Consider the following 57,671-nt stretch of genomic DNA (forward strand, 5'->3'; position numbering starts at 1 on the left):
TTAATTCAACTATTGTAGAATCAGAGGTTAGATTTAATCGTGTTTTAGACTTTCCGTAGCTTTTATAGTCAAAAGTTCTAGCATTTACATTAAGGTAAGCTCTGGAATTATCCAAGGTTTTGAGGCTAACATCGCCTAACTCCATTGAGGTCAATGATCTTATTTCACCGTTGTCTTTCACTTCTATATTAGTTAGGGCATCGCCATAGTTAACTTTAATATTGAGCTTCTTTTTCGATGTGATGCGCATGGTCTGTGCAAATGAAAGTACGCCATCTACAACATTGAATTGGATAACCTCATGAAGATTATCATCAGCTTCAATTTCTACGGAAGGTTTACTGTTGTATACAATTTCTATGGCAAAATCACTATCTACAATTATGGTTTGAAAATCGTCGATATAAGTTTGCTTTATAGTTACATTTCTGTCTCCTTTGATTTTATCAGTTGCTTGTGAAAAAACCAAAGAGGAGGTAGCTACTGCAAATATTAAAACGAGTAATTGTTTTTTCATGTATTCTATTTATTATCTACTAATGGGACACAATCTTCTTTATTGGTCACTTTAATAGCTGTTTAACAAATATATACAAAAACCATCCCAAACTCCATGATTGAGTCTGAAATGGTTTATAACTGATTGGTTATAAATACTTTAATTAATGTTGAATTAAGGCTATTTATTATTTTGATTGATTTACTGTTTTCTTACACTACCTGACGAGCTATCGGATTTCTCAACTTTTTCTGGATTACCAGAATATCTAATATCGCCTCCACTAGAAGCTCTCGCTGTTAGTTCTTTGGATGTATTTACCGTAATATCAGCTCCACTAGTAGCTTTTACCTTGGAGGTATTTGCTCTTAGGTTTGAAGCTCTAATATCGCTTCCACTAGTAGCTTCGGCAATAAGAAGATTAGTTGAACCACTAAGCTTTACGTCACTACCACTAGTTGAATGACAGTTTAGTGATTCTGTTTTGACATTGAGTGTGATTTCTGCACCACTGGTGCAATTAATTTCAAGTTCATCGACTTCAATTGTATTTGTAGAAAACACATCACTGCCGCTTGTTGCTTTTATGGATTCAACATCAATCAGGTCTAGCATAATTTTTCGAGCTGAGGTACGCCTTATATTTTCAGTGCTGTAAATTTTTAGTGTGTTATTCTCCACTTCAGTCATTATAAGCTCATGTAGATTTTCGTCTGCCTCAATGGTTATTCCTACATTATTACCTTGAGTGATAACTAACTCTAACCCTTGACTAACTTTTACGTTTTTAAAATTGTCTGGGATAGTTCTGTCTGTAGTTACAACTTTACCGTTTCCATCAACACCCATACCCATATTAAAATCTGCGATACAGGAAAGCATTAATAAACTAACTATGCTTGTAATAATAATTCTGACTAGTGTACTCATGATTTTTTGTTTTTGATTGAATTTTGTCGATTTAGTTATGATTGTTTTTGATTGATAGATCAAATGTATTGTGCGAATTTGAAAATCTTAATTAAAAATGACTGAGTTGTCATTTTTTAAGACTCAATCGTCATTCACTTCGATATTAACACCATCCTCATCATTAATCTTAATACTAACATCTGGTTTATCTTCATTTTTGCTCGATTTGTCTTCTGACTCATCTTCATTCACATCAATTGCACAATCCAAGCACTCGGTGCCATTTTCAATTATTTTTAAATATTGTTCTTCCATCCCGTTATCTAAAATATCATTGTAGTAACTAGAATTTCTATGGAAACTGTATGTGTTATCATCTGCATAAATTACTGTTCCCTCCGGTAGATAAAGTATCACCATTACTTCTTGGTCACTAAACTTGTTTTCAATATCTGTGGTCAGAATTGCACTCAAATCTAATCTGCCATCTTCAAGAGTAAAATTGTAATTAATGTTCTCTGCTCTTTCTCTAGCAATTTCATAGCTACTCCCACTTGCTTGTTTTTCTATTACAAGAGATGCTAATGAATCTTTTGTAGAACGCACTACCAATCTTATGTCAGAGGATTTTATATAACGTCCATCTTCGTCTTCAATAAGATCATAGTTGTTAGACCGTCTATAGACATAACCATTATAACTATCATTGTTAACCATGGTAATTCTTAGGGTATCGTTAGAAGTTACATCTAATTGTTCTTTAACAGTAAACTTTGCGTCAAAGGCATGCTCGGTTGCTTGTTTTACACCTGTAATTATTAGTCCTATAATAGAAATTAACCAAATACCTAATAATGTAAATTTTGCCACATTACCTATAGATTTTAAGTTATTCACTAAGATTTTTAAACCTAAGTAGAATACGAAAAAGAACGGAATACCAATTGCAAAGAACAATAACATGGACATTAGCCATAATGGAATATTTGCAGCGTTTGCAGCGTCAATGAAATCCATGCCAGGATAATGAACCGCATCCGTCACTCCAACGGTGAAAAAGGCTACTATTAGACTTATTAGTGTACTAATACCAACAATAATTAGTATAACACCAATAAATTTTGCGATTACCTTTAAGAAAAATAGGATTATAGATCCAAGAGTATCAAAAAAATTCTGGGAACTCGATTTTAATCTATTGCCTTGTTTTTGAAAATCAACATTTTTAACGGTTTCCGAAATGTTATCTGAAACCGAATCGAAACCATCTTTTAGTTTTTCACCCTGTTTTTTTAAATCTACATTTCTTACTTTATCGGAGACGGTATCAATACCGTCTTTAATTTTTTTTTCAATATTGGTGATGTTTACGGGATCACCTGTCATTGTTAGCTTTTCGGCAGTGGTAACGGCCTCTGGAACTAAAGCCCAAAAAATCAAATATATAAGAATAAAGGTACCTCCAGAACCTATGGTTAGTAAAATCCAAAGTAAACGCATCCAAATAGTATCAATACCAAAATAATGACTTAAACCCGCAGCGACACCGCCAATGTAAGAGTTGTCCGTGTCCCTAAATAGTTTTTTTACAGCCCTATTATCGTAAGAAGGTCTTGGTTGAGGTTCGTCTTCAAAGATTTCGTCGTCTACCAAATAATCTTCTGGTTGACCCATAATGGCAATAACTTCGTCTACAAGTTTAATTCCAACAACTTGTTTTTCGTTTTGTATGCGCTCTGCAAATAATTCCGCAATACGTGCTTCTATGTCTGAAATTATTTCCGAACGACCTTGAGAGTCTGTAAATGAACGTTTTATAGCCTCAAGATAGCGTGATAATTTAAGATATGCATCTTCATCTATATGGAAGAATATACCTGCTAAATTTATATTGACTGTTTTATTCATTTTTTCTTTGTTTTTGTACTTGTTACTAGATTAACTGCATTTTGTAATTCACTCCAAGTAGTGTTTAATTCATTTAGAAACAATTTACCTGTTTCTGTAAGACCGTAATATTTTCTTGGCGGTCCAGATGTGGATTCTTCCCAACGGTAGTTGAGCAATCCAGCATTTTTCAATCGTGTGAGTAGAGGATAAATTGTTCCTTCTACTACCAGCATTTTTGCATCTTTAAGTGTGCTCAGAATCTCTGCAACATAGGCATCGTCATCTTTAAGAATAGATAAGATGCAATATTCTAGAACACCTTTACGCATTTGTGCTTTTGTGTTTTCTATTTTCATGTGTGTCTTCTATTTAAATTTAAGGTCACATGCTGATCGCGCATGAGTTCTTAGGTTAATAACTAAATTCTTCTTGTGCGCTCGTGTCATATTAATAGTGTCTTAAATTCGATTAAACTGTCCATTTTTTGATTGATTATGATGATCTGTAATTTATTTTAAAAAATTAATGGTTAAGGGGTACTTATATAGCTTACCATCTCTGGCTGTTAGACTTGCCTTCACGATCAATGCCAACTCAATTATAAAAGCAATAACGGCCAAGACACCTAGTCCGCCTCCTATATATAGTAGAGGAGAAGGCTCTCCAATATTGATGTGGAAATTATTGAAGCCGCGAAAATCAAATACGCTCATGCCATCAAATAATTTGAAAATAAAAAATGGGACACTTATTGTACCTATTATTATTGCATAAAGCAATATGCTAATTTGAAAATTAATAGCCTGTTTACCATGCTGATCTACAAAATCTGATTTCTCCTTATTGGCTGCCCATAATAGTATAGGTCCAATAAAGTTTCCAAACGGAATTACAAATCTCGAAAAGGTTGAAAGATGTATAAACGTTGCTAAATTTTTATGGTGGTTTGCTATCATTTTAAAAAGTATATAATAGTTTCTTATACAAATATATGTCTTTTAAAAGGTATTATGTTACGCATAGTACTAAAAATTAACAAAATATTAACATTGGTGCGATTAGGATATTTGGGTTATTTTAGAGCCAATGTTAATGCACACTAATGAAAATTACGCCAACAAAACTCAACACATTCTTACTTTTTAAATTACCATCTGCTTACTTAACAGGAGTCAGAACCAAATCAATTACGGATTCAACGTGTGTTGTCTCGGTGAAGCATCGTTGGATTAACCAGAATCCTTTCAAGTCAATGTTTTGGGCCGTTCAAGGTATGGCGGCAGAGCTTAGTACTGGAGCTTTAGTAATGAAAAAAATCAAAGAAAGTGGCAAAAATATTTCAATGCTGGTTGCAAATAATAATGCTACGTTTACAAAAAAGGCCACAGGCAGGATTATATTTACCTGTGAAGATGGACTTAAAATTAATGAGGCTATAGCTAAAGCAATAGAGACTGGTGAAGGACAAACAGTTTGGTTAAATGCTAATGGTGTAAATGATGCAGGAATTGAAGTATCCTCATTTAATTTTGAATGGACAATCAAGGTTAAAACATAAAGTGTGTAACAAAATAAAAGTTATTCCAACTTATAGACTGAATCAATCATTTAATAAAAAATCAAATGGAACAATTACCCGACTTTACAGATAGAAATGCCCACGAGATCGATTATCGCATTTATGGCGAAGAAATGCAATACGTTGAGATTGAGTTAGATCCTCAAGAAGCTGTAATTGCAGAATCCGGTAGCTTCATGATGATGGACGATGGTATAAAAATGGATACCATATTTGGAGATGGCTCTAAAAAAGATAAAGGCTTTTTGGGCAAGATACTTGGTGCAGGGAAGCGCATACTAACTGGGGAAAGTCTATTCATGACGGCTTTTTATAATGATCTTACAGGAAAACGTAACGTTTCTTTTGCTTCACCTTATCCTGGTAAAATTATCCCAATTGATTTAACAGGATATGGCGGTAAGTTTATTTGCCAAAAGGATGCCTTTTTGTGCGCTGCAAAAGGTGTTAGTGTTGGTATTGAGTTTTCAAAAAAGCTTGGACGCGGTTTGTTTGGCGGTGAGGGATTTATAATGCAAAAACTCGAAGGAGACGGTATGGCCTTTGTACACGCTGGCGGAACTATGGCAGAAAAGACATTGCAACCAGGCGAAACATTGCGTGTTGACACAGGTTGTATAGTTGGTTTCACACAAGATGTGGACTACGATATTGAATTTGTTGGAGGTATCAAAAACTCAATATTTGGAGGAGAAGGGTTATTCTTTGCCAAATTAAGAGGTCCTGGAAAAGTTTACATTCAATCTTTGCCATTTAGTCGCTTAGCAAATAGGATTATTGCATCTGCACCACGAGCTGGTGGAAAGGATAGAGGAGAGGGCAGTATCTTAGGAGGACTGGGCGATTTGTTAGATGGAGATAATCGATTTTAGATTAATGTAATATAACGACAGTCAAAAGATTGTCCTGTAAGAAATGTCTTTTTATTAATAAGATTATAATCGGATAAAGATAACATTTAACATAAAAAGCTGTTAAACAATAAAAATCAAATAGTTTTTTTTCTAAATTTAAAATATAATTTGATCCAGTAGCCTATAGAAAAAATCTACGTTATTGTTTAATTTTAAACCCCAAAATGCATATGGCTAGAGCAATGTATGAGTATACCAAAACTGTACTAAATAAAGTAAGTTTTGATGTTACATTATTCTGTAAGGAGGTTCAAAAAGCGGTTAGACGATTACTCCCGCACGAACTAGAAGATTTAAAGGTTTTTATAGAATCCTTAATCAATCAAAATCCAGAATTAAACCAATGTTTAATTTATTTAAAAGCATAAAAGAAAGCGACTCACCCGTCGCTTTTTTTATTTTGACAGTGGGCTTATAATTTCGACATTTTGAAAGGCAATTGCTCCTCTAACTACTCCTGAAATTACATTATATAAGGCATCAATAATTTGCATTTTCAGTTCACTCTTATGATAAATTATACTTACCTCTCTTGCCGGAGAAGGTTCTTTGAAATGTCTCAAATTTGGATTTAATTTCTCTTTAACATCCAAAGTATGTAAGTAGGGTAAAAGTGTCATGCCCAATCCTTCATTAGACAATTTAATCAATGTTTCTATACTGCCACTTTCTAGCTGAAAATTATCATCTATATGATCTTTAAAGGATTTGCATAGATTTATCACGCCTTCTCTAAAACAATGCCCATCCTCTAAAAGAAGCATATCATCAATATCCAAATCAGAGACTTCGATGTTTTTTTTATCTCGTAGTCTATGATTGGTTGGTACGTAAGCTACAAAAGGTTCGTAATAAAGCACACGTTCTTTTATGTTGTCACTTTCTAAGGGCGTTGCAGCAATTGCTGCGTCCAGGTGACCGTCACTTATTCGAGACAGGATTTCCTCTGTGTTAAGCTCCTCTATCTTAAGTTTTACCTTTGGATATTTTTTAATAAAGTTTTGCAAGAACATAGGTAATAATGTAGGCATAATAGTAGGTATAATACCCAATCTAAATTCGCCTCCAATAAATCCTTTTTGTTGATCTACTATATCTTGTATCCTATCCGCTTCATTAACGATATTTCTTGCCTGAAATACAATCTTTCTGCCAACTTCTGTTAATTCAATTGGTTTTTTGCTTCTATCAAAAATCACAACATCAAGTTCGTCTTCGAGTTTCTGAATTTGGGTACTAAGTGTTGGCTGTGTTACGTAGCACTTTTCAGCTGCCTTGGTAAAGTTTTGGTGCTCTGCAATGGCAAGGGCATATTTAAGTTGTGTGATAGTCATTAATATTAATTTAGACTATAAAAATATATAAACTATTAATAAAATCTATAGTAATTAAGCTATAATTAACTCGTAACTTTGTGATAATAAAATACATAACTTATGAAATTAAATAGTATTGGTCTTGAGACCGTTAAAACTCAAGAATTAGCAGCAGAATTAAACAAACTTTTGGCTAATTTTCAGGTATATTATCAAAACTTAAGAGGAATTCACTGGAATATTAAAGGTAAGACATTCTTTGATTTACATACAAAATTTGAAGAATTGTATACTGATGCAAATATTAAAGTCGATGAAATAGCAGAACGTATTCTAACACTTGGAGAAGTGCCTCTGCACACATTTGATGATTACTCAAAAGCAGCAAAGGTTCCTGTTGGAAAAAATATTTCTAAAGACGAAAATGCAGTGCGATTAATCGTAGATTCCTTAACCGAGTTATTGAAAATTGAGCGTTCTATCTTGCACGCATCAGACGCGGCAAATGATGAAGGAACTAATGCAATGATGAGTGATTTCATTACCGAACAAGAGAAAACAGTTTGGATGATGAAAGCGTGGTTAGGAGAAACAGTATAATAGAAATTATAAAAAGCCAGCAATTAGCTGGCTTTTTATTGTTAATTGATTGATGTAACGTTGATGCTTTAAAATCTTATGTACAATTCCAAATCTTCATTTTCTACTTTAAATTTAGCATCATCATATTGTGGTGGTCCAAAAGACATAACGTTATTTGATGTTCCAAATCCTTCTAGAGGCATACCGTTTTCTCTATAATCCATTCGACCATTTTCGTTTACATCGTGTAATCCTATAATGGCATATTCGCCAGGTTGCACGTTTTTAAATGTTACAACAACTTTACCTGCTTCAATAGTACTTTCGGTATTCATAACACCTTCACCGCGCATAAATGTTTCTTTGGTGTGTAAAGCAAAGGCAGCGATACCCTTATCACTTGTTAAATTATCTACTGTAATAGTAATTGTTATGCCTTCAACTTGTGAGTAGCTAAATAGTGTTGTTAATCCTAAAACGAATGTTAAAAATAACTTTTTCATGATATAATATTTAATGGTTAATGATTGATGATTCAAAATTCCATCAATTAAGGTATTATTTGTAATTATAATTACCGAATTGTTGAAAAGTGAAGACGAATCGTAGAAAACTATTACAACAAGCCTCTGGCTTTAATTTCTAGATACTTGTTAATGGTATTAATTGTAAGATTCTCAGGAGGTGTTAGAATGGTCTGTATACCATGTTTTTGCAATTCTTTGACCATAAGACGTTTTTCAAAAGCAAACTTTTCTGCAATTGTCTTGTGATAAATAGACTGTAAATCTTCTGCATTTAATTTTAGGATATTATCTAGCTCTGTATTTTCAAATAAAATTACCACTAGCAGGTGCTTTTTCGAAATAGCCTGCAGGTAAGGCATTTGCCGTTTTAATGCACTTATATGTTCAAAATTGGTATAGAGAAGAATTAAACTGCGGTGTGTTACCTTTCGTTTTAATTGGGCATACAATAAGCTAAAATCACTATCGCTAAATTTGGTGTCAATGTTATATAATGCTTCAAGTATTTTATTGAGATAGCTAATTTTATGTATGGCTGGTAAAAAGGCTTCAATCTTCTTTGAAAAACTAATCATGCCTACCTTATCATGTTTTTTAAGGGCTACATTGCTAAAGGCCAAGGTTGAATTAATAGCGTAATCAAGTAATTTTAATCCATTAAACGGCATCTTCATAACCCTTCCTGTATCGATGATTGAATAAATTGGCTGGGATTTTTCATCCTGATATTGGTTTACCATTAGTTCCCCATGCTTTGCTGTGGCTTTCCAATTGACAGTTCTAAAATCGTCACCTAAAACATACTCTTTGATTTGCTCAAATTCTGAAGTATGACCGATACGTCTAATTTTTTTGAGACCAATTTGTGTAAGGGAGTTGCTAATTGCCAAAAAGTCATATTTCTGCATTTGCATAATAGATGGGTAAACCATAACTAATTGCTCATTTTGAAATCTATATCTACGCTTAATTACTTTGAGCAAAGAGGATGTAAAAATATTAAGATGGCCAAAATAGTATTCACCACGATCTACAGGCCTTACTTGATACTCAAAATTATAGATTTCATTTGGTTTTAAATTTACTTGAAGTAAAAAGTCGCGTTTTTGAAATTGTAAAGGTAGCTCATCAATAACTTCTATAAATACTTTAAAACCATACAAATTATTAATAGTAATAGGAACGGGATTATTATCGCTATTCGAAAACTTATCGGGCAAAAGTCGTCTAGCGTCAATACCCTGTTTGTGACCATATAGGATAATCAAATCTATGAGTAATACTACTGCTATAATCGTCACAAGTATCCATGATAATGAATAAAGTGAAGGAAACCAATAAGACATTAAAAAACAGACAGCAATGATAGCTATATAAATATAGAATTGTTTATGAATGTATAATGACCTCAGGAATTTCATGTTTATTATCTAGGAACTTCTACAGACTGAACAATCATTTCAATGACATTTTCTGCAATCATACCCTCCATTTCCCGTTCTGGAGTAAGTATAACTCTGTGATTTAATACAGGATTAAGTGCTTTTTTCACATCTTCAGGAATAACAAAATCTCTTCCATTTATCGCAGCAAAGGCCTTTGAGGTATTCAATATTGCAATTGAAGCTCGTGGTGAACCGCCTAAATAGAGATGCGGATGATTGCGCGTTTTTGAAACAATCTCTGCTATGTATTTTATAATTTTTTCTTCAACAACTATAGATTGGGTTTTAGCCTTATAATCAGCTAGCGATTTTGTGTCTAAAACAGGATTAATCAACATTTGAGGTGCCTGACCTTTCCGTTCATGATGGGTTGAAATTATTTTGATTTCATCTTCTAATGATGGATAATCTACTTTGATTTTAAAAATGAATCGATCTAATTGCGCCTCAGGTAGTGCGTAGGTCCCTTCTTGTTCAATAGGGTTTTGAGTTGCCAAAACCATAAAGGGATTTTCAAATTTATAGGTTATCCCATCAATACTTGCCTGTCGTTCTTCCATGGTTTCAAATAAGGCGGCCTGTGTTTTTGCTGGAGCCCTATTAATTTCATCAATCAATACAATATTTGAAAAAATTGGACCTTTTTTAAATTCGAAATCCGATGTTCTCATATTTAAAACCGAGGTGCCTAATACATCACTTGGCATCAAGTCTGGTGTAAATTGTATGCGGCTAAAATCTGTTTTTAAAACTTTGGCAAATAGTTTTGCTGTTACGGTTTTAGCTATTCCTGGAACCCCTTCTATAAGAACATGGCCGTCTGCGAGAAGCGCAACTATAAGTAGCTCTACAAAACTGTCTTGTCCAATAATTACTTTGCGCAGTTCGGCCTTAATTTGGTCTACGGCTTCGCGTAAATCGTCAAGGGGAATTCTATTGTCAAAATTTAAGTCGCTTTTTACTTCTTCGTTTTCCATTGGTTATGGGATTTAAAATTTTCTATTAAGGTATTTAAACGCTCTAATTCAATAGTATTAATCTGTGATTTTTTATTCAAGTTATTCATATAATTAAAAAGTGCCCGTGTGTCCTCAATACTGTTATTGCTCCTTGAAGCAAGGTTTTTTATGAATGCTTCATTTAATTCTGACGTATTTAGATAATGGCTATTTCTAATATATTCCAGAAAATGTTGAATCTTATGATGAGCAATATCTTTGTGTTTACCGTTTTCGTAATACATATTAGAAATGGTCCTTGTAAACGCTACGGTTTGATTTGTGAGTTGTTTTGCCACAGGTATTGCACGTTGTTTGCGCTTGCCTTCAAATAGTATATAAATTAAAACACCAACGAGTACGGTGTAATATGCCCATTTAAGGGATTTTGTATTTAAAAATAAATACATGGGCGAGGTGTAGAACTTTTTACCATCTTTATAATATCTATCCAGGAAAATAGGCTCAGTCATATTTAAGTAAGACAATAAACCAGCTGTGTAGTTTTGGTTTGGAGAATTTAATATGAAATAATTTGTAAATGCTTGAGGAAAAGTACTTAGAATGATTTGCCCCTCGCCAAAGGGTTGCTTGATTATATTTATTAGCGAATCTTGAACGGTTTTATTTTCACCATGAAATTTGTCTATAAACCCTAACACTTGAGTTTGAGATGTATCAATTTTATTGAAATGAAAGAAGGTGTTTGGTCTATCAAATTTGTAAGCTACCGAATTATTTAGATATGGGTTTACCAATTGCACTTGGTATTCGTTATTAAAATTATCAACCGTGTTAACTGATTTAGTTCTAAGATGCAGTGTGTCCAGCAGGGCTTTCTCAAAGTCTGTAGCTGCAACCAATAACGTATTGCCTTTATCAACCCAATTTAAAATGCGTTCTAATTCGTCTTCACCAAAGTTTATACCTCCATTATAAAACAGATATGATCCATTTACTGAATCGTTCTTGAGAAATTCAAATGGTGGCCGCTCCACAAGGTTGAGGCTATCGGCCAAACGTTGTAACTGGTCTTTAAAAACAATTGACCCAAAAGGAATTTTATGATGTATGGCATAAGACGGAAACCAATTTAGTTCCTTGGGCTTGGTCATCTCCAAAACCACTATTGATAAAATGGTTATAAGTACTAGTGCAATATATATTTTACCCTTTATACTCAATGTTTTATTAATGTTTTATTCAGGTTTTCAAAGGGCTGTTTTAAGGCTTCAAATTTTAAAGCGTTTACACCAAATTCGCCATACCAAACGTAGTCGTATATGCGTGTAATGTTTTTGAAACTGTCCTTTATTTCATTCTTCTTAATTTCTTTTATGTAATCTTCATTTGTTTTTTGAGGCGCCCAATTTATTGTTCCGTTATCTGTAAGGTATTTAAGTGTTAGTAAATAATAATAGCGTATGGCTAGTCTGTAATTTTTTTGCTGAATTGCTTCACTAATCAATGCTGGGATATCTTCGTTTTTGATTATCTGTTCTTCTTCAGTAATTGTAATATTACCTTGTTCTTTTGTATGCAGCAGCAATCTATTTGAATTTACTTTTAAGAAGAACCGTATTAATAAATACATTAAAAAGCCAAGCAGGATATAAGGCAATATTCGAAAAATAAAATAGAGGAAACCAGATGCTGTACCAACACCAAATATAGATTCCCAGAACTTTCTTAGCAGATTTCTAAACCAGCGGTAAGCGCGATCCAAAAAGGTTTCTTCAGCTTCAAATTCTACATAATTGAAGTCTTTATCAGCTTTATAAGTTTCAAGATTTTCCTCTGTGATTTGCTGTCTTTCAATCTGGCTGTCGTCAAATATCACAGTCTGTTGGTCATTTTGTGCATGGATTACAGGCACAAAAAGCATTAAGAAGCTCAGAAAAATCTTAAGCACCTGCATCTATTCTTCTATTTTGCCGATTTCATTAATGCGTTCGTAGGTACCGGTAAAACTGGTTTTTTCATGTAAGTGGAAATAAATAGCAGCGCCACCAATCACTAAGATAACATTTAACAATACTTGAACAAAAGCTTGCAGAACACTCAGAACAATTAATATTGGGTCCCTTGAAAATTCATTTATGTTAGCTGGGTCGATCTCACCAGAAAAAATTCCAGTACTAATCATTGCGTAAATAGAACTTGGTAATGCAAATACTACTATAATTATGTAATAAATAATAAAAAGGACTATGTAAGAACCCCAAGCTGTCCAGAAATCTGCATTAACCAAATAAAAACTCTTACTGTAAGCATCTGTAACTGAATTTTCAGTTTCAAAAACATAAAGACTAAAAACTACTGCCATAGGAACCATTGCATAGAACACCGGTAACACGCATAGCATGGTTGCAAAAAAGAGTGTAATTACCTTTAAAACACCTAGTCCAAAAAAAGCACCAATTGCCTTATAGGTGTTGCCTTTTATTTCTTCATAGTCTACTACACCCTTATTATCAATATAGGATTTAATATAGTATAGAACGGTCCCGCCTATAAGAATGTATGTTGCAATTGCAGAAATGGCATATACGAAAAAGGCCAAAATGGAAATGGCCAAACTGCCAGAATTAACTTCTGGATTTCCAACGGAGGTTATATTAAAAATATCGCCTGCAACATAGTTATATACAGCAAGTGACAAAAGATATACCAATATAGCCGGTCCTGCTATAGTTATTACCATCTTCATTAATGGCTTAAATTCATTTCGTATAAATCCAAATGTATCAGTAAGGATACCACTGAAATCGCTTTGTTTTCTAAATTCGATAAATTTTCTGTTCATATTGGTCGGATTTGAGTTTTTTAACATAGACAAAATAAACTGCTATGCGTTTTCGCTCTTTAATTTGTTATGGAGTTTTATGGGATAGTAAACATAATAAAACAAAATCAGTACCAAAGAACTACTAATAATTACAATAGCTAACCAGTCTGGCATTTCTGTATGTCTTGTTACAAATCCCTCTAGGAAGCCTGCAATGATAAAAAAGGGTATCGTACTCATTAAAATTTTAAGCCCGTTTAGTACACCACGTTTAAATGAGGCCAATCTAGGTAGTGTTCCTGTAAAGAGCATGCCGTTGCCCATAACGAGACCAGCACAACCTGCTATGATAATAACCGAGATTTCGATGGTGCCATGTATCCAAATAGTTCTTGCAGATTCCCAAAGCAAACCTTGGTCATAAAAGAAATACTGAAAACTACCGAGCATAATACCATTTTGCATCATGATGTACAGTGTGCCAACACCAAATAAAATACCATAGCCAAAAGCAAAAAGTGCAACCTTGATATTGTTTAAGGTAATACCCAAAAACATGTTGAATTCGCCTTGTTTTTTATACACGGCCATAGGATCTCCTTTTTCTATATTGTCTAAGGTCATATTTACATAACCATCGCCTAAGAATGAACGAACAAAATCGCCTTCATTGGCAGCAGAAAATACACCAACGAGGACAAAAAATGTAAATGTCAAAAATGCGATAAGTAGTTCTCTGTGATGTTGGTAAAACATCAACGGAAATTCTGTTTTAAAAAAAGAGAATAGTCTATTTTTGGGTTCCTTTTTTGTCTTGTAAATTAATTGATGAGCCTGTGATGCTAATTGGTTAAGATAACGCTCTGTATTACTGTTTTTATAGAACGTTTTAGCGTAACTTAAATGATCCGTAACTTCAATATAAAGGTCTGAAAGTAAATCGGGATCTATGGTAGTTTTATTTTTTAGAATGCTTTCAAATTCTATCCATTTATCCTTATTTTGCTTCACAAAAGCCGCCTCGCGCATATACAAACCTTTAGCTTTCAAAGAAAAGAAAATATGGATGAATTTCAAATAGAAACGGCTCAAAATGTAGGCATAAACCAAAACGTTGCCAATATAGGAGATCGTATGCTTGGATACCTTATAGATAGTGCGGTTATACTATTTTATGTCATCGCTTCCATATTGCTTTTGGTTGCCTTAGATTTGGATATGGGAGATGCATGGGCCGTCTATCTTTTGGTAAACCTACCTGCTTTTTTATACTATGTGCTTTTAGAAACTTTTTGGGATGGTAAAACTTTGGGAAAGAGTGCCATGCAAACGCGTGTAGTTAAGTTGGATGGGTCTAAACCAAGTTTTGCTAATTATTTTGTGAGATGGATATTGCGTATTGTAGATGTTGTGCTCACTTCAGGAGGTGCGGCTGTTCTAACAATTCTAATAAAGGGAAATGGTCAGCGTATAGGTGATATAGCTGCAGGTACAACCGTTATTAGCGAAAAACGAAAAGTAACGATTCACGATACTATTTTAAAGGAAATACCGGCAGATTATGTACCTTCCTACAGTCAGGTTACTGTGCTAAATGACGCAGATATTCAAAAAGTTAAAAATCTTTACGAGGATGCTGTACGAAATGGAAACCATAACGTTATTTTGAATTTACACAATAGACTTGTCAAAGTTATGGCGGTAGAACCTAAGGAAAAACCTTTAGATTTTATTGCCAAAGTCCTAAAAGACTATAATTATTATACCCAGAACATGTAATGTTTTTTGAAGTAGTAGATATATTAGGAACAATAGCTTTTGCCATATCTGGTGTATTGGTAGCTATGAGTAAGCGTATGGATGCCTTTGGTGTTATTATAATTGCCTTTGTTACAGCAGTAGGAGGTGGTACCCTTAGGGATATTATGGTGGGTGTAGAGCCTGTTTCTTGGATGCAGAATATAACCTATGTTTATGTTATTGTTGGATCAACAATTTTTGCGGTGGTTTTTAGAAATCAATTAAAGCACTTAAGGCGGTCGTTATTTTTGTTTGATACTATTGGAATTGGCCTCTACACGGTTGTTGGAATTGAAACTGGTATTGTGGCAGGATTACATCCTTTAATTTGTATTGCTCTGGGAACCATGACTGCCTGCTTTGGAGGTGTAATTAGAGATATACTAAGTAATGAGATTCCAGTAATTTTTAGAAAGGAAATCTATGCTACGGCGTGTATTATAGGAGGTTTTACCTATTTTTTATTACGCGAATTTTTAGAAGACAGAAATTATTTATTTGTTATTGCAGGTGTGGTGGTTATTCTGTTGCGTCTATTAGCTGTGATATTCAAAATAAGCCTTCCTAGTCTATATAAGCATGAAAGCCAATAGGCTTATTATTCGGTTTTCTCTTCAAAATCTACTTTGACTGTACAATCCTTGTTAGTATCAAAATACATAACCTGATTTTTTAAAAGAAGAATTCTCTTTTTCTCCATTGGTTTTATCGGAATAATCTCAATAATTTCTTCTTTAATCTGTATACGAATCTCAAATCCATTCTTGCCCATATTTTCTACAATAGCATAAGAATCTTTCCCTAAGTAAGGATTAATGGCGCCGTCTTGCCCAGGACCTTTACCTGTTATACACATACTTTGGGAAGAATCTAATTCTAATATCAAAGGTTCTTGAGCTGTGGATAAAGAAACACTTAAAAGGGTAAATAGTGAAAATAAAACAGATTTCATAATGTTAATAGTGTTACGGTTATTACTCTATATATACGTATCTAAAGCATTTGGATTTGACATTAACAATAGTTTTTGTTTTTAAATCAAGTCCTTAAAGTAGTTTTTGCGGATTATGGAATGAGAATTAGTTTTAAAAATAATGGATACGCCAAATTTCTCATTTATGATTTATATTAGTTTTAGGTGACATCGATTTTCAGACTTAATTAAGTGAATTTCATTTAATGCTTAAGGAATATGGTTTGGTTTCGCTTAGCGCTTCTTATCGCAGCATCTAGTATTTCCATGACCAGTATATTATTATCTAAGGACGATAAATCGTATTTAGCAACTTTTGTTTTCCCTTTTATGACTGAGGCAAAATAGACAAAAGGATCATTATTAGGTGATTTTAGCTCCTCAAGTGTCATTCTTTCTTCTTTATAATCGTCATAACCCAAACCGATTCTTATTCTCATATCGTTTCTATTATCTGCATAAAGCACACCTTTTAGACCGTATACCTCCATATCTTTGCGACCAATGGGCCAATTCCATGATGCTTGAATTACAGCAACCATTTTGTCATAGGTTAATAATATTATGGCCTCATCATCTACTTTAGGATTATTTTGGGGTTGTTGTTGCATCGTTATGGCTGTAACACTATTTGGTCGTTGGCCGTTAGTGATCCATGTCAATAAATTGGCACCATAACATCCAAAATCCATAATTGCACCACCTCCGTTTAATATTGGATCGGTTAGCCATTCGAGGAACTCTTTATCAACGCCAATTTTTTTTGGTCCTTTATGCCCATCTCTCACTATTACTTTTCTAAGGTTACCAATTAAAGTGTCTTGTTTAATAAGGTTATAAATTTTATGATTGGTAGGGTACCATGTTGTTTCATAATTAGTTAGTAAGTGAATTTGGTGTTTGTTCGCTATCGTTTTCATTTTCATGGCATGTTCTAAACTTACGGCCAAGGGTTTTTCTACCATGACGTGTATGCCTTTAGGAGCACAAGTCTCAACAATATTTAAATGGTCATAAATAGTACCAAAAGCGGTTACAGCCTCGGGAGATTTAATTTTAATAAGTTCATCTAAACTTTCGTAAACCATGTCCATTGAAAACTGGTATTGATCTGCATAACGTTGCGCCAATTCTTTATTTGGCTCAACAATCCCAACGATTTCAAAATCCTCGAATTGATTACTGTTAAAAACCCAGTGAACGTGTGTATGTGTTAAGCCAATCACACCAATTTTTACAGGATCTGTCTGCGCAAAAACAGAACAAGAGACAATCACTAATAAACTAAGTGTGAATACAATTTTTTTCATATTAATCTATTATTCTATCAAAAGTTTGATATATAAACCGAGTAGAAGTTGAATCCGTAACAATATCGAATTTTAAATTAGTGAACTTTGCATTAAAGCGTCCAGAACCCTTTTTTGGTTGTAAATCTTCTAATTTATTCCAATGCTTCATTTGTAGCGGTATAACTGCACACAGGCCATCTCCTTGAATGTAAAAAAACAGGTATTCTGTTCCTTCAATCTCTTTATAATCCTTAAGCCAATAATTTAATTTGTTGCGGTCTAAAGTATTTAGTACTCTGAGTAATTCGTCTTTATAAATTTTTGAATTAGGAGTATTAATATCGAATATTGGATTTGTATTTACACATTTTGGGCGGTCACAGGACTGAAGTATTATTAAGACCAATAGATGGAAAAAAAAAGAACTACTAAATTTATTGAACATATTATTGAAATGGTTTTAATTTAAATCAGCGATATCCTAAGCTTAAGGCTCCTAAACGCAGAGAAAAAACGAAAAGGGTCTTTTCTATTACAAGACTCTAAATCTATAAGTGTTTTATGATTATCAATCATTAGTAGAATGATTTTTGATCTTGACATTTATGTTCTCTTCAAATTTATTGTGAATTAGAATAATGGTTAACCCAAACAGCACTGCAAAGACAATTAATATTGTACTTATAAGGCCTGTAACACCAAAGGATAATCTAATTAAAATAGTTGAAACAACAAAGCCTGAGTTTCTTATGATTTTATGGAATTTGTCTGTATAAAAAAACGATACGAGAAGCAATACAACATCCACCAAAATGAGTACAGTAAAAAAGTCATCGAAAAAAAGATTATTAATACTTTCAAAAGATGGAACTTGATTTGTTGATAATGAAATACCTGAATACCATTCAATTGATGTGGTGATAGCCATAAGAAAGAAAAGTGGGACTAAAACAACTGCAATAAGCTTCTTCTTGTTTATAAATCGAACGATTTTTGGTTGTAAATTAGGCTTTATAATCTGTTTAAGTTTGCCTTGCTTTTGAAATTGATAGATTAAGTAAAAAAGAATTACCGAGGCCAAAATATCATAGGTAAATTGAAGATCATCCTTTATTTCAAACCAATCTGTTGATAATTCCAGGACAGACAGATCTTTGAATAATTTTCTAATAATAATCAAGGTAATGATCTCATACTGTTTTGTAATATAGGTTGTGAACGATTTAGGCAAGTAATAAATAAGAAGATAGACCTCATAAATCAGTATAAAGGAGAACGGCGTGTAAATTGCCGAAATGGGATTTTGCAGTAATTCCCAATCAGGTGTAAAACCTACCACCTTAAAATTGGTTAGATAAATTAAAATGAGATGGATAAAAAAGCTTACTAAAGCTATTACTAAGATTACTTTTTCAGTTTGTTTTTTTGTTTTTTCTGATAAAAAGAAATCGTAGAGCCTGTTTAATGCAGTGACAGTTTTTTCCATTAATGTAAAGTTGGCTAGTTTTAATTGCTTTCTTAAGGTAATCATTTCATTCTACAATACATAAATTATATTTGCAATTCAAAATCTAGCATTAAATCAAATATTGTTTTGACTTTGGGTAACACCATTATTTATTCTAAAATGAAAACTATTTTATTCAGCTTCTTATTTGTCCCTATCATTGTTTTTGGGCAGCTAAAGGAAAAAGATTCTCTTAAGATCAATGCAGATCTGTCACTAACTGGATTTTTACAGGCAGGGAACGTTGAAACTGTAATTTTTAGGGCGACTTCTAACTTTAGTTTTAAACCATGGAAAAAGGCGCTTTTTGAAACCAACAATTCCTATGTATATCAGGAATTTGGCAAGCAAAAGGCAGATGAGGACATCTTGAGTCTTAATTTTCTGCGGTTCACGCCAGAACGCACTATTTCACCTCTTGTACTTGGCTTTGTGAGCACAAATTTTAGACGTGAAATTGATATAAGATACATTTTTGGTGCAGGTGCTACTTTTAATATTTTCAAAGAAAAAAAGAACTTTTTGAAGTTTGCGCTAACTTTCGAGTATGAAAACACTGATTTTAAGAAAACTGTCTTTAATCAGTCACAGTATAATGGCAATGCCTCCATTAATACTTGGCGAGGAACGCTGTGGGTCAAAGGAGAATACCATATGTTTAAGAACAAAATGATATTTAGTCACGAAAGTTATTTTCAACCTTCATTGGAAGAAAGTGATAATTACAGGTGGCGCGCAGATTTTAGTTTAGAATTTCCTATTTGGAAGTTCCTTAGCTTTAAAATAAATTACCTAGATACCTTTGAAAGTGTTGTAATTCAGGATCAAAAACAAGATGATAGTGTCATTTCCTTTGGATTCAAAATAAAAAACTACTTATAAGTTTGGACTTTAGGTTTATTTTTTGGTGAGGATTATCGTTTAACATTCTTTATTTACAAGGCACACTTTTATAGTCCCATGCTCATGAGACTAATGATTCAAAAAAAATTAACGCTCTTCAATGCTTGGTTTTAAATATTTCCAAAGCATAAAGCTACCAGCTATTAAGTTTAAACCAATAAAAAGAGATCCATAAATTATAAGTTGTGTATAGTTATCATTAGGTTTTGTAAATTCTGATAATTCAGATAATAGCGCCAATACTAAATAGAGGTTAACAAAAATTAATACTGAAGCAATTACTATACCTGATACTGACTTCTTGTAAAAGAGCTGATAGGTCAGTAAAGCTAGAAAGATAATTGCAAACGGATTAAAAAGATTTGCTGTTAAAATCCAATAATAGATTGTTGCTACAACAAGGTATAGCTCAGGCAATAGTTGGAGGAGGGTTTTTGTTTTCAAATTAATTTATTGGATTGGCTATTAAAATAACGGTCTATTTTTCGTTTTATTTACTTACCGCTAAATTTTTCTTGGTGGTCGTTCAAAACATTCCAAATTGAGAAATGCAGTTGTACAACTACATCATTAACTAAATCTGCATTAAAACGTATTACATTAACAACTTTAGTTCCGATATTATTTCAAATGCCCAAATTGTTATTCTTGGGCATTTGAAATAATATCCATTAAAAATTAGCTCTGTGGTACAGGAAACCCTCTGTCGCGCATGAGGGCTTCAATTTTAGCATCTCGTCCTCTAAATAATCTGTACGCTTCTGCAGGATCCATAGCGTTACGTGGTGCAAATAGATACTTCACCAGTTTATCTGCTAATTCCTTGTCATAAAAACCGTTTGGTGCTTCTCTAAAGGCTTCTGAGGCATCACTAGTCAATACATCTGCCCACATGTAACCATAATAAGCTGTTGCATAACCTTCACCCGAAAATACGTGCCCAAAATGTGGTGTTCTGTGGCGCATTGGCAATTCTTTTGGCATGCCTAATTCATCTAAAGTCTTCTGCTCAAAAGCATAGATATCAATATCCGTTGGATCTGCTAAATGCAACTTCATATCCATTAAGGCAGAAGCTAAATATTCAGTTGTAGCAAACCCCTGATTAAAGGTTGAAGCATTCTTAATTTTTTGAACTAATGATGCTGGAATAGGCTCTCCTGTTTTATAATGTACCAAATACGTATTGATGACTTCATCTGTGGATAACCAGCGCTCTAACAATTGCGATTGAAACTCTGTATAATCTCTTACGCCACCATTTAAGGTAGGGTATTTCACATTGGAAGAATAGAAGTGTAATGCATGACCGAATTCATGGAAGAACGTTGTGGCATCATCCCAAGATATTAAAACGGGTTCACCAGGAGCTGGTTTCACAAAGTTATTATTATTTGAAGCTAAGACTGTTTTTTCACCTTCAAAAGACGTGTAACTTCTGTAAGTTGTGGCCCAAGCTCCTGAACGTTTACCTTGTCTCGCAAATGTGTCTAAATACCATAGGCCAATATGTTTACCAGTAGTTTTATCGTTAACCTCCCAAACTTTAACATCTTCTTGAAATACAGGAACTGTGCCTTCTTCAACAGGTGTGAACTCAAAATTAAAAAGTTCGCCTGCGACAAAAAACATAGCATCCCTGAGCTTATCCAATTGCAAATACTGTTTTACTTCATCACTATCTAAATCATATTTTTTCTGTCTTACTTTTTCTGCATAGTAGCGATAGTCCCATGGTTCAATTGTAATGTTATCGCCGAGGTCATCAGCAATTGCCTGCATATCGGCCACTTCTTCCTTTACTCTTGCTGTTGCCGCTGGCCAAACCGCTTCCATTAAATTCATGGCGTTCTCAGGGTTTTTAGCCATACGATCTTGTAAGCGCCATTCAGCATAATTATCATAGCCTAACAAGCCAACGCGCTCCTTACGTAACTTTAAAATGGCAGCGATTATTTCATTATTGTCGTATTCGTCGCCATTATCACCTCTTGAATAGTAATTGGTCCATACTTGCCTGCGTAAGTCACGATTAGTAGAGTAGGTAAGAAATGGATCCATTGACGAACGTGTATTGGTAATAGCGTACATACCTTCTTTACCATTATCCTTTGCAATTTTAGCAGCGGCCTTAATAAATGCATCTGATAATCCATCTAATTGATCTTCATTCAAATAGGTTATATAATTTTCTTCATCGTGTAGAACATTATTTGAAAACTTGGTATAAAGCGAAGATAATTCTTTGTTGATTTCTGCATAACGTTTTTTCTTCTCAGCATCAAGGTTAGCACCATTCATTTCGAATTGCTTGTAGGTAAGTTCAACAACGCGTTGCGCTTGAGGTTCAAGTGGATTTTCCTGAGACGCATCATATACAGATTTGATGCGTTGGAATAATTTTTCATTTTGAGAAATTTTAGATCTAAAGTCCGATAATTTTGGTGCTAACTCAGCCTGAATTTCCCTAAACTTTGGAGTAGAAACATTACTAGACATGATACCATAATAGGCAAAAACCCTATCTAGAACCTTACCTGAGCTTTCCATAGCTTCGATAGTATTTTCAAAGGTTGGCTCATCTTGATTGTTCGCAATGTCCTCAATTTCTTTAAGGTTGAGCTCCATACCTTTCTCAACAGCCTCTTTAACATCCTCAACTTTCATTTTGTCAAAGGCTGGAGTGCCATTATAAGGCCCTGTCCATTCTTTAAGTAAACTATTATCTGTCATTAATTCTTCGTTTGATACGTTGTCTTTTTTACAACTTGAAAGGAGAACCACCGTACAAAAGAGTGCAGGTTTAATTGATTTGAATATCATAGTTATTAGTTTTTAATCAGGCTTATAAAGGTATTAAAAACAGTACGGAAATGCTGTCAATTACCGTAATATTTCAACCTTTCTAATGTATACGTTTTGTAGTGGCCATTCGCCTTCATCTGTTTCTACTTTATTTATCTCATCTACTACATCCATACCCCTTATAACCTCACCAAAAACAGTATAACCCTTGTCTAAATAATCCGCACCACCAGGCCTTTGAACAATAAAGAATTGGTATGGAGAGGCGAGCTTATAGGCGTTTTCAATTTCGCTGCTTGGCATCGAAACAGCGCCGCGTTTATGGGTGTAACCTCTTTTAGTATCTGGAGGCAACAAGTATTTACCAATTTTTCTACGACGTTTTGCAATGTTATAGTCGTCGCTACTTCCTCCCTGGATTATAAAGTTCTCTACTACACGATAGAATTGGGTGCCATCAAAATACTTGAGTTTGGTGAGATAAATAAAATTTGCTCTATGGAATTTTGTTTTGTCGTACAGTAGAATGTCAATGGTTCCAAAATCGGTTGTAATTCTAACCGTATTTTCCTTATGCTCTTTTTCATACTCCAAGAAGAACTCCATTGCATTGGCATCCGTTAATTTAGGATACGTAATGGCAGTTTTCTTTTTGGGCTTTGCCTCAACAGTTGTTTTTAAAGAATCTTTATCTTTTATTGGCGCCTTTTGTTTTGTAGTTTGCTTATCTTCACAACTTGTAAGAAAAAGTGCTAGAAAGGCTATTAAAAGAATTCTCATAGATGCGTTTTAATTCGTTTTTAGATTCTGTTGTAAAAATAAAACATCTCGAGCTTTTGGGCGAATTGTCCCACGCTAAAATGTCTCCTCCATATCGATTGGAACTCGCCAAAAAAATGAAGGAAAAGGCCAAATCGGCTAAAAAAGCAGGAGTAATGGCCTTGTTTTATCCAAACGCACATTTGCAGACAAACTTGGTTTTAATTTTACGAAAAACCTATAAAGGTGTACATTCTGCACAAGTAGGTTTTCCAGGTGGTAAGTTTGAAGATGATGATAAAGATCTTATGACAACTGCAATTCGCGAAACAGAGGAGGAGGTTGGCATTTCTTCATCCAGGGTAAATATAATAAAGCCTATGTCACCGTTATACATACCACCAAGTAACTATATAGTTCACCCATTTCTTGGAGTAATGTCGGACACACCGCAATTTTACAAACAGGAAGAAGAGGTAGAAGATATTATAGAAGTTGCTCTGTATGATTTTTTGGATGAAAGCAACGTACTGACTACAAAAGTGCCCACATCTTACAATGTTGAGGTAGAGGTACCAGCCTTTAATCTCAACAATCATATCGTCTGGGGTGCTACGGCGATGATGTTAAGTGAATTAAAAGACATGTTAAAACAAGTTTTATAGCTGGTCTTATTTGTTACATTTGTAGTTAAAAGTAATCTAAATATTTAAAATGGGTTTATTTAAAACCAATCCTTTTGGACATATTCTTTGGGTAAAAAAGCTTTTAATTCGCGTATTGGGATTGCTTACCCACAGAAGGTTTAGAGGTTTTAATGAACTTCAAATAGAGGGTTCTGAAATTATTAAAGATTTACCCGATACCAATGTGCTCTTTATATCCAATCATCAAACTTACTTTGCAGACGTAATTGCAATGTTTCATGTTTTCAACGCTAGTTTAAGCAATAGGTTAGACAGTATAAAAAATGTTGGTTATTTATGGAATCCCAAACTAAATATCTACTACGTTGCGGCAAAAGAAACCATGAAATCCGGTCTGATTCCCAAAATATTTGCATACACTGGTTCAATTAGTATTGAGCGTACTTGGCGTGCAAAAGGGCAGGATGTTAACCGTCAGGTAAAAATGAGCGATATCACGAATATAAAGAAAGCACTAGACGACGGTTGGGTTATTACTTTTCCTCAAGGTACAACGACACCTTTTAAACCGATAAGAAAGGGTACTGCACATATTATTAAGCAATATAAGCCAATAGTTGTGCCTATTGTTATTGATGGATTTAGACGTTCGTTTGATAAAAAGGGCTTACGTATAAAAAAGAAAAATATCTTCCAGACGTTTGAAATTAAAGAGCCATTAGAAATAGATTATGAAAACGAAACGATTGATCAAATTGTTGAAAAAATTGAATACGCCATAGAACAACACCCTTCGTTTCTAAAAGTTATTCCACAGGAGGAATTGGAAGAAAAAGAGCGCTTAAATAAAGCGCTTCGTAACTGGTAAAGTATTAGACTTCTAGCTTTTTTAATTCGACATAATTTCTATTTAAACGCCTCAATAATATACCGTAAATCAATCGGTAGAATAGCCAAAAAATTAAAATAATTACGCCTGTCATAACAATTGTGATAGCGTAAAGTACGAGCATTTGTGTTGAATTCATAGAGGCTACCTGGTCATGAAACTCTGGGTTTTGATTAAACTCAAAATAGAGCGACAAAGGAATAGATATAAAAATCATAACCAAATTAAAGATCACATAGTATTTGATCACTTTGCGTGTTCTTAGAATACTCTCCATAAGCCGCTTTGCATTATCTGTGATTGAAATGGACTTATACGAGTTGTAGAGTAAATAGATAAATAAAATGATTACTCCAAAGCTCAAAAGTGACAATCCTACAAATAGAGGATTTTCATAGCTGGCATCAAGTTTTTCGCGGTATGAATCTGATAAGAAATAGGGTAATGTATTTACAAGAATCCAAAAGACAAATTCGGCTATACTAATGTAGAATAGGGTTTTTATAATCGATGAAGATTTTTTATGTAGCATCGGATATATTTCTAAATCCGTTAGATTTTTATACCCAGTTTCCGCTTTTTTCCAATCTTTCTTTAATAATTCTAATTCATCCATCGCTTTACGGATTTAATATTGTTCTCAATTTCTTTTTTACACGATTCATTTTAACACGTGCATTTACTTCGGTTATACCCAAAGTTTCACTAATCTCTCTATAATCCTTATCTTCTAAATACAAGAATACCAAGGCTTTTTCTATGTCGTTTAATTGATGAATTGCATTGTATAAGAGTTTCAACTGTTCCTCTTCCGTGTCATCATATTCTTCAGCTTTAATTTTAAACTGAACACTATCAAACTCTTGTGTGTTTATTCTTCGTTTAGATTTTCGGTATAGCGTAATAGCTGTATTTAATCCAACACGATACATCCAGGTACTAAACTTTGAATCGCCTCTAAATTTTGGAAAAGCACGCCATAATTGGATTGTTATTTCCTGAAACAAATCATTATGTGCATCTGCATTATTGGTATACAACCTACATACTTTATGAATAATGTTTTGATGCTGCTGCAACTGTTCAACAAAACGATGTTCGAGTTCTTTGTTCAATTGATGATTTTGGTTAGTTACACCATTAGTAGTTATACTTAGGTGTTTGTTACATTAATTTTTAAAATACCCATAACAATTAAGTACTGCGCTAATGCATAGGAAATCATTATAAATATACCTGAAAATGGAATACTGACATAGAACTTATTGATTGCCAATAAACTATCTGAAATCACAAAACTTATTGCTCCTGCAAGTACAAGTAGATAGCTCCTATTTGATACCTGTTTTTTTCTGAGAAAAGCTGTTATAGTCATAGTTAGAATTACTATAATGTAGAGCAAAACAGGTATTATCATTTCATCTAGTCTTTCCTTTAATAAAGTAAACAGTGAAACAGCATAAATAACTAATATTAATCCAAACCCAATTGCTTTCGTTGGTTTACTTCTGTGTTTTAGAAACGTAATTATATACATTATGTGTGCCAGTAAAAAAGCGAGTAAACCCAATGTAAAAAAAAGGGCATTCTGGGTCACAAACATGAGTAAAATGTCCCCAATAACAGAAAACAGCAATGCTAAAAGAGTAGTATTTCTAATGTCCTTTGGCAATACATCGGAATTATTATAGACCAAAATCATTAAGCTAAATACGATTGCTGGTTTTGCAAGGTAATGCGCATAAGTCAAACTGGACAGATTGCCGGTAACTAACTCTACTATAACAATTAACATGAATAAAATTGAGAACTTTTTTTCAGCAGTAGAAAGCATAGGTATTTTTTGATGTAGTTTCAAATATATTCAATTCGTCCTTGATATATAACAGTTCAGTTAAAATGAATTTCCAAATCTTAGGTATTACCAGAAATTTGTATCACAATCAATTAACGAACAGTATCATTAATGAAAACGCTAATCACACTCGTAACATTATTAATAGGTAGCACTATTTACGCCCAAACTACAATATCAGGAAGAGTGACCGACGCTAGAAATGAGCCTATACAAGGTGCCAATGTTTACTTAGAAGGTACTTATGACGGAGCTACCACAAACGAAAAAGGAAGTTTTATATTTACCACAGAAGAGCAGGGCCAACGTGCATTGATTATTTCCTTTCTTTCTTATGAAACCAAAACAATATTTGAGGACGTTTCGCAACTCAACAAATTAGAAATTAAATTAAGAGAGGATGTAGAAACCCTTGATGCTGTGGTATTAAGCGCTGGGACATTCGAAGCGAGCGACAACAGTAAGGTTTCTGTATTAAAACCTTTAGATGTAGTTACTACTGCCAGTGCATTAGGCGATTTTGTTGGTGCATTACAAACACTTCCTGGAACGTCCAATAATGCAGAAGACGGTCGTTTATTTGTTAGAGGAGGCGACGCAAATGAGACCCAGATTTTTATTGATGGTATCCGTGTATTTACGCCTTTTACGCCTACTACTAATAATCTTCCATCACGAGGTCGTTATTCGCCATTTTTATTTGATGGTATAACATTTTCTACAGGAGGTTATTCTGCTGAATTCGGTCAGGCGCTTTCAAGTGTCCTTCTTTTAAACACCATTGACGAGCCGGATCAGGAAAAAACAGAAGTGAGTTTAATGACTGTTGGTGCTACTTTGGGCAATACTCAAAAATGGGATAAATCATCATTGAGTTTTAATGCTTCATATATCAATTTAGCTCCGTATTTTGAAATTTTTGACAATCGCAACACTTTTCAAGAGCCATTTCAAGCCGCACAGGGCGAAATGGTCTTTAGACAAAAATTAAACAGCGGTATTTTTAAGTTTTATTCAGCTTTTGACTTTACTAACTTTAAATTGACGCAAGAGGATATTAATTTTGAAGACGGTTTAAATTTTAGTTTAGATAATAGGAATTTTTACCTCAACTCTTCTTACATAGGTGCGCTAGGTGATAGTTGGTCTCTTAGGACTGGAATTAGTTTTACTCACGATAACACAACAAATGGAATTGAGTCTATTGGGATAAATAGTTTTGAGAACTCTGCTCACCTGAAATTAAGATTAAAAAAACGTTTTAGTAGCCGTTTTAAACTGAGTCTAGGTGCTGAGCAATTCATTACGGGTTACAATGAAAGTTTTCAGAACGATAATTTTAATGTATCCTATGGTTTTGACAATAATATTACCGCCGGATTCACTGAAGCCGATGTCATTTTCTCTAAAACGTTTGCTTTAAAGGCTGGAATACGTGCTGATTATAGTTCAATTTTCAACAAAATGGAAGTTGCACCAAGATTAGCTTTGGCTTATAAAAGCTCCAAAAATGGTCAGTTTTCTCTGGCCTACGGTAACTTTTATCAAAACCCAGGTAATAATATCCTTCGGTTTGAACAAGATCTTGAGGCTCAAAAAACAACACAATACATTCTAAATTATCAGTATGTTAATGGTGGCAGAATTTTTAGAGCAGAGGCTTACAGAAAGGACTATGACAACTTAGTAAAATTTGACAGTGATTTTACTAATTTAAACAATGACTTGAATAATAATATCGATACAAACTTCAATACTAGCGGAGATGGTTATGCACAGGGAATTGATTTATTTTGGCGCGATAATTCAAGTATTAAAAATCTAGATTACTGGATAAGCTACTCTTATTTAGACACGGAGCGCAACCATCAGAATTTTCGAGAAGCGGCACAACCCAACTTTGCTTCAAATCATAATTTTTCTATAGTTGGAAAATATTGGATTGAAGATTGGAAAAGCCAACTTGGTATCGATTATACATTTGCTTCAGGTCGTCCATACAACAATCCCAATACAAATGATTTTCTTGCAGAGCGAACAAAATCGTTCAATAGTATAAGCTTAAACTGGGCATATTTAATCGATCAGCAAAAGATATTGTATTTCTCGGTGAACAATGTACTTGGCTTTAAGAATATCAATGGCTATCAATATTCAAATACGCCAGATGTAAATGGACAATTTGATCGAATGGCGTTCCGCCCAGCGACGGATCAATTCTTTTTTGTCGGCTTTTTCTGGACCATAAGCGAGGATGGTACAGATAATCAATTAGACAATTTGTAGCTTGCAGATACAGACCATTTGGGCAAATATGACTTTTGTCATAATTATTACGCTAAGTGATGATTAACTTTATACTATAAAATTAAACGTCATGGAACTCAAAAAAAATCCAAAAGCCAATGTAGGTCGAAACAGCAGTTTATATTTTGCTGTTGGCTTAAACGTAATGTTAGTTCTTACTTATTTAGGACTAGAACATAAGACTTACGAAAAAGAGAGTACTAAGATAGATATCTTAATGTTACAAGATCAATTAGAAGAAGATATTCCTATAACTACGATTAACATTCCACCTCCACCTCCACCTCCAAAGGCTATCGTTTCAGAAGCAATTAAAGTAGTTGAAGACGTTGATGATGTTGAAGAAACAGTTGTTGAAAGTACTGAAATGAGCCAAGATGATATTATTGAAGAGGTAGTAGCAGTAGAGGAAGTAGCAGTAGAGGAAGTAGAAGAAGATATAGAAGTTCCTTTCGCAGTAATTGAGAAAGTGCCTATTTTCCCAGGATGTAAAGGTAACAATGCGGCATTAAAAGCTTGTTTCCAAAAGAAAATGCAAGAACACCTACACAAGCATTTTAGATATCCAACTGTTGCGGCTGAGCTGAATATAACAGGTAGAGTATTTGTTTTCTTCCTAATTGACAAAGATGGAAAGGTCACAAAGATTAGAACCAGAGGTCCGGATAAATTGTTAGAAACAGAAGCTCAACGTATTATTAGTTTACTTCCTAAAATGGAACCAGGTAAACAACGAAACAAACCAGTAGGCGTACCATATAGCATACCAATTAATTTTGTATTGCAACAACAATAGAAACTAAAATTTATAAAACTTGGTTTAGATAAATTTGATTGACGGCAAAACCTCAGAAATGAGGTTTTGTTGCTTTATAAAGCTTGATTAAATACTTTATACCAGTTACAAAGGTTCCCATCAAAAATGAATGTGCCATCTTGTATCATACCAATTTTCTTCAAAATTTTATTGGATACCATATGATCTGACTGTGCACATGCATTTATTTCTTTTAATTTGAGTGATGTAAATCCGTATTTGAGGGAGGCAATTGCCGATTCTGTAGCATAACCTTTTCCCCAAAATTCCTCTTTTAATCTGTAACCTAAATCGTAATAATTTAATTCTTTTCGAACCTCACGCTCATATTTCAAACCAGACCAGCCAATAAACTCATCGGTCGATTTTAAGATCATTGCTAAACGTCCTACACCGTAATCTTGATGTTGCTGTAAAATATTTTCTATTATTGATCGTGATTGTTCAATTGAAGTTACAGGTTTATTACCCAAAAATCTATGGACTTTTGGATTAGAATCCATTTCAAACATATCATGTGCATCGGTAAGAAATAATTGCCTTAGATAAAGGCGTGCTGTTTCAATTAGATGCGTCATTTCCACTTAATATTGCAACCCATACTTGGCTTTTGGTTTTGACTAATTGGAGTATTGTTTACCAAACCACTCATGGCATTTCTTAAATCTTGGCCAGTTACAGGAATATCATTTCCTGGTCGTGAGCCATCTAGCTGACCGGCATAAACCAGCTCTAAATTGGTATTAAACAAGAAGAAATCTGGAGTACAAGCCGCGTCATACGCCTTGGCAACATTTTGCGTCTCGTCATAGAGATATGGAAAAGGGTATCCATTTTCTTTGGCGTGTAACTTCATTTTATCTGGTCCATCCTGAGGATAATTCACAACATCGTTGCTTGATATGGCAATACAATTGATACCTTGTTTTTTGTAATCATTTGCCAGCTTAACCAATTCTTTATTTACATGAATTACAAATGGACAATGATTACAGATAAACATTACCAACGTTCCTTTTTTACCACTCAGTTGGTGTAAAGATTTTAATTTATCATCTTTTGTGTCAATAAGTGAAAAGTCTGGAGCTTTAGTACCCAAAGGCATCATGTTAGATTCTGTTCTAGCCATTTTTTTAGTTTTATTACTTTTAAACTATGGATAATATAATAACATTTGAAGACTTTACAAAGATAGATTTGCGTGTGGGTACTATTATTGAAACCAAGGATTTTCCAGAGGCCAAAACCCCTGCTTACAAGCTCACTATAGATTTTGGCCCTCTTGGAATAAAGAAATCTTCAGCTCAAATAACAACTATTTATAAAAAAGGCGATTTGCTAAACAAACAGATTATTGCTATTGTAAACTTTCCAAAAAAGCAAATAGCCAACTTTATGAGTGAATGTCTCGTTATGGGAGCAGTTAAAGCAAACGACGTGTATTTATTGCACCCTGAAACTAAGGTTAAAAACGGCACTCAAGTTTCATAAAAATTACATTTCGTCCCTAAAGAAAACTGCATTCATTAACAAACGGTTTGTACCATACCAAAACGCCCTAAAATTGGTATTATCGGTAAATCCAATGATTTTGCCACGTCCTAATCTTCCGATTTTTAAGGGTACAGAGAGGCTTAGACTATCAAGATTTTCTTCAGAAATATAGCCACTTAACAATGGTTTTTCAGTATACTGAATAGGATTGTTATAGCTGTTTTTATCTGCTTTAATAAACAATGTTGTATTTCTGAACATTGGTAATTCGTAAGAGGTAATTCCAAAATTTATTGGATGCGTACGATCTATTTTAGTATTAAAAATTGCACCGCCTATAACCTGTGCTCCTCTAAAATTACTTCGTTGTTCAAAGTTTATATTTTTGGCTTTGATGTTATTTCGTTTCTTAAAATCGATTTTCAATATTTCCTTACTGTTTAACCAACTTAGAGCATTTCTATAAGCGACCAAAGTACCACCGGCTTCAATCCAGGATTTCAACTTTTTGGTGTTGGTTTCACTTAATCCAGAATTAGAATTTACCATGATAATGGTGTTGTATCTACTCAAATCAGCTCTACCAATTGATTTGGTATCCAGTTTGGTAGCAATAATATCGTAACGTGTGTCCAATAAATGCCATATTTCGCCAGCATCATAAGAAGACATTCCATCCCCAACTAACAATGCTATTTTTGGCAATTCTACTGATCTAAAGTTTCGACTTCCAAGATCAATTCCTTCATTTAATCCTGTTGAAACAGCATCAATAGTGATATGACTTTCTTGGGCTAGATCCTCTAAAAAAAGATAGAGTTCAGTTGTATTTAGTTTTTGATTCTTTGCTGGAATCATTATAGTACCATAATCGTATGACTTACCATTAGACCTAAATTGTTTCAGGCTTACCTTAGCTCTTAAACCTTTATTTAATATCTTATTTAAGAGTTTTGGGGTGTAATACTCATGCCATTCAAATAGGTAGGCGTATTCGCTTTTTGAAGTCACACCGCCACGTTTATGCTTAAGTTCATTAATGACATTCCCAGCATTGGCAGTCGTAGTCTCAGAATAATCCAAATTAAACGCTAAAGGAAACGTCCAGGCCGAAATATCGTAGAACAAACTGTCCTGAAAGCTTGTACGTTTTTCAAACATGGCATTAATTAGTCTTGTATTTTTCTGATTTTTAGGAACGATAAAAGCGTTGCCTTTTTTGAATGTTTTGCCATCTTCGGTAAAATCAGTTTTCAACTCGTGAAACTTAATTTTATGACGATATAAAATTTCTGCTAGATGTTTGGTTCTTGAAGCATCTTTAGTATTGCCAAAAACAATAGCTTTATTTTTTTCTTTTGAGGCTTCATTACGTGCATTTTTAAAAAAGTCATGCTGGTATTTTAAAATCTCTTGGCGCATACCAACTGCAGCGCTCAATGTTGATAATGAAGCGGTGAATTGATTTCTAATGGTAAAAGGAAAGGTTAAAAGACCATTATCGCTTTCTTGAACATGACCACGAGAACTAGCCTGCTCAAATAAGATACCTATACCACCATTAATATCTGGAAATGTAGAACCTTTTCCATAATAAAAGTCATCAAAGCTCTCTTCGGAATAGTAGAGCGAACCAATTTTATCAAGAGCTTTGGCATGGTATTCTGCGATACCTTTTGTTAATTCTTGATTTAGTTTTGGAGTTAACGGATGGGTTCTCGATGGGATCCCAGGTTGAAAGAAGAAACTAGAATTGGTTCCCATCTCGTGATGATCTGTTAGGATATTAGGCAACCAATCATGAAAGGTTTTTATTCTTGCTCTAGATTCAGGTAATTGCACTGGTAACCAATCTCTATTCATATCAAACCAATAGTGATTTGTGCGCCCGCCTGGCCATACCTCAGAGTATTCCCTGTCATTAGGATCAGGATTGAGATTTATATTCCTATTAGTATTGGCCCAATATGCAAAGCGTTGTAAACCATCTGGATTAAATGATGGATCGAATAGAATAACTGTATTATTTAAAAGATTTTCAATTTCGGCACCTTCAGCTGCAGCTAAGTAGTAGGCTACTAATAGTGCTGCATTAGAACCACTAGGTTCATTACCATGTATCGAATAACCTTGATAAACAACTACAGGGCGGTTTTTGAAGGTGGTACTATTTTTTTCTGTAGCATCCAGGTGTTTGGTTTTAATCTTATCTAAATTTTGATGATTTTGTGGTGAGGTAATGGTAAGTAGAATAAGAGGTCTGTCCTCAAATGTTTTACCTCTGTCTTCAATGGTTATCCTATCAGAAGCATTTGCTAAGGCATACATATAATGTACCAGTTTATCGTGGGTTATATGCCACTCCCCAACATTATGACCTATTATACTTTGTGGTGTTGGAATGCTTTCATTGTATGAAATATCTTGTGGTAAATAGTAGGCTAGATCTGTTTGAGACTGTGAGCATAAGAGGGTAGTGGTAAGTAATAAAAATAGGATACTACGAAACATAATAATTTAAGTTGGTTAGGCGCTAAAATTAAAGAAACCGTTACGATGGGTAACGGTTCTTAGTTTTAATTTAACAAAAGTAAATTTTAAATATCGTCAAAGCTTATATCTGTAAAGCTTTCTGTAGTTGGTTCAGTGTCCTGGGGAGTTTTTGCTTCTTGTTCTACAAAATCATCCTCTCTTTTGTAATCCTTTTGGTGTCTTTCACTAATCACTTCTGAACCCTTCTCATTAATGATGTAATCTGTCATTTCACCTAGGATTTCTTTAAACTCTGAAAAGTCTTCCTTATAAAGATAAATTTTATGCTTTTTGTAGTGGAAAGACCCATCTTCGTTGGTGAATTTCTTACTTTCCGTAATTGTTAAATAATAGTCTCCAGCTTTTGTGGCTCTTACATCAAAGAAATAGGTCCTTCTTCCAGCCCGAAGTACTTTTGAAAATATTTCTTCTTTGTCCGTCATATCATAATCACTCATATATTGATAGTTTTAATTCTTCTCAAAAATCTAAAAAAAAAGTAAACTAGCAAATAATTTAACGCAATTCTTTTTCGGACAGTTGCTTTGTATAAAGGTCTTTGTAATACCCTTCTGTTGTGACTAAGGTCTCATGGTTTCCAGTCTGAATTACCTTGCCATCATCTAATACAATGATTGCATCAGCATTCTTTGCCGAAGAAACACGATGACTCACTATGATTGTAGTCTTATCTTTGGTGAGCTTTTCTAAATTGTTGAGAATTTTTTCTTCGGTTTCAGTGTCTACAGCAGATAAACAGTCGTCAAAAAGTAAAATATCTGGTTTCTTTATAATCGCTCTAGCGATGGAAACACGTTGTTTTTGGCCGCCCGAAAGTGTTATACCGCGCTCACCCAAAATAGTGTCATAACCCTTACTAAATCCAACAATATTTTTATGAACCTTAGCATTTTTTGCGGCTTCTATTACTTCATCATCTGTGGCATTTTCCTTGCCGAATTTGATATTGTTTTTAATGGTATCTGAGAATAAAAATGCATCTTGTGGAACATAACCAATACTTTCTCTTAAGCTATTGAGATTTAATTTTGAAATGGATGTAGCATCAACTAAAATCTCACCTTTATCAATATCATATAACCTACCGATAAGGTCAAGTATTGTTGATTTGCCAGAACCGGTTTTACCTAAAATGGCAAGTGTTTTACCCGATTTTATTTTGAAACTAACATCTTTTAAAGCTTCAATATTGGTATCTGGGTAAACAAAGGAAACATTTTTAAACTCAATGTCGCCTATTATAGGTGTTTCTTGTGGTGCAACGTTTTTTATATCTGGTTCGGTTTTTAAAAATTCATTAATTCGTTTTTGGGATGCTTCGGCCTGTTGTACCAATGACGTTACCCAACCTACCGTTGCTACGGGCCATGTGAGCATATTTACATAAATTATAAATTCTGCTATGGTACCAATACTCTCTATTTCGCCATTCATATATTGAATACCACCTACATAAATAACAATTAAATTACTTAAGCCTATTAGCAATATCATAAGCGGGAAAAACAAGGCCTGTACCTTGGTTAAATCAATTTGTTTTTGACGGTTTTCGGAGCATAAGCCCTCAAATTCTGTATTGGTACGGGCTTCAATTCCGTAGGACTTTATTACCGAAATACCACTGAAGGTTTCTTGGGTATAAGTTGAAAGTGTAGACAAGGATTCTTGTACGATCGTACTGCGCGTGTTAATAAGTCTACTAAGCTTATATATCGAAATAGAAAGTATTGGCAAAGGTATAAGCGTGTACAGGGTTAGTTTAGGTGCTGCACTTACCATATAAATCAAAGCAACCGCAAATAAGGTTATGGTATTAATTGTGTACATTATAGCAGGCCCTACATACATTCTAACCTTGCTTACATCTTCACTTATACGGTTCATCAAATCTCCTGTTCTGTTAGATTTATAGAAATTTAATGAGAGCACTTGATAATGTTGGTAGATTTCATTCTTTAAGTCATACTCAATGTAACGTGAAACATTGATAATTGTCTGGCGCATTAAGAACGTAAAAAGTCCTGCCATAATTGCTGCTCCGACTAGAAATGAGATGTAGGTTAGCAGTTCGGATTTAAATACTTGTTGCGTAATCTCTCCATCCAGTCTTTCTGAGACAATATTGATAGAGGCACCAACTAACCTTGGCGTAAAAAGTGCAAATATCTTGGCAACAATGGTTATGATAACCCCTATGATTAACCGATATCTATATTTGTAAAAATATTTATTAAGGTGCTTTAATTCTTTCATGTTGCATTTGGTCGGTCAAAAGTATTACGATAATCCCATTTTATAGTTAATATTTTGCTAATCCTCTACTATTAGACTATTTTTGCATGTTGTTTTTAAACAATTTTTAAGAGTCTTAAATCGAATCAATCAATATGACTTCAGAAGTTATAAATTCCCAAGATTTGTCAAAAGTAGATCCTGTATTTGGTCAAGCATCTTTTGATAATCACGAACAAATTGTCTTTTGTAACGACAAAGATACTGGTTTAAAAGCTATAATTGGTATCCATAATACGGTTTTAGGACCTGCACTAGGAGGTACCAGAATGTTACCATATAATAATGAGTGGGAAGCATTAAATGATGTATTGCGTCTCTCTCGTGGCATGACATTTAAATCGGCCATAACAGGTTTAAATCTGGGTGGTGGTAAAGCGGTAATTATAGGTGATGCTAAAACTCAGAAAACACCTGAGCTTTTAAAACGATTTGGAGAGTTTGTACATTCACTAAATGGAAAATATATCACGGCCGAAGATGTTGGCATGCATACTGAAGATATGGATATCATAAGAGAGGTAACGCCATATGTTACAGGAATGTCAGAAACCAAAGGTGGTGTTGGAAGTCCTTCACCAATTACGGCTTATGGTGTTTTTATGGGAATGAAAGCGGCTGCAAAGTTTAAGTATGGAACTGATATACTCGAAGACAAGAAAGTGTACGTACAGGGTATAGGTAGTGTTGGTGAGGAGCTAGTAGAGCATTTGGTTAATGAGGGCGCAGATGTCACCATTGCAGATATAAATCAAGAACGATTGGAGGAAGTAAGATCCAAGTACGGTGTTATTATTTATGGTGGTCATGACATATACACTGAGGATATGGATATCTACGCGCCGTGTGCATTAGGTGCAACAATCAATGACGATACTGTATATAGATTAAAGGCAGATATTATAGCAGGAGCTGCAAATAACCAACTTGCTGAAGAAAGTAAACACGGAAGAATATTACAAGAGCGCGGTATTGTATATGCACCAGACTTTTTGATAAATGCTGGTGGAATAATAAATGTTTATGCCGAGTTAGAAAATTATGACAGACAAGAAATTATGCGTAAAACCGAGAATATTTATAACACGACCTTAGAAATATTAGAAAATGCTAAAATCAATAATCTTACTACGCATAATGCAGCATTTAATATAGCTAAAGAGCGTATTGAAACACGAAAAAGGGAAAATTCTAAATAATTTTTTTCAGAAACAAATAATAGTATTTTTGCAAGGTGAATCAATTTTGATTCACCTTTTTAAATAGTTATAAAGAAGTTCTTAATCATGCTAAACCGCAGACACATCAGAATTAAAGTAATGCAGTCCTTGTATGCTTTTAAAAGCACGGAAGGCGATGATATTACCAAGGATGAAAAGTTTTTACTTCACAGTATTAATAGCATGTACGACCTTTATTTATCAATTCTAGCCTTACTTATTCAAATTCACAAAAAGAGTCAAGACTACAGCCAAAAGGTTCAGAATAAACTTTCCGCGGTTAATGCTATTGAAGATGATGGTTCCAAATTTGCAAATAATCAATTTCTAAAATTGATTGGCAATAATAAAATGCTACAAGGTGCTATCGCCAAGAAAAAACTCAATTTTTGGGATTTAGATTCTGAATATGTAGATATCCTATTCAAAGCCATTATCAAAAACCCAATTTATGAAGCTTACATAAATAATGAAACAAGTAGTTTTAAGACCGATAAGCAGTTTGTTCTTGACATTTACACCAATATAATTGCGCCTAACGACAAACTATACGATTATTTTGAAGATAAGCAGTTAACCTGGGTAGATGACCTTCCAGTGGTGAATACTAATCTTATTAAGATTTTTAAAAAGCTTGGACCAAATGCTTCAGAAACCGCGCTGTTGCCGGAACTTTTTAAAGATACTGATGATAAGCAGTTCGCTCTGGACTTATTGCGAAAAACATTACTTAATTCGTCTAGTTTGGTTAAAGAAATTGCCTCTAAAACTACCAATTGGGATTCGGAGCGTTTGGCCAGCTTGGATGGCACGTTGCTAAAAATGGCCATTTGCGAATTTCAAAAGTTTCCATCCATACCACAAAAGGTAACAATCAACGAGTACTTGGAGATTGCAAAGGAATATTCCACTCCAAAAAGCAGCTTATTTTTAAATGGTGTCTTAGATAAAATAGTGAAAGAATACCAATCCAAAGGATTGCACCCAAAAGCAGGTCGCGGACTCATGTAGAGTGGTATTTTCCTTACATTGAGAACACTTGCGCATTTAAAAGTTTTAATTCGTTGAAATTATTACTAACTTCGCAACCCACAAAAGATCATAAATTTAAATTATTAAGTGATGAAAAAAATAATCTTAGGATTTAGCGCATTATGTATGGTAGCCTTTACGTCATGTAAAGACAATGCAGCAAGTAAAGTAAAGTCTGAAAATGTTGCAGTTGCAGCAGAAAGAGATGCGAATGCAGGTGATTTCCCTGTTATTGCATTTGACAAAACAACACATGATTTCGGGACCATAATGGACGGAACACCAGTGGAGACCATTTTTAACTACACAAACACTGGTAACTCTATGTTGGTTGTAAGTAATATAAAAAGTACTTGTGGCTGTACAGTTCCAAACAACTGGACAAAAGAAGTTGCTCCAGGGGAAACAGGTCAGTTTACAGTTAAGTTTAATGGTAAAGGTAACGGTAAGGTTTCTAAGTCACTAACAATGACTACCAACACAGAGAAAGGATCAGAAATGGTTAAAATTACTGCCATGGTTCAAAAAGATCCTAACGCTCCTGTTCAGCCAGCAGGTAAAGCAAACATCAACCCTTTATCTACAACCAAAACGTCAACGCAGCCTGGACACGAAGGGCATAACCACGATTAAATTAATTTAATGGAAGGAATAAGCTCTTTTTTACCATTTATTGCAATCTTCGCTGTAATGTACTTCTTTATGATTGCACCACAGATGAAACGTGCTAAACAAGAAAAGAAATTTGCCAGTGAACTAAAAAAAGGCGATCGTATTATTACCAAAAGCGGTATGCACGGAAAAGTTGTTGACTTAAACGATAAAGATAACAGTTGCGTCATTGAAACCCTTGCAGGTAAAATTAAATTCGACCGCTCTGCAATTTCTATGGAAATGAGTAAAAAACTAAATACAACCGCTGTTGCTAAAAAATAACAGTGTTGTTATTAACATAAATTAAAACCCGCTTTAGAGCGGGTTTTTTTATTAGCAATTTTTGTATTTATCGTTTAGACCTAGGCCACTTAAAATGATGGGTGTAATCTTTTCCAATCGTGCGAGTTTGGTGGCTTCTCGTTTTGTGGTAGAGATGTATTCACAATACTCACGCTGTTTCCCCGGTGTTAATGTCTTAAATGCCACTTGTAAGTCTTTATTAGTCTTAAAAGACTCTTTTAGCGCATCTGGAACTAGCACTGCTTTTTTATGTCGTGTTGGTTTTAGTTCTTTTCCTAACCTCTGGTTTTCAATGGCCTCCTTTATATAAGTTAGCACAGTAGCTTCATTAATCTCATCCTTATGGGTAAACCGCATTTGTCGCAGTGCTTTGGTTTTATCTTCTTGTGCATTGATAAGAAGATTATGCTCGTCCTTTAAAAACACACCATTAAAAAACCAGATACCAAAATGATGCTTAAAGGCACCTAGGCCCAACACATTTTTACCATTTAATGTATACACAGGCGCACTCCATTTAATGGTTTCTTCAAGGTCGGTTTTACTAATAAGGTCACGAAGTATTTTCAGTTCGTCTCCAAAATGAGAATTTACCTCAACGTATTCTTCTATGGAATGGACTTTTTTCATTTTAATTTATACGCTAATTATTTTTGAGCCATTGAAGCGGTCAGTTCAGCAATTTTACAAATAACCTCAACTGCTTTCTGCATACTTTCAACAGGAACGTATTCGTAACGGCCATGAAAGTTGTGTCCACCAGCAAATATATTTGGACATGGCAAACCCATATAAGACAACTGAGAACCATCAGTACCTCCTCGAATGGGTTTAATTATTGGCTTAAGGCCTATTGATTTCATGGCTTCCTCAGCAATATCGACGATATGCATAACAGGTTCAACCTTTTCTTTCATATTAAAATATTGATCTTTTATTTCGATTGAAAAAATTAATGAATCATATTTTGAATTTAACTCGTCAACTACATTTTTCATAAGCGTTTTACGCCCTTCAAATTTAGCCTTATCATGATCTCTAATAATATATTGAAGTTTAGTTTCTTCAACTTTGCCGTCTATTTGAGTTAAATGAAAAAAGCCTTCGTAACCTTCGGTGTGTTCGGGTTTTTCTTTTTTAGGAAGTGCATTTACGAACTCACTAGCATAATACATAGAATTTACCATTTTATCTTTAGCATAGCCTGGATGGACAATTTTACCTTTAACGGTTACTACGGCACTGGCTGCATTAAAATTTTCGTATTCAAGTTCACCAATTTGACTACCATCCATGGTATAAGCCCAGTCCGCCCCGAATTTTTCAACATCAAATTTGTGTGCACCTCTGCCAATTTCTTCGTCTGGTGTAAAACCAACTTTGATAGTACCGTGTTTAATTTGCGGATTATTGATAAGGTACTCCATCGCAGTTATAATTTCTGTAATCCCAGCCTTGTCGTCTGCACCCAGAAGTGTTGTGCCATCTGTTGTAATAAGTGTTTGACCTTTATACAATAGAAGGTCTTCAAAATAGTCTGGTGAGAGAATTATATTTTCCTGTTTATTTAAAACAATGTTATTTCCATCGTAGTTCTTGACAATTTGTGGTTTAACATTAGCACCGGTAAAGTCAGGAGAGGTATCAAAATGAGAAATAAATCCTATAGTAGGGACCTCATAATCTACATTGCTAGGGAGCGTAGCCATAATATAGGCATTCTCATCTATTGACACATCGCTCATTCCTATGGTTTTAAGCTCTTCTACAAGTTTATTGGCTAAGTCCCATTGCTTCGCAGTACTAGGGGTTGTTTCAGAATTTGGATCGGATTCCGTATCTATGGTCACGTAGCTTATAAAGCGATCAATTATATTTTGCATGTTAAGGTTTAGTTGAAAAAATAGTTTATATGGTTTGAAATAATTTATCCTAATAGATCAAAAGAATATATAAGTAAAAAGCCTTGAATTTCAAGGCTTTTAAAATTATTTTCTGAATGTGACCACAGGCAATTTTGCGTGGTTAACAAGATCTTCAGAAATACTGCCACCAAAGAAATGGCTCAATCCTTTTCTGCCATGAGTAATCATCGCAACTGCGTCTGCATTAATTCGTCTGGCATAGCTTAAAACACCGTCTTCAACGTTATGCTCTGCTATGTAATCTATATTAACTTCCTTGTCCCCCAGTCGCGCCAATTTTAAAAAATCAGCAACACGCTCATCAATTTCGTCCGTGCTAAGGAAACTTAAATTAGGTAAATTAACATGAAGGAGAATGACATTTTCTGCCAATTCATTAAGTAATTCCAGTGCATTTTTAACGGCAAGAATACTGCCTTCTAAAAAATCTGTAGCCAAGACAATATTTTTAAACTCAACTGAGGTTGGTGGTGATTTAACAACTAATACTGGAATTTCACTGTAACGAACAACCTTTTCAGTATTAGAACCAGTAAAAATCCCATCATAATCACTATGACCACGAGAACCCATAACTACCAAGTCTGCTTTTTCAAAAGCGGCAACTTTCGAAACTTCTTTTAGGACTTTGTGATGCTTGATTAAGGGCGTAACAGTGATATCTTCAAGATAAGATTTATCTAAAAAAGCTTCGAATTTTTTATTAGCCAACATTAACATGAAGGCTGTTTCTTCACTTCGTTCATTATTAGAAGATGAAATCAAAGATTCGGAAAGCTCTAACATGTGCATAACAATAAGCTCTGCATTGTGTTTTTTAGCAAGGGCTGCTCCAGTTTCTAGGGCATATTCTGAATGTTGCGAAAAATCTACTGGAATGATGATTTTTTTCATGATTGTTTTTGTTTAGTTGTAAGCCAAAGTTAATAATATATCCCTTAAAACATAATGACAATTGACAGTTTATGATTAATATTTCCTGAACATTTTCAGAATGTATTACTAATTAGATTATTACTTTTGCACCTCAAAGCGACTCTTTATGTACAAAGCTATAATTAGACCCATTTTATTTTTATTTGACCCAGAAAAAGTTCATTATTTTTCGTTTTCATCGATTAGATTTTTATCAAAGATACCAGGTGTAAAAGCTTTGTTTAGGAGTCTGTTTTTTCAAGAACACCAGTCATTAGAACGCGATTTATTTGGTTTGAAGTTTAAAAATCCAGTTGGATTGGCTGCTGGCTTCGATAAGGATGCTAAGCTCTACAACGAACTTTCAAATTTTGGTTTTGGATTTATAGAAATAGGAACTTTAACACCCAAACCACAACCAGGAAATCCAAAAAAGCGTTTATTTAGACTTAAATCAGATTCGGCTATCATAAATAGAATGGGTTTTAATAATGGAGGCGTGGAAGAAGCTGTTGAACGGCTTAAATTGAATAAGGGCGTTCTAATAGGAGGTAATATTGGCAAGAATAAAATTACACCAAATGAAAAGGCCATAGAAGATTATGAAATCTGTTTTGAAGCCTTGTTTGATTATGTGGACTATTTTGTGGTTAATGTTAGCTCTCCAAACACACCAAATCTCAGAGCATTACAAGATAAGGAACCACTGACGGATTTGTTAAAAGCCTTACAGGTGTTAAATTTTGGTAAGACTACCTCTAAACCCATTTTACTAAAAATTGCACCAGATTTAAGCGATGATCAACTCCGTGATATTATTGATATTATAAAAACAACTAAAATTGACGGTGTTATTGCTACAAATACCACAATATCAAGAGAAGGGCTGACAAGCAAGAATAAAGGGGAAACAGGTGGTTTAAGTGGTAAACCGCTATCTAAGCGCTCAACTGAAGTGATTCGTTTTTTAGCCGAAAAAAGTAACAAAGCATTTCCAATAATTGGTGTGGGAGGAATTCATTCTGCTGAAGATGCACTTGAAAAATTTGAGGCAGGGGCAGATTTGGTTCAACTTTACACAGGATTTGTATATGAAGGACCAAAGCTCATTAAGGATATTAATAAAGCACTAATTAAAAAGGCGCAGTAAACGCGCCTTCTTTGATTGTTTTTAGTTTACATATCACTGCTTCACAAATGATAAAACCTGACTTGAATTGTCCCTCGTAAGCTTTATAAAATAAATACCTTCTTTTAGATCCTCAACCGAAATATTTAAATCTAGATTTGAAACTACTTTAGATGCTTTGATTTTTTGACCAAGCGTATTGTATATTTCATACCTATCAGGTAGTGTAGTAGTATTGACTGTTAGCGTATTAGATGTTGGATTTGGCCAAAGGCGAATGTCTTCTGTACTGAAATCATCTATGCTAAGAACACCATTGAAGAAATTATTTGAGGTGCCATTCCCAAAATCTCCTCCACTTGCCAATAAGGTATTGTCAGCTGCCCTTAATTGATAGTTGCCGTTACCTGAGGCACAACAAATACCATCACCGTAGCTATCGTTAATTTCAAATTTGTAACAGACATCAGGATTAACTGTAAAGGTTTCAGTCTTTGTTGTAAAATCATCTATGCCTTCTACATAAGGACCTCCTGAATATAAAACATTGCCATCGCCATCTGAGAAACTCCACGTAGTCTCTGTTGGCCAGTCATCTAAAGTCAGGCTCAATTCAATAGTTATTGTGCTTATTTCTTGAGCACCGACATTAATGTATTGCGATTTAACTTTACTGATTGTTTGAGTACCATTAGAAACAGTAAGTGCGACGTCATAAGTACCAATACCATTATAAGTGTGTGTTATGTTTTGGGTATTATAATCTTCAATGGCGTCACCATTAATATCCCAAGACCATGTTGTCGCACCAACACTGTTATCAGTGAAATTTACCGTTAAATCACTACCACAGCTTTCAGTTTCATCCGCGACGAAATCTGTACTAAAACTTGGACACGCCATACTACTTCTAGAAATTTGATAAACGGCGTTAATTCGGGCAAATTGTTGCGGAGAAAACAACGTTCTGCATTGCTTTCGTGAATAAGACATAATATTTAACGGATCAGGTTGATAAACATCACCATTGGCATCTTGACTAAAAAAATCAGTGTAATCGCAATTCGTATTAACATTGTTAAAACCTAATTTTGGGTCTGCTGGTGTATCACAAATAAAATCTCCTGTACTTTCGCAGTTAGTACCATCTACAAGCTCCTCTGTAGATGCAAAAACATTACTGTTACCGTGTGTGTGAGGCAACGCAAAAAAATGACCCATTTCATGTGCTAAAGTACTGCCGTTTGTTGTACAACTGTTTGCCATAAGTATGGTTTCTGGCCCGCCAGGGAAATAGGCATAGCCACACAATGAGCCTCCAGAACTACTGGTTATTGAATTGGTAAAATAGATATTAATTACACCATTGACATTATTGACAGAGGTTAGTAAGCCTTCTTCAGAGCTCTCGTAAGTGTAATAATCATCATTATTTATGTAGTTAATTCCATCACACAAAAAGAATTCAAGACCAGCACTAACATATATTGAATTCATCGTAGCAATGGCATCATTTAGCTGAATTTCAGTTAATCCACCGGTACCATCCGATTGTCTTATAATATGAGCTTTAATTGGTACAGAGCTTAGTAAATTAGAATTTCGACCAAATGATTGGTTCTGTAAAAATTCAGTTTCTAGAGCTTTGATCTGGTCTATTTTAGAATCGTAATAGTTTTGTTCTTCTTCTGTAAATTTAAATCCGCAATCATCTGATTGTGCATTTAAAAAGGGTACAAAAAATAGAGAGATTAGCCCTAAAAAAATAGACTGCTTAATTAATTTATAATGCATTTGGTTTGGTAATTTGTGTTTAGTAGGTATCCCAAAATATGAATTTACCTATAATTATGGATGATTTTTCGATAAAAAACTAAATATTTTAACAAATCCAAATATTAATAACGGGTTCATTTTCAAGGTATTTATTGGGACGGAATGTATATGCAAGGATGGTTTTACTTGCAATATAAAAGACAAATAATGTAATTTAGGCCAAACATTTATTTTGAATATAGAGATACTATTATCATTTGCATTAGCGACTTCTGCATTAGCCTTATCTCCTGGACCAGACAATATTTATGTACTTGTGCAAAGTATTACCAATGGGAAGATTTATGGCATTGCCACTGTTTGTGGTCTCATTACTGGCTGTATCGTTCATACAACGCTTTTAGCTTTTGGTGTTTCTGCAATCATCAAGGCAAATGAAAATATCTTCTTGGCAATTAAGATTTTTGGTGCAATCTATCTTCTGTATCTGGCATATTCCGTTTACAAATCAGATTCGAATATAGATTTTACATCAAACAGTGCACCAAGAAAAAGTTTAAAGGCATTATTTATTCAAGGTTTCTTTATGAATGTCCTTAATCCAAAAGTTACAATTTTCTTTCTGGCCTTTTTCCCTGGTTTCTTATTTAGTGATTCCTTGAGTTCAGTGTTTCAATTTTATGTTCTTGGTGGCATTTTCATGTTAGTCTCCTTTATTATTTTCTCTGCTATAGCTTTATTTGCTGGCGAAATAAAAGCTTTTACCCTAAACCACAGAAATTCTGGAGTTGTTTTTAAATGGCTTCAGATTGTGGTTTTTATAGGTATTGCAGTGTTTATTTTAGTTTAATTTTAAGTTATGAAAAAGGTATTCTAAGCCTTATATTTGAGGCAATGGAGAACAGTGTAAAGCTAATTGAATGCCCAAGGGATGCCATGCAAGGCATTAAGGAGTTTATTCCTACCGAAAAGAAAGCACAATACATTCAAAGTCTTCTTAGAGTTGGTTTTGATACAATAGATTTTGGAAGTTTTGTTTCTCCAAAGGCGATACCTCAAATGGTAGATACAGCAGAAGTTTTATCACTGTTAGATTTGTCAAGCACTAAAAGTAAAATCCTAGCAATTATTGCAAATACGCGCGGCGCAACTGACGCTTCTCAACATGACCAAATTGATTACTTAGGATTTCCATTTTCAATTTCTGAAAACTTTCAAATGCGTAATACGCATAAGACGATAGCGCAATCGGTCATTACCCTTGCCGAAATTTTGGAAATCGCAGATAAGAGCAATAAGGAAGTAGTGGTATACATTTCCATGGGTTTTGGTAATCCTTATGGTGATCCGTGGAACGTGGATATTGTTGGTGAGTGGACTGCTAAGCTGGCAAGTATGGGTGTAAAAATTCTATCTTTAAGTGATACTATAGGCAGTTCCAATCAAGAGAATATCACCTATTTATTTTCTAACTTAATTCCCAGATATCCAAATATTGAATTTGGAGCTCACTTACATACAACACCATCAACATGGTTCGAAAAAATTGATGCAGCTTATACTGCAGGTTGTAGACGGTTTGATGGAGCTATTCAAGGATTTGGTGGTTGTCCTATGGCGAAGGATGAGCTTACAGGTAATATGCCAACCGAAAAGATGTTTTCTTACTTCACACAAAAAAAGGCGCACGATTTAAACGCTATGTCCTTTGAAAGTGCCTATAATGAGGCTACAAAAATTTTTAGAAAGTACCACTAAAAAAACGCTATTTAAAACAAAGTAGCGCTTTTCACTAATTAACCAATCTTGTGTTTAAAATCTAAACTCCAATCCTAAGTTCGCTCCAAAAGGATGGCCAGGCCTCAAACCTGCAGGAACTCTTGAAACTGCATAGGTTTCGTCTAGCATATTTATAATGTTTCCAGTTAGGCTCAACTTATTTGAGAAGTGATATTTTGCAGAAAAATCAATTATAAAATTAGATTTCACTAGTTCGTCATTAGGAATGGTTCCATTCCCTGCAAGGGTTCTAAATTCTCCATTATATCTACCGCTGAAATTCAATTCGTATTTAGCATGTTCCAGTGAGATCATCGCATTGAATTGATGCTCTGGGATATATGGTAGTTGATCACCCTCAGATACTTCTCCCCAAATACCGTTAGCACTATCAAAACTATTTTGAAATTCAGTATTGGTGTAAGTGTAGCCAAAAGTTAAAGGCATTGAGAAGTTGTCATTTTTTGACATTAAATCATAGTTAAGCAATAATTCCAAACCACTAACGGCAACTTCACCAGCATTAAACTGTTCTAGTGAGCCAGTGCCACCTGTTGCGGCAATATCGCTTCCTAATAAATTACTATAATCATTAAAAAATCCAACAATTTCTCCTCTTAGACCTCCAAAAACAAATCTAGATCCTAGTTCATAGTTGATACTTTCTTCGGCTTCTTGACCTGGTTGATTACTTGGCGGTGAAAAACCTTTATGGACACCACCAAATACAGAAAGATCATTTTTAAGAGCATAGTTAAAACCGATTCCAGGAATAAAAATATCAAGGGAATTATCTCTAAAGGAAGGATTTATGTTTGATCTGCCAGGATTATCACTACCATAATCCACACGTTCAAGTTGAATGTTCTCGTAACGTACACCTGGTGTAAGCGTTAAATCATTGTATTTGAATTTATACATCACATATCCAGCAAATGCCGTTGCGCTACTAATTCTATTACCTTCGGCACCTCTTTCGCCTAGGGAGGTCAAAGTCATTGATCCATTAATAATGTTATAACCATCTTCCCATTGAAAGCGATCTTCCTCATCGTAATGGTATCTGGCACCAATTTCTAAATCATGGAACGTATTTTCGCCATACCAATGGTAATCAAATTTGGTTTGTAAGCCTTTAGAGTAGTAAGCTCTATTATTTGCTTTTAATAAAAGGGCATCGGCTTCTGAATCGACGTCACCTCTAATAATACTTAAATGGTCGGGAAACTGATTCGGGTTTGAGATGACGTCTGCGATCCGTTGTTTATTGCCATTGAAAATAACATCATCTAGTTTGTACCAATTTCGTGTAAACTTATTGTAATAACCATTGGTGGTTATTCTAAAGTTCTTTGAGAAATTCAATTTATGAGTTAACATAAATTGTACATGTTCAGCGTTCATCACATCCTCTTGGGACGATGCATATCGGCTGAAAGGAGAGTTGGCAAAATCAGTTTCTGTAAGACCTAAATAGGTTTCGTTTGACACTTCGTCAGAATATTGAAATTTAGCTTCCAGGGATTGCTGTAGTTTTGCCTCTGCCTTTGAGTTCACTCTAAATTTTGCTACAACTTCATTGATGTCAAACCCAGTATTACTATTATCTGGTAGATCTTTAAAACCATCGGAGTTATAATTTAAATATTCAACCATATAGCCTAAAGTCGGTTTACTGTCACCAACACGAGCATGAAATTGACTTGTGTTATAGCTTCCATAGTTTGCTCTAATCTGTCCTGTAAGTGTTTTAGGTATTTGTGTTGAAATCATATTTATAGCCCCGCCAGTAGTAAATGGTCCAAATTGGACCTGACTACTTCCCTTAAGGATTTCTACGGCTTGCATTCTCGCTACGGAAGGAAAATAGTACGCGGAAGGCGAGCTGTAAGGTGCTGGTGCGATTAAGACACCGTCTTCCATAATGGAAATTTTTGCACTTCGTTGAGGTGATGTCCCTCTTAAACTAATGTTTGGTCTTAAACCAAATCCATCTTCTTCATAGAAAGTTACACCAGGAACTGCTCTTAATGCTCTATTGATATCCGTATAATTAAACTTTTGTAGTTCCTCTGGAGATAAATAATATGCAGATCCCGTTCTATTTCTTGCAACATATTTATTACCAAATATAGCATTGGCGTCAATTAATACTTCATCCAGTTTTTGGATGGAATCATTTTGTTTTTCTTTTTGATTTTCTTGAGCTTTTAGGTTAGTAATCATTACTAAGCCTAGTATTGATAAGGTAAATTTCGCATTCATTAATTTAGACTTATTAAAAATAAATATAATTTTAGGCAGACAAAAATAAAACTGTAATTTCAATTCTCAAACTTTATTTAGAATAAATAAAAATAAAATCCGCAATTGATTTTAAATGAATTTGTTATGTTTTTGAATGGGTTGAGTATAACTATTTCATTTAACCTTTAGTTGACATTAAGCACTTAAAAAAAACGTATATTTGCACGCAATTATATCTTAATTGCATCATGACAGCACACGAAAACAAAATCTTAGGTGAAGGCCTTACCTACGATGACGTCTTATTAGTCCCGGCATTTTCAGAAGTACTACCGCGTGAAGTAAACATTCAGTCAAAGTTCACAAGGAATATTGGTATAAACGTTCCCATTGTTTCTGCAGCGATGGATACCGTTACCGAGAGCAAAATGGCTATTGCTATGGCTCGTGAGGGTGGTATTGGTGTTTTGCATAAAAACATGACCATTGAAGATCAGGCTGCTAAAGTAAGGCGTGTAAAACGTGCAGAAAGCGGGATGATTATAGATCCGGTGACGCTACCAATGGATGCAAAGGTCATTGATGCAAAAAATGCAATGAGAGAGCATAGTATTGGCGGGATACCTATAGTTGACGAAAATGGCAAGCTAAAAGGAATTGTTACCAATCGTGATTTACGATTTGAACATAAAAATGAAAAACCAATTATTGAAGTCATGACAGGTGAGAACCTTGTAACTGCGCCTGTTGGTACATCATTAAAAGATGCCGAAGCAATTCTCCAAGCTCATAAAATTGAAAAACTACTCATTGTTGGTGATGACTACAAATTAGCGGGCTTAATAACATTTAGAGATATTACTAAAGTCACCCAAAAACCAATAGCCAATAAAGATACTTACGGACGCTTACGTGTGGCAGCAGCAATTGGTGTTACAGGTGATGCTGTCGAAAGAGCCTCAGCTTTGGTAAAAGCTGGTGTAGATGCAGTAGTTATTGACACGGCACATGGCCACACCAAAGGTGTTATTTCAATATTAAAAGATATTAAGTCACAATTCAAAGAACTAGATGTTATTGTCGGAAATATTGCAACTGGAGAAGCTGCAAGGTATCTAGTAGAAGCAGGTGCCGATGCAGTGAAGGTAGGTATAGGTCCGGGATCTATTTGTACAACACGTGTAGTTGCAGGTGTTGGATTTCCACAGTTTTCAGCTGTCTTGGAAGTTGCGCAGGCTATAAAGGGATCAGGTGTTCCCGTAATCGCAGATGGAGGTATTCGTTATACAGGTGATATTCCTAAAGCTATTGCTGCAGGTGCTGATACGGTGATGCTGGGATCACTGCTTGCTGGTACGAAAGAAAGCCCTGGTGAGACCATTATTTATGAAGGGCGTAAGTTTAAATCTTATAGAGGTATGGGTTCTGTCGAAGCAATGAAACAAGGAAGCAAGGATCGTTATTTCCAAGATGTAGAGGATGATATAAAGAAGTTAGTTCCTGAAGGCATTGTTGGGCGCGTACCATATAAAGGTGAGCTGTTTGAAAGCATTCATCAATTTGTTGGCGGATTGAGAGCTGGTATGGGCTACTGTGGGGCTAAGGATATACCGACATTAAAGGAAACAGGACGTTTTGTAAAAATTACAGCTAGTGGTATTAATGAAAGTCATCCTCATGATGTAACCATTACAAAAGAAGCACCAAATTATTCAAGATAATAACAATTTAAATCTGAATATAAGAACAGCATTTTTAAATGCTGTTTTTTGTTTAACCTAAGTGTAGTAAATTAAAAACTTTATGAAATGTTAATGTGCGGTATTTTCAATTATACCAAGACTTATCTTTGCAATAATTATGACTCAAAAAAGTATAGCTGTTATAGGAGCAGGATTAGCAGGGCTAGCATCTGCAATTAGATTACGATCACAAGGTCATAATGTTTCTGTTTTTGAAGCAAATGACTATCCAGGAGGTAAGCTTACTGCTTTTACTGAGCAAGGTTACCGATTTGATATGGGCCCTTCGCTTTTCACAATGCCTCATTTTGTAGAAGACTTGTTCAAGGTCGCTAATAAATCTGTTAAGGATTATTTTGAATACCATCAGAAATCTATAGTTTGTAATTATTTTTACGAAGACGGTACGCGGTTTTCCGCCTATGCAGACAAAAATAAATTTGCAACAGAAGCCTCAAGAACATTTAATGTCAATAAAAAGGCCATAATTGGTTACCTTAATAAAAGCAAAAGAAAATACGACTTAACAGCGTCCTTATTTCTTGAAAAGTCACTGCACAAGTTGTCAACCTATCTAAGTACTGATACACTTAACGCCATTCTAAAAATAAACACCTTAGACCTAAACACAAGCCTAAACGAATATAATGCCAATGTTTTTTCAGATGAAAGGCTTGTGCAATTCTTCAATCGTTTTGCAACATATAATGGATCATCACCTTATCAAACACCTGGTATAATGTCTATGATTCCGCATTTGGAGCAACATTATGGAACGTTTTTTCCTAAAGGTGGTATGCACTCAATAACAATGAGTCTTTATCAGCTAGCAAAAGACATTGGTGTAGTGTTTAATTTTGATACCAAGGTCGAAGAAATTATTACCAATAAGCGTCAAGTAACTGGAATTAAAGCCAATGGCGCCATTGTAAATGCAGATATTGTTGTGTCGAATTCTGATGTTGTGCCCACTTATCGTCAACTTTTAAAAAAACATAAAGCTCCCGAAAAGGTATTGCAACAACCTCGAAGTAGTTCGGCCCTAATTTTTTATTGGGGAATCACTAAGGAATTCGAAGAATTGGATTTGCATAATATTTTCTTTTCTAAGGATTATAGAACGGAGTTTGACCAAATTTTTAATAAAAATACCGTTTATGACGACCCAACGGTATATATTAATATTACATCTAAAGAGGAGCCAAATGACGCACCAGAAGGTTGTGAAAATTGGTTTGTAATGATTAATGTGCCTAGCAATAAAGGTCAGGATTGGGATGAGATAATAGAATATTCGAGAAAAAATATCTTGACTAAACTAACTCGGTTGTTAGATGTAAATTTGGAAAGTCTAATAGCGTATGAAAGTATTTTGGAGCCTCGAACAATAGAATCTAGAACCCAGAGCTATCAAGGCGCCTTATATGGGGCGGCAAGCAATAATAAATTTGCGGCGTTTTTAAGACATCCAAATTTTAAGAACTCAATAAAGAATTTATATTTCTGTGGTGGTAGCGTACATCCTGGTGGAGGTATACCTTTATGTTTGTTATCAGGAAAAATTGTTGCGGATTTAATACAAAAGAACAACTAAATGATAGATAGAAAATTTATCAGATACTTGTCGGTTTTTTTAATTTGGTTATTTTCCATTTCTGGAATAATAGGAATTCTGTCACCAGAATATTCTGGTTGGTTCCTAAGCATGACGCCCTTTAATTTGCTCCTTACTTTTGTAATTCTTTTGGTTAATATCCAAGAATATAAATGGCAGATACCAGTTGCCATAGCAATTCCATTTTTCTTGGGATTTATTACTGAGGCATTGGGTGTGAATTTTGGACTAATATTCGGTAACTATGCCTATGGTGAAAATCTTGGGTATAAGATTTTTGGAGTACCTATAATGATTTGTTTTAACTGGGCTTTGTTAACGATGGCCACTGCAGATATTGCTAGTTATTTAAGCAAAAATATAGTTTTGGCTTCTTTAGTTGGTGCAGGTTTAATGACTGGTTTAGATTTTATCATTGAAGTATCTGCACCTCGCTTTGATTATTGGGAATTTGAGAATGGGCATGTCCCACTTCAAAATTATATTGGTTGGTTGTGTACTGCTTTCATTGCACATTACGGTTATCAGTATTTTAAGGTGAAGACCCATAAAGGGATTTCATTTCATGTCTATATTTCGATTGTTTTATTTTTTACTGTTTTTCTGTTTTTTTAATGGCCGACCATGATTACATAATATTAGGTGCAGGTGCTTCTGGGTTAATGTTAGCTTACAGGATGGCCTTAGATACATATTTTGAGGATAAATCCATTTTAATTATTGATAAAGACAAGGATAAGGGTAACGACAGAACTTGGTGTTATTGGGAGGAAGGAAAAGGCGAATGGGATAATATTCTACACAAAAGTTGGCCAAAAATTTATTTTGGGAGCAAGAACTTTTCGAAAACCATAGACCTTCAGGATTTTAATTATAAAATGGTTAGAAGTCAATCATTATATAACTTGTTGTGGGATGTTATAGATCAAAAACCAAATATAAATTTCATAAATGATGAGGTGAAGGCTATTGATGAATCTCAAAATAATGTCAAAGTACTAACCTCAAAAAAAACTTACGAAGGCAAAAAGGTTTTTAATAGTATAGCGAACCCAAAACATTATAATAACCAAAAAAAATATCCAGTTTTACAACAGCATTTTGTTGGTTGGTTTATAAAAACTAAAACCAATCAATTTGATGACAGGGTTGCAACCTTCATGGATTTTTCTGTATCACAAAATGGCAATACAAGATTTATGTATGTATTGCCTTTAGAAAAAAATATAGCACTTTTTGAGTATACCCTCTTTTCTGAAAAGTTACTCAAATTTGAAGAATATGAAAATGCTATTGCGGACTATTTAGCCAGAGAAGGTATTACAGAATATGAAATTGTAGAAAAGGAAAAGGGTTCTATCCCAATGACCTCATTTAAATTCTCAAAATTAAACTCTTCAAACGTTTTAAATATTGGGACTGCTGGTGGTTGGACAAAAGCGAGCACTGGGTATACATTTAGGAATACAACCAAAAAAACAAAAGAATTGCTAGCCTTTTTAAAGCACAATAATGATTTATCAAAATTTCATCAGAAAACTAAATTTTGGTGGTATGACCTTCTGTTTTTAGATGTTTTGGATAAACATAACGGGAAGGGCTCTGAGTTGTTCGCGTCATTGTTTAAGAATGCAAAAACAAGGACGATTTTAAGATTTTTAGATGAAGAATCTTCATTGAGTGAGGATTTAAGCATCATTACTTCTGTACCGCCAAAACAGTTTTTGACAGCCTTGTTTAAGCGTCTGTTTTAGCCTATATATAATTGTCCTCTATGGGGTTTCAGGGCATCTCTAATTGGTGGCATTTCATTTTCCGGTACAACAATATAGGCGTAGCTATGCATATCGTTTATAGTTTCAATACCAGTTATGTCTATCTCTAACTTATTAATGGCAATGTATTCTTTCAGGTGAATTAAATGATGCTCTGCAATTTTTTTGCTTGCAGGACCTCTAAAATCCCATATTAATTTAAGTCTTCGCATTTTTTACTGATGTCCCGTTTTCTATGAAGTTTTTAAAATTAGCCATGTATGTCTTAGTTTGCTTTTTAAATGCTCTTGGCATAAAAAACAACATGGCGTGCATTGCAAAAGAAGTTGGCTGAAATTCATTTTTTAGGATCCATTTAGTTTGCGAAATTCCAATGGCTTCAAAATAGTTTTCCTGTATATTGCGAATACCTTGTGTATTATAGGTTGCATGAAATTCCGAGGGAAAATTACTTTTAGTAATAGTTTCAATGAGTTCCATTTTTCGGTTGCCAAAATCATAATTTAATTTCATTTTGGCGCCAAATTTACCGGGTGTCCCGGAAAGATGTTCTGCACTTACAAGTCCTGCTTGCCAATGCAACATGTTTTCTGAAGAATTCATTTTGTACACAACTTCGTTAATCGGTTTGTTTATAATTATTTCCGTTGTGTATTTCATTCAGTTTTAAAATTCATGTTAAATAAAGATAAAAAAAACACCTGATGACTCAGGCGTTTTCATTTAATATGATTGTGCAAACAAATTTAATTCAATAATACTTTTAAGGTTTTCTGTCCTAAATCAGAATTTATTCTTACAATGTAAACACCACGTGGTTCTGAACTTAAATCCGCTTTTACATTTGATGCATTATTAAAAGCCCTATTGTACACATTTTGCCCCAGTATATTGAAAATACTTACAGTATTTATGGTATTACTACCAGAAATGGTGACAAGTTTATTTGAAACATGAGCTTTTAGATTTTCAATCTTTTCAAAATCTGGTGTGTTTAAAGTACTGTCCTTCAAAGCATCGATTAAATTTATGTATAAATCAGTAGTTTGATTATTGCCACCACCACTAAATTGATTTTGAAATAGCAGATTGAAGCCAAAAATTTCGGTACCATCTGGCACAGCACTGTATTGCTGTGCTAAATTAATGGTTATGCTATAGGTATTAGGACCAGCGTTAACATCACTATCTCCAAATAATGAAAGAACAGGTTGTGCGCCTAAATCTCCAAAATCTGGTGCACCTTGAAATCCGCCAGAGCTCGTGTCCAGTCCACCATACATATAGATTTCTGTTTGGAAATCGGTGTAGAAATTGTTAATAATATCAACATCTTCAAAAATGATTGTTATGTCATCGTTAACTGTTGAGGTCGCAGTTACATTAATTGTTGAACCATCATAACCTGATAGGTTAATTACTTCTTGAGCGGATATGGTTAAGCTAAATACAAAAAGTAAAATAAATAAGTATTTTTTTGCCATAATCAGTATGTTTTGGGTTTTCACTAAACCAAATTTAATAAATTTCAAATATCTTTTTGATAAAGTTAATTTTTCTTCTACGATGTAATGAAATAAAATCTAAAACTAGCGTTATTAACATTTATCAGTAGCTTGTAAAATGTCTAGAATATTATATTTTTGTTTTGCTTCAAAAAAGGAATAAAGACACACGATTTAAAAGAAAGATTTATGGTATCAAAGGTGAAATTTTTATTGGTATTTCTGCTAAGTATTCAAGGCTTTTTAGCCCAACAAAAAGATGATTTGCTACTTATTGTTGATGGCGATTCCATTAGAACATCAGAATTTTTGCGTGTTTATAATAAAAACCTAGATTTGGTCAAGGATGAAAGTCAGAAAAATATAGATAGCTATCTTAAGTTATTTAAAGAGTACCAACTAAAACTCAAAGAAGCTAAACGACTTAAATTAGATGAAGATCCAAAATACCAACGTGAATTTTTAAACTACAAGAAGCAACTGACTAAGAATTATTTATCGGAAAATAAGGTAACGGATGCCTTAATCAAAGAAGCGTATGACCGTAATTCTTATGATGTGAACGCGTCTCATGTGTTGGTTAGGCTTGATGAAACGGTCAAGGATACAGCTCAAGCATACAATAAGATTTCTGCATTAAGAGCGCGTGTTCTTAAAGAGGGATTTGATAAATTAAGATCTGATGTACATGATGGAACCACCATTTTCGTTGAAGATTTGGGCTATTTTTCTGCCTTTAAAATGGTATATGATTTTGAAACAGCTGCATACAATACACCAGTTGGAGAAATATCACAACCTTTTAGGACCCAATTTGGCTATCATGTTGTAAAAGTAAATGACAAACGTCCATCAAGAGGAACAGTAACTGCTGCGCACATAATGATTGCTTTAGATCAAAAGGATTCTCTTTTAATTCCTGAAGAAAGAATTAATGAAATATATAAGAAACTTAATCAAGGCGAAAATTTTGAAGCGTTGGCTAAGCAGTTTTCAGATGATAAAAGTTCTGCAAAAAATGGTGGAAAATTGTCCCCATTTAAAAGCGGCCAGTTAAGCTCTACTATATTTGAAGATGAAGCCTTCGGATTGGCAAATGATGGCGAAGTGAGCAAACCTTTTAAAACCAAATACGGTTGGCATATTGTAAAACGGATTTCTTTAGAGCCTATAAAGTCTTTTGACGATCTTAAACCGTCACTCGAGGCAAAGGTTAAGCGCGATTCAAGATCGAAACTTATCAATGAGGCTATGGTAGATGAGTTAAAGGGCCGATATAACATTACTTACAATAAAGATGCTAAATCATATTTTGAAAAATTAATCAACGATGATTTTTTTTCAAGATCATGGCGTTTACCTGAGTCTTTCAATAAGGATGAAGTACTTTTTACAATTAACGAAAAGGATTATTTATATGACCAATTTGGTAGTCATTTAATGGCCGCACAAAGAGCCTATGCAAACAGAAAGTTAGCCGTTACGGAAATTGTTGAAAAGGAATACAATGCCTTTTTTGAAGCCGTTATTTTGAAATACAGGGAAGCAAACCTAGAATTAGAGAATGAGGAATTTGCAAACATTCTTAAAGAATATCGAGATGGTCTTCTGCTTTTTGATTTGATGGAAAAGGAGATTTGGAATAAAGCCTCAAAAGATACTTTAGGCTTGGAGTCCTTTTATGAGCAGAACAAATTAAAGTATAAATGGA

General features: G+C 34.3%; 60 protein-coding genes (2 of these 60 cut by a window edge). 24 read left to right on the forward strand and 36 right to left on the reverse strand.

Features of this window, described 5'->3' with window-relative positions; genetic code table 11:
• The 5 genes from LBU54_RS06820 to LBU54_RS06840 form a co-directional block, all read right to left on the reverse strand.
• Positions 1-517, reverse strand: partial view of a GIN domain-containing protein gene (locus tag LBU54_RS06820; protein WP_224527620.1) — the 5' portion only. It extends 320 nt beyond the left edge of the window; only the first 517 of its 837 coding nucleotides appear in the window; its start codon is at positions 515-517; its stop codon lies off the left edge, out of view.
• 183 nt (positions 518-700) lie between these two features.
• Positions 701-1,429 carry a head GIN domain-containing protein gene (locus LBU54_RS06825; RefSeq protein ID WP_224527623.1) on the reverse strand — a complete coding sequence of 243 codons (729 nt, stop codon included), beginning with the start codon at positions 1,427-1,429 and terminating at the stop codon, positions 701-703.
• Between the two features lie 123 nt (positions 1,430-1,552).
• Positions 1,553-3,319, reverse strand: coding sequence for a PspC domain-containing protein (locus LBU54_RS06830; protein ID WP_224527625.1), 1,767 nt, complete (start codon positions 3,317-3,319; stop codon positions 1,553-1,555).
• On the reverse strand, positions 3,316-3,657 hold the full coding sequence (locus LBU54_RS06835; RefSeq protein WP_224527627.1) for a PadR family transcriptional regulator: 342 nt from the start codon (positions 3,655-3,657) through the stop codon (positions 3,316-3,318). Before LBU54_RS06835 ends, LBU54_RS06830 begins: the two co-directional genes overlap by 4 nt.
• 153 nt (positions 3,658-3,810) lie before the next feature.
• Positions 3,811-4,257 (reverse strand): DUF4870 domain-containing protein, encoded by a 447-nt coding sequence (locus LBU54_RS06840; protein ID WP_224527630.1) that lies wholly within the window; start codon positions 4,255-4,257, stop codon positions 3,811-3,813.
• A gap of 146 nt (positions 4,258-4,403) precedes the next feature.
• Between LBU54_RS06840 and LBU54_RS06845 the strand changes: the two genes are divergently transcribed.
• The 3 genes from LBU54_RS06845 to LBU54_RS06855 all read left to right on the forward strand — a co-directional run bounded on the left by LBU54_RS06845 (position 4,404) and on the right by LBU54_RS06855 (position 6,162).
• Entirely contained in the window at positions 4,404-4,859 is a 456-nt protein-coding gene (locus LBU54_RS06845; RefSeq protein WP_224527632.1) for a DUF4442 domain-containing protein, read from the forward strand.
• Between the two features lie 65 nt (positions 4,860-4,924).
• On the forward strand, positions 4,925-5,752 hold the full coding sequence (locus tag LBU54_RS06850) for a TIGR00266 family protein (protein WP_224527634.1): 828 nt from the start codon (positions 4,925-4,927) through the stop codon (positions 5,750-5,752).
• Positions 5,753-5,964: 212 nt separating this feature from the next.
• Entirely contained in the window at positions 5,965-6,162 is a 198-nt protein-coding gene (locus LBU54_RS06855; RefSeq protein WP_224527636.1) for a hypothetical protein, read from the forward strand.
• Between the two features lie 27 nt (positions 6,163-6,189).
• On the opposite strand, the gene LBU54_RS06860 is transcribed toward LBU54_RS06855, so the two are convergent.
• Positions 6,190-7,128, reverse strand: a complete 939-nt coding sequence (locus LBU54_RS06860) for a LysR family transcriptional regulator (protein WP_224527638.1) — start codon at positions 7,126-7,128, stop codon at positions 6,190-6,192.
• A gap of 102 nt (positions 7,129-7,230) precedes the next feature.
• Between LBU54_RS06860 and LBU54_RS06865 the strand changes: the two genes are divergently transcribed.
• Complete coding sequence (locus LBU54_RS06865) at positions 7,231-7,710, forward strand: Dps family protein (protein ID WP_224527640.1); 480 nt, start codon at positions 7,231-7,233, stop codon at positions 7,708-7,710.
• Between the two features lie 68 nt (positions 7,711-7,778).
• On the opposite strand, the gene LBU54_RS06870 is transcribed toward LBU54_RS06865, so the two are convergent.
• The 7 genes from LBU54_RS06870 to LBU54_RS06900 all read right to left on the reverse strand — a co-directional run bounded on the left by LBU54_RS06870 (position 7,779) and on the right by LBU54_RS06900 (position 14,479).
• A complete protein-coding gene (locus LBU54_RS06870) occupies positions 7,779-8,195 on the reverse strand; it encodes a DUF2141 domain-containing protein (protein ID WP_224527642.1) in 417 nt (138 codons plus the stop codon).
• Positions 8,196-8,308: 113 nt separating this feature from the next.
• Complete coding sequence (locus LBU54_RS06875) at positions 8,309-9,640, reverse strand: DUF58 domain-containing protein (protein WP_224527644.1); 1,332 nt, start codon at positions 9,638-9,640, stop codon at positions 8,309-8,311.
• Between the two features lie 5 nt (positions 9,641-9,645).
• Positions 9,646-10,641, reverse strand: a complete 996-nt coding sequence (locus LBU54_RS06880; RefSeq protein WP_224527647.1) for an AAA family ATPase — start codon at positions 10,639-10,641, stop codon at positions 9,646-9,648.
• Positions 10,623-11,846, reverse strand: coding sequence for a DUF4350 domain-containing protein (locus LBU54_RS06885; RefSeq protein WP_224527650.1), 1,224 nt, complete (start codon positions 11,844-11,846; stop codon positions 10,623-10,625). Before LBU54_RS06885 ends, LBU54_RS06880 begins: the two co-directional genes overlap by 19 nt.
• A complete protein-coding gene (locus tag LBU54_RS06890) occupies positions 11,843-12,580 on the reverse strand; it encodes a DUF4129 domain-containing protein (RefSeq protein ID WP_224527653.1) in 738 nt (245 codons plus the stop codon). The genes LBU54_RS06885 and LBU54_RS06890 overlap by 4 nt, the downstream gene beginning before the upstream one ends.
• Positions 12,581-13,468, reverse strand: coding sequence for a hypothetical protein (locus LBU54_RS06895; protein WP_224527656.1), 888 nt, complete (start codon positions 13,466-13,468; stop codon positions 12,581-12,583).
• Positions 13,469-13,510: 42 nt separating this feature from the next.
• Positions 13,511-14,479, reverse strand: a complete 969-nt coding sequence (locus LBU54_RS06900) for a stage II sporulation protein M (protein ID WP_224527659.1) — start codon at positions 14,477-14,479, stop codon at positions 13,511-13,513.
• A 33-nt stretch (positions 14,480-14,512) separates the two neighbouring features.
• On the opposite strand from LBU54_RS06900, the gene LBU54_RS06905 reads away from it, so the two are divergent.
• Entirely contained in the window at positions 14,513-15,229 is a 717-nt protein-coding gene (locus LBU54_RS06905; RefSeq protein WP_224527663.1) for an RDD family protein, read from the forward strand.
• Positions 15,229-15,843: a trimeric intracellular cation channel family protein gene (locus LBU54_RS06910; protein WP_224527666.1), complete on the forward strand. Its 615-nt coding sequence runs from the start codon at positions 15,229-15,231 to the stop codon at positions 15,841-15,843. The genes LBU54_RS06905 and LBU54_RS06910 overlap by 1 nt, the downstream gene beginning before the upstream one ends.
• 5 nt (positions 15,844-15,848) lie before the next feature.
• Here the strand turns inward: LBU54_RS06910 and LBU54_RS06915 are convergent, their stop codons facing one another.
• From LBU54_RS06915 to LBU54_RS06930, 4 genes are all read right to left on the reverse strand, one after another.
• Positions 15,849-16,202: a hypothetical protein gene (locus tag LBU54_RS06915; RefSeq protein WP_224527668.1), complete on the reverse strand. Its 354-nt coding sequence runs from the start codon at positions 16,200-16,202 to the stop codon at positions 15,849-15,851.
• A 224-nt stretch (positions 16,203-16,426) separates the two neighbouring features.
• Complete coding sequence (locus tag LBU54_RS06920; protein WP_224527670.1) at positions 16,427-17,533, reverse strand: Gfo/Idh/MocA family protein; 1,107 nt, start codon at positions 17,531-17,533, stop codon at positions 16,427-16,429.
• A gap of 1 nt (position 17,534) precedes the next feature.
• Positions 17,535-17,960, reverse strand: coding sequence for a hypothetical protein (locus LBU54_RS06925; protein ID WP_224527673.1), 426 nt, complete (start codon positions 17,958-17,960; stop codon positions 17,535-17,537).
• A gap of 123 nt (positions 17,961-18,083) precedes the next feature.
• Positions 18,084-19,001, reverse strand: coding sequence for a hypothetical protein (locus LBU54_RS06930; protein WP_224527674.1), 918 nt, complete (start codon positions 18,999-19,001; stop codon positions 18,084-18,086).
• Positions 19,002-19,142: 141 nt separating this feature from the next.
• On the opposite strand from LBU54_RS06930, the gene LBU54_RS06935 reads away from it, so the two are divergent.
• Entirely contained in the window at positions 19,143-19,904 is a 762-nt protein-coding gene (locus LBU54_RS06935; protein ID WP_224527676.1) for a DUF481 domain-containing protein, read from the forward strand.
• A gap of 108 nt (positions 19,905-20,012) precedes the next feature.
• On the opposite strand, the gene LBU54_RS06940 is transcribed toward LBU54_RS06935, so the two are convergent.
• From LBU54_RS06940 to LBU54_RS06950, 3 genes are all read right to left on the reverse strand, one after another.
• Complete coding sequence (locus LBU54_RS06940; protein WP_224527678.1) at positions 20,013-20,369, reverse strand: hypothetical protein; 357 nt, start codon at positions 20,367-20,369, stop codon at positions 20,013-20,015.
• Between the two features lie 234 nt (positions 20,370-20,603).
• Positions 20,604-22,748 (reverse strand): M3 family metallopeptidase, encoded by a 2,145-nt coding sequence (locus LBU54_RS06945; protein WP_224527681.1) that lies wholly within the window; start codon positions 22,746-22,748, stop codon positions 20,604-20,606.
• Between the two features lie 60 nt (positions 22,749-22,808).
• Complete coding sequence (locus LBU54_RS06950; RefSeq protein ID WP_224527682.1) at positions 22,809-23,510, reverse strand: peptidylprolyl isomerase; 702 nt, start codon at positions 23,508-23,510, stop codon at positions 22,809-22,811.
• A gap of 2 nt (positions 23,511-23,512) precedes the next feature.
• Between LBU54_RS06950 and LBU54_RS06955 the strand changes: the two genes are divergently transcribed.
• Both LBU54_RS06955 and LBU54_RS06960 read left to right on the forward strand, forming a co-directional pair.
• Positions 23,513-24,154: an NUDIX hydrolase gene (locus LBU54_RS06955; protein WP_224527684.1), complete on the forward strand. Its 642-nt coding sequence runs from the start codon at positions 23,513-23,515 to the stop codon at positions 24,152-24,154.
• A gap of 49 nt (positions 24,155-24,203) precedes the next feature.
• Positions 24,204-25,004, forward strand: coding sequence for a lysophospholipid acyltransferase family protein (locus LBU54_RS06960; protein WP_224527686.1), 801 nt, complete (start codon positions 24,204-24,206; stop codon positions 25,002-25,004).
• Positions 25,005-25,008: 4 nt separating this feature from the next.
• Here the strand turns inward: LBU54_RS06960 and LBU54_RS06965 are convergent, their stop codons facing one another.
• Genes LBU54_RS06965 through LBU54_RS06975 form a run of 3 tightly spaced genes read right to left on the reverse strand, consistent with a single transcriptional unit; the run spans position 25,009 to position 26,859 of the window.
• Positions 25,009-25,641 carry a hypothetical protein gene (locus LBU54_RS06965; protein ID WP_224527687.1) on the reverse strand — a complete coding sequence of 211 codons (633 nt, stop codon included), beginning with the start codon at positions 25,639-25,641 and terminating at the stop codon, positions 25,009-25,011.
• 4 nt (positions 25,642-25,645) lie between these two features.
• Positions 25,646-26,140, reverse strand: coding sequence for an RNA polymerase sigma factor (locus LBU54_RS06970; RefSeq protein WP_224527689.1), 495 nt, complete (start codon positions 26,138-26,140; stop codon positions 25,646-25,648).
• Positions 26,141-26,178: 38 nt separating this feature from the next.
• A complete protein-coding gene (locus tag LBU54_RS06975; protein ID WP_224527692.1) occupies positions 26,179-26,859 on the reverse strand; it encodes a lysoplasmalogenase in 681 nt (226 codons plus the stop codon).
• A 132-nt stretch (positions 26,860-26,991) separates the two neighbouring features.
• On the opposite strand from LBU54_RS06975, the gene LBU54_RS06980 reads away from it, so the two are divergent.
• Both LBU54_RS06980 and LBU54_RS06985 read left to right on the forward strand, forming a co-directional pair.
• Complete coding sequence (locus LBU54_RS06980; RefSeq protein WP_224527694.1) at positions 26,992-29,166, forward strand: TonB-dependent receptor; 2,175 nt, start codon at positions 26,992-26,994, stop codon at positions 29,164-29,166.
• A gap of 91 nt (positions 29,167-29,257) precedes the next feature.
• A complete protein-coding gene (locus tag LBU54_RS06985; protein ID WP_224527696.1) occupies positions 29,258-29,983 on the forward strand; it encodes an energy transducer TonB in 726 nt (241 codons plus the stop codon).
• 74 nt (positions 29,984-30,057) lie between these two features.
• Here LBU54_RS06985 and LBU54_RS06990 read toward each other — a convergent pair whose 3' ends face one another.
• Both LBU54_RS06990 and LBU54_RS06995 read right to left on the reverse strand, forming a co-directional pair.
• Positions 30,058-30,582, reverse strand: coding sequence for a GNAT family N-acetyltransferase (locus LBU54_RS06990; RefSeq protein WP_224527698.1), 525 nt, complete (start codon positions 30,580-30,582; stop codon positions 30,058-30,060).
• Positions 30,579-31,133: a thioredoxin family protein gene (locus LBU54_RS06995; protein WP_224527700.1), complete on the reverse strand. Its 555-nt coding sequence runs from the start codon at positions 31,131-31,133 to the stop codon at positions 30,579-30,581. The genes LBU54_RS06990 and LBU54_RS06995 overlap by 4 nt, the downstream gene beginning before the upstream one ends.
• A 26-nt stretch (positions 31,134-31,159) precedes the next feature.
• Here LBU54_RS06995 and LBU54_RS07000 point away from each other — a divergent pair, with 26 nt between their 5' ends.
• Positions 31,160-31,495: a tRNA-binding protein gene (locus LBU54_RS07000; protein WP_224527703.1), complete on the forward strand. Its 336-nt coding sequence runs from the start codon at positions 31,160-31,162 to the stop codon at positions 31,493-31,495.
• 3 nt (positions 31,496-31,498) lie between these two features.
• Here the strand turns inward: LBU54_RS07000 and LBU54_RS07005 are convergent, their stop codons facing one another.
• The 3 genes from LBU54_RS07005 to LBU54_RS07015 all read right to left on the reverse strand — a co-directional run bounded on the left by LBU54_RS07005 (position 31,499) and on the right by LBU54_RS07015 (position 36,304).
• On the reverse strand, positions 31,499-34,009 hold the full coding sequence (locus tag LBU54_RS07005) for a M14 metallopeptidase family protein (RefSeq protein WP_224527706.1): 2,511 nt from the start codon (positions 34,007-34,009) through the stop codon (positions 31,499-31,501).
• An 86-nt stretch (positions 34,010-34,095) separates the two neighbouring features.
• Complete coding sequence (locus tag LBU54_RS07010) at positions 34,096-34,488, reverse strand: PUR family DNA/RNA-binding protein (protein ID WP_224527709.1); 393 nt, start codon at positions 34,486-34,488, stop codon at positions 34,096-34,098.
• A gap of 58 nt (positions 34,489-34,546) precedes the next feature.
• Positions 34,547-36,304, reverse strand: coding sequence for an ABC transporter ATP-binding protein (locus LBU54_RS07015; protein ID WP_224527711.1), 1,758 nt, complete (start codon positions 36,302-36,304; stop codon positions 34,547-34,549).
• A 134-nt stretch (positions 36,305-36,438) separates the two neighbouring features.
• Here LBU54_RS07015 and LBU54_RS07020 point away from each other — a divergent pair, with 134 nt between their 5' ends.
• The 4 genes from LBU54_RS07020 to yajC all read left to right on the forward strand — a co-directional run bounded on the left by LBU54_RS07020 (position 36,439) and on the right by yajC (position 39,531).
• Entirely contained in the window at positions 36,439-37,542 is a 1,104-nt protein-coding gene (locus LBU54_RS07020) for a Glu/Leu/Phe/Val family dehydrogenase (protein WP_224527714.1), read from the forward strand.
• Between the two features lie 87 nt (positions 37,543-37,629).
• Entirely contained in the window at positions 37,630-38,574 is a 945-nt protein-coding gene (gene nusB / locus LBU54_RS07025; protein WP_224527723.1) for a transcription antitermination factor NusB, read from the forward strand.
• A 111-nt stretch (positions 38,575-38,685) separates the two neighbouring features.
• Positions 38,686-39,228 (forward strand): DUF1573 domain-containing protein, encoded by a 543-nt coding sequence (locus LBU54_RS07030; RefSeq protein ID WP_224527726.1) that lies wholly within the window; start codon positions 38,686-38,688, stop codon positions 39,226-39,228.
• A gap of 9 nt (positions 39,229-39,237) precedes the next feature.
• A complete protein-coding gene (yajC, locus tag LBU54_RS07035) occupies positions 39,238-39,531 on the forward strand; it encodes a preprotein translocase subunit YajC (RefSeq protein WP_224527729.1) in 294 nt (97 codons plus the stop codon).
• Positions 39,532-39,582: 51 nt separating this feature from the next.
• Here yajC and LBU54_RS07040 read toward each other — a convergent pair whose 3' ends face one another.
• From LBU54_RS07040 to LBU54_RS07050, 3 genes are all read right to left on the reverse strand, one after another.
• The gene (locus LBU54_RS07040; protein ID WP_224527732.1) at positions 39,583-40,182 is read right to left on the reverse strand and encodes a YdeI/OmpD-associated family protein; all 600 of its coding nucleotides are present in this window, start codon (positions 40,180-40,182) and stop codon (positions 39,583-39,585) included.
• Positions 40,183-40,199: 17 nt separating this feature from the next.
• Entirely contained in the window at positions 40,200-41,435 is a 1,236-nt protein-coding gene (pepT, locus tag LBU54_RS07045; RefSeq protein ID WP_224527734.1) for a peptidase T, read from the reverse strand.
• Positions 41,436-41,540: 105 nt separating this feature from the next.
• Entirely contained in the window at positions 41,541-42,371 is an 831-nt protein-coding gene (locus tag LBU54_RS07050) for a universal stress protein (protein ID WP_224527736.1), read from the reverse strand.
• 148 nt (positions 42,372-42,519) lie between these two features.
• Here LBU54_RS07050 and LBU54_RS07055 point away from each other — a divergent pair, with 148 nt between their 5' ends.
• Positions 42,520-43,542, forward strand: a complete 1,023-nt coding sequence (locus LBU54_RS07055) for a quinone-dependent dihydroorotate dehydrogenase (RefSeq protein ID WP_224527738.1) — start codon at positions 42,520-42,522, stop codon at positions 43,540-43,542.
• Positions 43,543-43,575: 33 nt separating this feature from the next.
• Here the strand turns inward: LBU54_RS07055 and LBU54_RS07060 are convergent, their stop codons facing one another.
• The gene (locus LBU54_RS07060) at positions 43,576-45,315 is read right to left on the reverse strand and encodes a T9SS type A sorting domain-containing protein (RefSeq protein ID WP_224527740.1); all 1,740 of its coding nucleotides are present in this window, start codon (positions 45,313-45,315) and stop codon (positions 43,576-43,578) included.
• 214 nt (positions 45,316-45,529) lie between these two features.
• On the opposite strand from LBU54_RS07060, the gene LBU54_RS07065 reads away from it, so the two are divergent.
• Both LBU54_RS07065 and LBU54_RS07070 read left to right on the forward strand, forming a co-directional pair.
• Positions 45,530-46,147, forward strand: coding sequence for a LysE family translocator (locus LBU54_RS07065; RefSeq protein WP_224527742.1), 618 nt, complete (start codon positions 45,530-45,532; stop codon positions 46,145-46,147).
• 44 nt (positions 46,148-46,191) lie between these two features.
• A complete protein-coding gene (locus LBU54_RS07070; protein WP_224527744.1) occupies positions 46,192-47,055 on the forward strand; it encodes a hydroxymethylglutaryl-CoA lyase in 864 nt (287 codons plus the stop codon).
• Positions 47,056-47,109: 54 nt separating this feature from the next.
• Here the strand turns inward: LBU54_RS07070 and LBU54_RS07075 are convergent, their stop codons facing one another.
• Positions 47,110-49,341, reverse strand: a complete 2,232-nt coding sequence (locus LBU54_RS07075) for a TonB-dependent receptor family protein (RefSeq protein WP_224527745.1) — start codon at positions 49,339-49,341, stop codon at positions 47,110-47,112.
• A 230-nt stretch (positions 49,342-49,571) separates the two neighbouring features.
• On the opposite strand from LBU54_RS07075, the gene guaB reads away from it, so the two are divergent.
• The 4 genes from guaB to LBU54_RS07095 all read left to right on the forward strand — a co-directional run bounded on the left by guaB (position 49,572) and on the right by LBU54_RS07095 (position 54,434).
• On the forward strand, positions 49,572-51,044 hold the full coding sequence (gene guaB / locus LBU54_RS07080; RefSeq protein ID WP_224527747.1) for an IMP dehydrogenase: 1,473 nt from the start codon (positions 49,572-49,574) through the stop codon (positions 51,042-51,044).
• Positions 51,045-51,183: 139 nt separating this feature from the next.
• Positions 51,184-52,659, forward strand: coding sequence for a 1-hydroxycarotenoid 3,4-desaturase CrtD (crtD, locus tag LBU54_RS07085; protein ID WP_224527749.1), 1,476 nt, complete (start codon positions 51,184-51,186; stop codon positions 52,657-52,659).
• On the forward strand, positions 52,660-53,295 hold the full coding sequence (locus LBU54_RS07090) for a carotenoid biosynthesis protein (RefSeq protein WP_224527752.1): 636 nt from the start codon (positions 52,660-52,662) through the stop codon (positions 53,293-53,295).
• Positions 53,295-54,434: a lycopene cyclase family protein gene (locus tag LBU54_RS07095; protein WP_224527755.1), complete on the forward strand. Its 1,140-nt coding sequence runs from the start codon at positions 53,295-53,297 to the stop codon at positions 54,432-54,434. Before LBU54_RS07090 ends, LBU54_RS07095 begins: the two co-directional genes overlap by 1 nt.
• Here the strand turns inward: LBU54_RS07095 and LBU54_RS07100 are convergent.
• From LBU54_RS07100 to LBU54_RS07110, 3 genes are all read right to left on the reverse strand, one after another.
• Entirely contained in the window at positions 54,431-54,667 is a 237-nt protein-coding gene (locus LBU54_RS07100; protein WP_224527758.1) for a hypothetical protein, read from the reverse strand. The genes LBU54_RS07095 and LBU54_RS07100 overlap by 4 nt on opposite strands.
• The gene (locus tag LBU54_RS07105; protein WP_224527760.1) at positions 54,654-55,115 is read right to left on the reverse strand and encodes an SRPBCC family protein; all 462 of its coding nucleotides are present in this window, start codon (positions 55,113-55,115) and stop codon (positions 54,654-54,656) included. The genes LBU54_RS07100 and LBU54_RS07105 overlap by 14 nt, the downstream gene beginning before the upstream one ends.
• Positions 55,116-55,201: 86 nt before the next feature.
• Positions 55,202-55,939 (reverse strand): T9SS type A sorting domain-containing protein, encoded by a 738-nt coding sequence (locus LBU54_RS07110; protein ID WP_224527763.1) that lies wholly within the window; start codon positions 55,937-55,939, stop codon positions 55,202-55,204.
• 210 nt (positions 55,940-56,149) lie between these two features.
• Here LBU54_RS07110 and LBU54_RS07115 point away from each other — a divergent pair, with 210 nt between their 5' ends.
• Positions 56,150-57,671: the 5' portion of a peptidylprolyl isomerase gene (locus LBU54_RS07115; RefSeq protein WP_224527766.1), read on the forward strand. The gene runs 422 nt beyond the window's last position; 1,522 of the gene's 1,944 nt are visible here — the first part of the coding sequence; it begins with the start codon at positions 56,150-56,152; the stop codon falls past the right edge of the window.

Source organism: Winogradskyella alexanderae (assembly GCF_020166335.1).
Classification (GTDB): Bacteria; Bacteroidota; Bacteroidia; order Flavobacteriales; family Flavobacteriaceae; genus Winogradskyella; species Winogradskyella alexanderae.

Coding starts and splice junctions, on each gene's coding strand:
- pepT (WP_224527734.1), bottom strand. CDS start 41,435: ATGCAAAATATAATTGATCGCTTTATAAGCTACGTGACCATAGATACG.
- guaB (WP_224527747.1), top strand. CDS start 49,572: ATGACAGCACACGAAAACAAAATCTTAGGTGAAGGCCTTACCTACGAT.
- LBU54_RS06890 (WP_224527653.1), bottom strand. CDS start 12,580: ATGCAGGTGCTTAAGATTTTTCTGAGCTTCTTAATGCTTTTTGTGCCT.
- LBU54_RS07075 (WP_224527745.1), bottom strand. CDS start 49,341: ATGAATGCGAAATTTACCTTATCAATACTAGGCTTAGTAATGATTACT.
- LBU54_RS06840 (WP_224527630.1), bottom strand. CDS start 4,257: ATGATAGCAAACCACCATAAAAATTTAGCAACGTTTATACATCTTTCA.
- LBU54_RS06980 (WP_224527694.1), top strand. CDS start 26,992: ATGAAAACGCTAATCACACTCGTAACATTATTAATAGGTAGCACTATT.
- LBU54_RS06860 (WP_224527638.1), bottom strand. CDS start 7,128: ATGACTATCACACAACTTAAATATGCCCTTGCCATTGCAGAGCACCAA.
- LBU54_RS06835 (WP_224527627.1), bottom strand. CDS start 3,657: ATGAAAATAGAAAACACAAAAGCACAAATGCGTAAAGGTGTTCTAGAA.
- LBU54_RS06865 (WP_224527640.1), top strand. CDS start 7,231: ATGAAATTAAATAGTATTGGTCTTGAGACCGTTAAAACTCAAGAATTA.
- LBU54_RS06855 (WP_224527636.1), top strand. CDS start 5,965: ATGGCTAGAGCAATGTATGAGTATACCAAAACTGTACTAAATAAAGTA.
- LBU54_RS06920 (WP_224527670.1), bottom strand. CDS start 17,533: ATGAAAAAAATTGTATTCACACTTAGTTTATTAGTGATTGTCTCTTGT.
- LBU54_RS06880 (WP_224527647.1), bottom strand. CDS start 10,641: ATGGAAAACGAAGAAGTAAAAAGCGACTTAAATTTTGACAATAGAATT.
- LBU54_RS06900 (WP_224527659.1), bottom strand. CDS start 14,479: ATGCGCGAGGCGGCTTTTGTGAAGCAAAATAAGGATAAATGGATAGAA.
- LBU54_RS06870 (WP_224527642.1), bottom strand. CDS start 8,195: ATGAAAAAGTTATTTTTAACATTCGTTTTAGGATTAACAACACTATTT.
- LBU54_RS07055 (WP_224527738.1), top strand. CDS start 42,520: ATGTACAAAGCTATAATTAGACCCATTTTATTTTTATTTGACCCAGAA.
- LBU54_RS07040 (WP_224527732.1), bottom strand. CDS start 40,182: ATGAAAAAAGTCCATTCCATAGAAGAATACGTTGAGGTAAATTCTCAT.
- LBU54_RS06955 (WP_224527684.1), top strand. CDS start 23,513: ATGCGTTTTAATTCGTTTTTAGATTCTGTTGTAAAAATAAAACATCTC.
- LBU54_RS06950 (WP_224527682.1), bottom strand. CDS start 23,510: ATGAGAATTCTTTTAATAGCCTTTCTAGCACTTTTTCTTACAAGTTGT.
- LBU54_RS06905 (WP_224527663.1), top strand. CDS start 14,513: ATGGATGAATTTCAAATAGAAACGGCTCAAAATGTAGGCATAAACCAA.
- LBU54_RS06945 (WP_224527681.1), bottom strand. CDS start 22,748: ATGATATTCAAATCAATTAAACCTGCACTCTTTTGTACGGTGGTTCTC.
- LBU54_RS06925 (WP_224527673.1), bottom strand. CDS start 17,960: ATGTTCAATAAATTTAGTAGTTCTTTTTTTTTCCATCTATTGGTCTTA.
- LBU54_RS06975 (WP_224527692.1), bottom strand. CDS start 26,859: ATGCTTTCTACTGCTGAAAAAAAGTTCTCAATTTTATTCATGTTAATT.
- LBU54_RS06960 (WP_224527686.1), top strand. CDS start 24,204: ATGGGTTTATTTAAAACCAATCCTTTTGGACATATTCTTTGGGTAAAA.
- LBU54_RS06875 (WP_224527644.1), bottom strand. CDS start 9,640: ATGAAATTCCTGAGGTCATTATACATTCATAAACAATTCTATATTTAT.
- LBU54_RS07020 (WP_224527714.1), top strand. CDS start 36,439: ATGACTTCAGAAGTTATAAATTCCCAAGATTTGTCAAAAGTAGATCCT.
- LBU54_RS07010 (WP_224527709.1), bottom strand. CDS start 34,488: ATGAGTGATTATGATATGACGGACAAAGAAGAAATATTTTCAAAAGTA.
- LBU54_RS06825 (WP_224527623.1), bottom strand. CDS start 1,429: ATGAGTACACTAGTCAGAATTATTATTACAAGCATAGTTAGTTTATTA.
- LBU54_RS06935 (WP_224527676.1), top strand. CDS start 19,143: ATGAAAACTATTTTATTCAGCTTCTTATTTGTCCCTATCATTGTTTTT.
- LBU54_RS06895 (WP_224527656.1), bottom strand. CDS start 13,468: ATGAACAGAAAATTTATCGAATTTAGAAAACAAAGCGATTTCAGTGGT.
- LBU54_RS06910 (WP_224527666.1), top strand. CDS start 15,229: ATGTTTTTTGAAGTAGTAGATATATTAGGAACAATAGCTTTTGCCATA.
- yajC (WP_224527729.1), top strand. CDS start 39,238: ATGGAAGGAATAAGCTCTTTTTTACCATTTATTGCAATCTTCGCTGTA.
- LBU54_RS07100 (WP_224527758.1), bottom strand. CDS start 54,667: ATGCGAAGACTTAAATTAATATGGGATTTTAGAGGTCCTGCAAGCAAA.
- LBU54_RS06995 (WP_224527700.1), bottom strand. CDS start 31,133: ATGGCTAGAACAGAATCTAACATGATGCCTTTGGGTACTAAAGCTCCA.
- LBU54_RS07030 (WP_224527726.1), top strand. CDS start 38,686: ATGAAAAAAATAATCTTAGGATTTAGCGCATTATGTATGGTAGCCTTT.
- LBU54_RS06850 (WP_224527634.1), top strand. CDS start 4,925: ATGGAACAATTACCCGACTTTACAGATAGAAATGCCCACGAGATCGAT.
- LBU54_RS06930 (WP_224527674.1), bottom strand. CDS start 19,001: ATGGAAAAAACTGTCACTGCATTAAACAGGCTCTACGATTTCTTTTTA.
- LBU54_RS07060 (WP_224527740.1), bottom strand. CDS start 45,315: ATGCATTATAAATTAATTAAGCAGTCTATTTTTTTAGGGCTAATCTCT.
- LBU54_RS06965 (WP_224527687.1), bottom strand. CDS start 25,641: ATGGATGAATTAGAATTATTAAAGAAAGATTGGAAAAAAGCGGAAACT.
- LBU54_RS06990 (WP_224527698.1), bottom strand. CDS start 30,582: ATGACGCATCTAATTGAAACAGCACGCCTTTATCTAAGGCAATTATTT.
- LBU54_RS06915 (WP_224527668.1), bottom strand. CDS start 16,202: ATGAAATCTGTTTTATTTTCACTATTTACCCTTTTAAGTGTTTCTTTA.
- LBU54_RS06845 (WP_224527632.1), top strand. CDS start 4,404: ATGAAAATTACGCCAACAAAACTCAACACATTCTTACTTTTTAAATTA.
- nusB (WP_224527723.1), top strand. CDS start 37,630: ATGCTAAACCGCAGACACATCAGAATTAAAGTAATGCAGTCCTTGTAT.
- LBU54_RS06985 (WP_224527696.1), top strand. CDS start 29,258: ATGGAACTCAAAAAAAATCCAAAAGCCAATGTAGGTCGAAACAGCAGT.
- crtD (WP_224527749.1), top strand. CDS start 51,184: ATGACTCAAAAAAGTATAGCTGTTATAGGAGCAGGATTAGCAGGGCTA.
- LBU54_RS07090 (WP_224527752.1), top strand. CDS start 52,660: ATGATAGATAGAAAATTTATCAGATACTTGTCGGTTTTTTTAATTTGG.
- LBU54_RS07070 (WP_224527744.1), top strand. CDS start 46,192: ATGGAGAACAGTGTAAAGCTAATTGAATGCCCAAGGGATGCCATGCAA.
- LBU54_RS07110 (WP_224527763.1), bottom strand. CDS start 55,939: ATGGCAAAAAAATACTTATTTATTTTACTTTTTGTATTTAGCTTAACC.
- LBU54_RS07005 (WP_224527706.1), bottom strand. CDS start 34,009: ATGTTTCGTAGTATCCTATTTTTATTACTTACCACTACCCTCTTATGC.
- LBU54_RS07015 (WP_224527711.1), bottom strand. CDS start 36,304: ATGAAAGAATTAAAGCACCTTAATAAATATTTTTACAAATATAGATAT.
- LBU54_RS07105 (WP_224527760.1), bottom strand. CDS start 55,115: ATGAAATACACAACGGAAATAATTATAAACAAACCGATTAACGAAGTT.
- LBU54_RS07050 (WP_224527736.1), bottom strand. CDS start 42,371: ATGAAAAAAATCATCATTCCAGTAGATTTTTCGCAACATTCAGAATAT.
- LBU54_RS06830 (WP_224527625.1), bottom strand. CDS start 3,319: ATGAATAAAACAGTCAATATAAATTTAGCAGGTATATTCTTCCATATA.
- LBU54_RS07000 (WP_224527703.1), top strand. CDS start 31,160: ATGGATAATATAATAACATTTGAAGACTTTACAAAGATAGATTTGCGT.
- LBU54_RS07095 (WP_224527755.1), top strand. CDS start 53,295: ATGGCCGACCATGATTACATAATATTAGGTGCAGGTGCTTCTGGGTTA.